This is a genomic window from Sphingomonas sp. P4_G2, from assembly GCF_056401155.1.
In genome coordinates this window covers 447,107-497,408 of the sequence record NZ_JBFUJY010000003.1, presented here as the reverse complement: position 1 = coordinate 497,408, position 50,302 = coordinate 447,107, and the positions used below count along the sequence as shown (strand labels likewise).

Genomic DNA, 50,302 nt, shown 5'->3' with positions numbered 1-50,302 from the left:
GGGCGACGGCAAGAGAATGCACCGTCACGCTCCTCGTCGCGAGCACCACCTCTTCCCCCGCCCGCGCCAGATCATACGCCCGCTCGCCATCCACCTTCAGCGCCGAATAGGCCGGCGGTACCTGCTCGATCGGTCCGGTGAAGCGCGGCAGCACCGCTTCCACCTCGGCCAGCGTTGGCCGCGCATCGCTCTCCGCGATCGCAATACCCTCACCATCGAGCGTGTCGGTCTCAACCCCGAACCCGATCGAGAACTCATAGATCTTGTCACTGTCGAGCATCCGTCCGGCGAGCTTGGTCGCCTCGCCGATCGCGACCGGCAGCACGCCCGAGGCGAGCGGATCGAGCGTCCCGCCATGCCCGACCTTGGCCTTGCCATAGCCGCCCTGGCGCAGCGCGCGCTTGACCGCGCTCACCACCTGGGTCGATCCGAGTCCGAGCGGTTTGTCGAGAATGATCCAGCCATGCATCCGCGCGCCCTAGCGTGCGGGGCGGGCGCGGTCAGCCCTTCTTCTTGGCCTTCTTCACCTTGAGCGGCGGGCCGTTGCTCGCGGTCAGGCTGTCGATATGGCAGCGCTGGCGATCGACCAGCAACGTGCCGGTGCGGTCGAGCTGCGTGCCGCCGAACCGCGTGTCGACGCCGATCCGGTTCGCGAAGGACAGGCCGGTGCACGGTGCCATGACGGTCGCATAATACCAGCGCCGCTGCTGGTCCTGCAGCCAGACGCCGCGATCGCTATCGGCCTCGAAATTATAGAGTCCGATCGTGCCGATGAACGGAATGCTGGTTTCCTTGCCCAATTTGTCGGCTGGCCAGGTGCGATCCTGCTGCTTGGCGGCGGCGGGGACGGCGCTGCCGGCCAGGCTTGCCGCCGCCAGCATCGCAATTGTGAGAGTGCGGATCATGTGCGTGGCCTTTCGAAGACGAGGACGAAACGAATCGCTGTCACCCTTGATCCTGCCACGCCAAGGCTGAATTCATGCTGAAGCGTTAGACCAGGCCGAACAGCGACAATAGCGCGCCCCTTACGCCGTAGACGATAGGTCCGACGACGCGCGCGACGACATTGGCACCTGGGAGTAGCATGGGCAGGATGACCAGCAGGAACAGCATCACCGGAAAGCCGAAACGGCTCAGCTTGCCATATTGCGCGGCGAGTGGGCGCGGGAGGAGCGCCTCGACCACGTGCCCGCCGTCGAACGGCGGTACCGGCAGCAGGTTGAAGATCGCCAGGAAGACGTTGATCCGCAGGAAGCTCGCGAGATTATCGACCGCGAACCTGCCGCCGCCGACTTGCGGCAGCCCGCCGCCCCACAGGTTCCACAGCCCGAGCGCGGCCGCAGCGGCAATCGCCATGACCAGGTTGGTCCCCGGCCCGGCGAGCGCGACCAGCGCCATGTCGCGACGCGGATGGTTGAGCCTTGCGGGCACCACCGGCACCGGCTTCGCCCAGCCAAAGATCGGCGCATTGGCGAGCGCGAGCATCATCGGCACCAGCAAGGTCCCGACCGGATCGACATGGCGGATCGGATTGAGCGTCAGCCGCCCGCGTTCCGCCGCGGTCTGGTCGCCCAGCATGCGCGCGACATAGCCGTGCGCGACCTCGTGGAACACGATCGCGATGATCAACGGGATCAGCCAGATCGCGACCGTATAGAGCGTGGTGTTCATTGCCCCGCCGCCTGCCGTGCAGCGACGAAGTGCTTGCGGCACAAAGCGACGTAGCGGTCGTTGCCGCCGATTTCGGTCTGCGCGCCCTCGACCACCGCCCGGCCCTGCTCATCGACGCGCAGATTCATCGTCGCCTTGCGTCCGCATTCGCACACCGATTTGAGCTCGATCAGCGAATCGGCCAACGCCAGCAGCCGTGCCGAGCCGGGGAACAGCTGCCCCTGGAAATCGGTGCGCAGGCCGTAAGCGAGCACCGGAATCCCGACCACATCGGCGAGATGAGCGAGCTGATCGACCTGCGGCGAGGTCAGGAATTGCGCCTCGTCGACCAGCACGCAGGCGATCTTCTCATGCGCATGACGCTCGGCGACGATCGTCGCGATGTCGGTGGAGCCGTCGAACGGAATCGCGTTCGCTTCGAGCCCGATCCGCGAGGTGATCGCGTCCGCGGCGAAGCGGTCGTCGATCGCCGCGGTGAACAGCATCGTCGTCATGCCGCGCTCGCGATAATTGAAATCGGCCTGGAGCAAGGTGGTCGATTTCCCGGCGTTCATCGACGCATAATAGAAATAGAGTTTCGCCATCAGCCGATCTTCGCGGGTCCCTCGGCCAGGACTGCCCAGCCCTTGCCATTGTTGTAGATCGCGATGGTGCGGCGGCTGGTTCCGTCGTCCCAGCGGACGAACGCCATGTTGGCGACGATCATCGGCGAGGTCAGCGTCAGCGTTCTGCCGCACGGGGCCGGCTTGTCGCGCTGCACGGAGGCGGGGAGAGTCAGCGCGGGATAGTCGCGCGCACGAGCTTGCGCCCAGGCTGCGGCGAGCGTGCTCGCGAGTTGGTCGTCGACCAATTGATACAGGCCTTGCGCGTCGCGCTCGAGATAGGTCCAGGTAATGGCCTTGCCGGCGATGGCGGGCGGGACCGGCTCGGGCCCCTTGCGCGCGACCGTCTGCGGCGCGACGCAGGCATTGCCCGAATAGCGCGCGGCATAGTCACGCACGACCGCGGCTTCGATCGCGATCTGGTCCGCCGTCACTGCCGGCGCGGCGGGTGCGCCGCCGGGCGAATGGCAGGCGGCGAGAAGGAAGGGGGCGAGCGGCAACAGCCGACGGAGCATCATGTCACGAAACTAAGCACGCGGCGCGCGCCGCGTCCACGCATGACCGTACCATTTTGGCGGGGTCGCCAATGCCCGCTCATCTTTCCGGAGACACCGCCGATTGTAGCACTGCGTCGAGCGGCCTGATCAAATTCAGCGCCCGAACCAACGCGAAAACCAGCCGCGCCTCTTGGGAGGGACGGCGGGTACGCCTCCGGGCCGTGCCTCGGGGAAATCTCCGAAGAGGATATCCACGAAAGATCGCGTAGAGAGCGAACCCATGTCGGGCGCCGGAATTGTCGCCGAGCAGCTATCCTGGCCAACCCCGTCGATCTCGACGTGCATCAGACTGCCCCCCGGACCATAGACGGTCACCAATCTGTCCGAGAACTCGAGGTCAGGCCATTCGGGCACCTGGGACTGCGATACCGTCACATGAAGTGCTAGTTCGGAGCGTGGCGGCAGTTCGAACTCGTCGACCCAAGGTTCCAGCCAGATGGACAATGGCGCTGCCGTCGCGTTGCTGAAACGCACCGATACGGCAGCCGGCCCGGTCATTTTTCAGTCGAGTCCAGATCCTGCGCCACCCTGGGCGCGCGCAGCAGCGAGTCGATATGGCTGCCTTCGTCGAAACTCTCGTCGGCGAGGAATTTGAGCTTGGCGGCATATTTGGTCTGCACGCGGCTAGCGACCTCGCGCTGCAGATAAGCGGTGTTGGTGCGCAGCGCCTTCAGCACCACGTCCTCATCCTTGCCGAGCAGCGGCTTCACGAACACCGTCGCATGTCGGAGGTCGGGCGACATCCGTACTTCGGTGACCGAGACCATGTGGTTGACCAGCGTGTCGTCGTGCACATCGCCGCGCTGCAGGATCTCGCTCAGCACATGGCGTACCTGTTCGCCGACACGGAGCGTGCGGACCGATTTTTCGGGGCTGGAATCTTTGTTTTGCATGACGCGGCCTCCGGCACTGCGTCACCCCAGCGAAAGCCGGGGTCTCATGCCGCGGGCGAGACCGATAAGGTACCGCCCGCGGCTCGAGATGCCAGCTTTCGCTGGCATGACGGTTGATCTTACAGCGTCCGTTCGCGCAGTTCGACCTCGAAGGTTTCGAGGAAGTCGCCGGCCTTGATGTCGGTGAAGTTCTGCGTGAACGTCACACCGCATTCCAGCCCCGCGCGAACTTCGGCGACGTCGTCCTTGAAGCGACGCAAGCTCGCGATCTCGCCCTGATAGATGATGACATCCTCGCGGGTGATGCGCGCCTTGAGCGCCTTGCGGATGACGCCGTCGACGACCAGCAGACCGGCCGCCTTGCCGTGCTTGCCGGCCGAGAAGACCTCGCGGATTTCGGCGCGGCCGACCACGGTCTCGAACGCTTCGGGACCGAGCTCGCCCGCCATGCCGGCGCGGATCTCGTCGATCAGGTCGTAGATCACGTCATAATATTTCAACGCGACCTTCTGACGCTCGGCGATCTCGCGCGCCTTGGCATTGGCGCGGACGTTGAAGCCGATGATCGGCGCGCCCGAGGCACCGGCCAGGGTCACGTCGCTTTCGGTGATGCCGCCGACGCCCGAATGGAGCACGCGCGCCTTGATCTCGTCGGTCGAGATCTTGTTGACCGCGCCGACAATCGCCTCGACCGTACCCTGCGTATCCGCCTTAATGACCAGCGGATATTCGATCGCCTGATTGGCCTTGAGCGCGGAGAACATGCTCTCCAGGCTGGCCGGCGCATTGGTCGTGCGCTTGTCCTGGATGACACCGGCACGATAGGCCGCAACTTCGCGGGCACGCGCTTCGTTCTCGACCACCTGGAGCGGATCGCCCGCCGAGGGGACGCCCGAAATACCCAGGATCTCGACCGGCATCGACGGTCCGGCTTCCTTGATCTGCGCGCCCTTGTCGTTGACCAAGGCACGGACCTTGCCGCTCTCGGCGCCGGCGACGAACACGTCTCCGACCCTGAGCGTGCCGCGCGTGACCAGCACGGTCGCGACCGGGCCGCGACCCTTGTCGAGCTTGGCCTCGATCACGGTGCCCTCGGCGTCGCGATCGGGATTGGCCCGGAGTTCCATCAGCTCGGCCTGGATCTGGATCTTCTCGATCAGTTCGTCGAGCCCGGTCTTCTTGAGCGCCGAGACTTCGACGTCCTGGACGTCGCCGCCCATCTGTTCGACCACGACTTCGTGCTCGAGCAGGCGTTCGCGGATGCGCTGCGGATTGGCCTCGGGCTTGTCGACCTTGTTGATCGCGACGATCATCGGGACGCCGGCCGCCTTGGTGTGGTTGATCGCCTCGATCGTCTGCGGCATCAGCCCGTCGTCCGCGGCTACCACCAGCACGACGATGTCGGTGACGTTGGCGCCACGCGCGCGCATTTCGCTGAACGCCTCATGGCCCGGCGTGTCGAGGAAGGTGACCTTCGACTTGTCCTTCAGCGTGACCTGATAGGCGCCGATATGCTGGGTGATGCCGCCGGCCTCGCCGCGCACCACATCGGTGCCGCGCAGCGCGTCGAGCAGGCTGGTCTTGCCGTGATCGACATGGCCCATGATCGTGACGACCGGGGGACGTGGCTTGAGCGTCTCGACCGCATCCTCGATCTCATGGGTCGACAGATCGACGTCCGAATCGCTGACGCGGGTGATGTTGTGGCCGAATTCGGTGACCAGCAGCTCGGCGGTGTCCTGGTCGATCGTCTGGTTGACGGTGACCGGCATGCCCATCTTGAACAGCGACTTGACCAGGTCAGCGCCCTTTTCCGCCATGCGGTTGGCGAGTTCCTGGACAGTGATCGCGTCCGGCACGACGACGTCGCGGACTTGCTTCTCGCGCGGCGCGGACCCGCCGACGTGACGGCGATGTTCCTTTTCACGCGCCCGCTTGAGCGCGGCGAGCGAGCGGGCGCGGGCGCCTTCCTCACCACCGAGCGCGCGGTTGACGGTCAGCTTGCCGCCACGGCGTTCCTCGCCCTTGCGGTCGCGCTGACCGGGGCGTGCGGGTTGCGACGTCTCGGCGCCGCGACGCGGGGTCGCCTGGCCGGTGCCGGTCGGCGCCGCGCGCTGCGCGGGAGCAGCGGGCGAAGCCGATGACGCGGCCTGGGCCGGTGCCGGCGCGGGCGCCGGGGCTGGCTTGGGAATCTCGGGACGCGCGACCGGGGTGAAGCGGCGCGGCGCCGGCAAGCTCGGATCGAGCTGCACCGCGACCGGCGCTGCGGGCACGGGTGCGGGTGCGGGCGCTGGCGCAGGGGCGGGCTTGGGCGCGGCGGGTGTCGCCGCGACGGCCGGGGCAGCCGGGGTCGGTGCGGGCGCCGGAGCAGGAGCCTCGACCGGCGCCGGCGGCGTGTCCGCCGCCTTGCTCTTTTCCTCGACGCGGCGTTTTTCGTCCTCGACCGCGGCCTGACGCTGCGCGTCCTCACGGCGGCGCGCATCCTCCAGCGCATTCATGCGCTGTTCCTCGGCCTCACGCAGCAATTGCGTCTGGCGCTCCTGTGCCGACAGCTGCGGCGCGGACGGTGCGCGCGCGGCAGGCGCGGCCGGAGCTGGCGCCGGGGCCGGTGCGGGGGCTTCCTCGACGACTGGCGCCTCGGCAGGACCACCAGCATTCGGGCCGAGCACGCGGCGACGCTTGACCTCGACCACGACGGTGTTCGAGCGCCCGTGGCTGAAGCTCTGCTTCACCTTGCCGGTCTCGACCGTGCGCTTCAGCCCCAATGGCTGGCGCATTCCGAGTTTCGGCTTGTCGTTGTCGGTATCGCTCACTCAATATCCTCGTCGTTGTCGGCCGAGCCGCCAGTGCTTCCGACTGCCGCGGGAAGCGCCGATGCGCCCTGCGAGGCCGTTTCGCAAGGCTCGGTAGTCAAATCAGGGCCGATAAAGTGCCGCCAGCGGTCGAGCGCGTCACGCACGCGGACCGCGGCAGCGGGGTCGGTCACGGCGATATGTACCACATTTTCGCGGCCTAGCGCCAAGGACAATATGGTGCGCGGGAGGGGAAGTGCCAAGCCCTCTTCGCCAGAACCTTCGCGATCGCGCCCGACCCGCCACGCCTGGGCGAGCTTGCGCGCACCGTCAGTGCCGGCATCGGAGGCATGGAGCAACAGCCGGACCTGGCCCGATCGTGCCGCCTTCTCCACCCGTTCCGTGCCGTTGACGATCTTGCCCGCCTTCGATTCGAGACCGAGCCGGTCGAGGAACGCGCGCTGCAACTGGTCGGCGATCAGCGTGCCCAAATCGGCGGGGATCGTCAGGTCGTTGGACTTGAACGCCCGCGCCAGCGCGCCGCGCAGCTTGCCCTTGGCATTGGCCGCGTCGAGCTCGCTTTGCGTCACCCCGATCCACGCCCCGCGCCCCGGCGCCTTGGCCCGGATGTCGGGCAGCACCTGGCCTTCCGGCCCGAGCGCGAGCCGGATCAACTCGCCGCGCGGCTCGCGGTCGCCCGACAGGATGCAGCGGCGGATCGGGTCGCTGGAGCCCTTCCCCTTCGGAATAGAGGAGTCGTCTGTAACTGCAGCATCGGCCGAGGCATCGAGCGTCGACCGTTGCTGCTCCACCTTTTGCCCCTCTCCCGAAGGGGAGTGGCTGGGGTTACGCCGCTTGCCTACGTTGGCATTATCATTGCGAGGGGACCGCATGCGCGTCTCCCTCGATCTTGGGGGCATCGCGATCGGCGATCAGGATGCCGCCGGCGCCGTAATTCTCGGTCGAAACTTCCTCGATCACGATCTGCACCGCAGCCGGGTTCTTCCCCAGCCGCTCGACGAGCGACTGGGTGACGTCCGCCACGATGCCGGACTTCTGGTCCTTCGTGGCGGTGCCCGAGATGCGGATCGAGACGAACGGCATCAGGCTTCTTCACCCTCCGCCGCTTCGCCTTCCGTCGCGGGTTCGTCCTCGAACCAATGCGCGCGGGCGGCCATGATGATCTCATTGCCCTGCTCATCGGTCAGGCCGTATTCGGCCAGCACGCCGCCCTTATGCTCGGGACGCTTGGGTGCGTCCTCGGCGCGGCGGCGCGGTTCCTGGCGCTTCTTCTCGACCAGTTCGTCGGTGGCGAGATCGGCGAGATCGTCGAGCGTCTTGATCCCCGCCTTGCCGAGCGTGACCAGCATCGCTTCGGTCATATAGGGCATGCCGGCAAGCGCATCCTCGACGCCGAGCGCCTTGCGCTCCTCGCGATTGGCCTGTTCGCGGCGATCGAGCGCTTCCTGCGCGCGGCTCTGCAGCTCCTGGCCGAGATCGTCGTCAAAGCCTTCGATCGAGGCGAGCTCGGCGAGGTCGACATAGGCGACTTCCTCGAGCGCGCCGAAGCCTTCGGCGACCAGCAGCTGGGCCAGCGTCTCGTCGACGTCGAGCTCGTTCTGGAACATTTCCGACCGTTCGACGAATTCGCGCTGGCGCTTCTCGCTGGCATCAGCCTCGGTCAGGATGTCGATCGCCTTGGCGGTCAGCTGGCTGGCCAGGCGGACATTCTGACCGCGGCGGCCGATCGCCAGGCTGAGCTGGTCGTCGGGCACCACCACTTCGATCCGGTCCTCTTCCTCGTCGATCACAACGCGGCTGACCGATGCCGGCTGCAGCGCGTTGACGACGAAGGTCGCGGTGTCCTCGGACCAGGGGATGATGTCGATCTTCTCACCCTGCATTTCCTGGACAACCGCCTGGACGCGGCTGCCCTTCATGCCGACGCAGGCGCCGACCGGGTCGATCGACGAATCGTGGCTGATCACGCCGATTTTCGCGCGCGAGCCGGGATCGCGGGCAGCGGCCTTGATCTCGATGATGCCGTCATAGATTTCCGGCACTTCCTGCGCGAACAGCTTCTTCATGAAGTCGGGATGCGCGCGGCTCAGGAAAATCTGCGGCCCGCGATTCTCGCGGCGGACGTTGAGGATCAGCGAGCGGATGCGATCGTTGACGCGCACCACTTCGCGCGGGATCTGCTGGTCGCGGCGGATGACGCCCTCGGCCCGGCCCAGATCGACGACGACATGGCCGAACTCAACGCGCTTGACCACGCCGGTGATGATCTCGCCCATGCGGTCCTTGAATTCTTCGAACTGGCGTTCGCGCTCGGCGTCGCGGACCTTCTGGAAGATGACCTGCTTGGCGGCTTGCGCTGCGATGCGGCCGAATTCGATCGGGGGCAGCGGATCGACGATGAAGTCGCCGACCTTGGCGTCCTTCTGCAACTTCTGCGCGCCCTTCAGGTCGACCTGCTTGAAATAATCGTCGACCGCCTCGACCACTTCGACGACGCGCCACAAGCGCAGGTCGCCGGTATTCGGGTCGAGCTTGGCGCGGATGTCGTTCTCGGCGCCGTAGCGGGCACGAGCAGCGCGCTGGATGGCGTCTTCCATCGCCTCGATCACGATGCCGCGGTCGATCATCTTCTCGGTCGCGACCGAATTTGCGATCGCGATCAGTTCGGCCCGGTTGGCGGTAACGGCGGTGGCCATCAGTTACTTTCCTCTGTCTCGAATTCTTCTGCGCCGTCGCTCGACAGCGGCGCGGTTGCGGCAATCAGTTTGTCGGTGATCAGCAATTTCGCATCGGCGACCTGATCGAAGCCGATCGTCATCGGCTGATGCTTCTTTACATCGATCGTGATGCGGTCGCCGTCCACACCGGCGAGATCACCGGTGAGTTGCTTGCGGCCATCGACCGGCGCGGTCAGGTGGATGCGTGCTTCCTGCCCGATCCAGTTGGCGAAATCCTTGAGCCGCGTCAGCGGCCGGTCGATTCCCGGCGAACTGACTTCCAGCCGGTACGCCTCCTCGATCGGATCGACCTCGTCGAACCTGTCGGAGATGCGGCGCGACAGCTCGGCACAATCGTCGATCGTCAGCTGACCCGTCTCCGGCCGCTCGGCCATCACTTGCAAGGTCAAATCGTCCTTGCCCCCGAACATCTTCACGCGCACGAGGTCGAAGCCCAGGGCCTGGGCCTCGGGCTCGATCAATTGCGTCAGTCGGGCGATGTCCGCCATGGGGTGTCCGTGAAACAAGCAGGTTCGGCGCCGGGGGGCGGGAGCCCTCCGACCTCTTCACCTGACGATGTAGAGATTGGCCAATGGTATAGGCTGGTCCGCGCGCCGTGGCAAGCGGGCAACCCTGGCGGCGAACGGCGCGTTGTGTCAGCGTCCTTTTTTTCTTCCAGGGAGTTGCGATCATGATCCGTCGCGCATTGTTGTTGACCGGCCTGATCGTCACGGCGTGCTCGGGCCCGTCGGACGGACCGGCGAACGCCCAGTCCGCGACGAAGACCAGCGTGCCGCGCAATTCCCCGCTCGAACCTGATATCAAGAACGTGCCCGCGACGACCGGACGCGCCAACATGCCGATCGCGCCGGCGCCATTCACGGTAACCGATATCGGCAAGTTCGATGCGCCGTTCGCGATGGCTTTCCTGCCCAACGACCAGGGGCTGCTCGTCACCGAGAAAGCGGGTGTGCTCAAGCTGCGCCAGCCCGACGGCAAGGTCCTCGAGATCGCCGGCGTGCCTGCAGTTGCCAAAGGCGGACAGGGCGGATTGCTCGATGTCGCCATCGCGCCGACCTATGTCGACAGCCATATCGTCTATCTGAGCTATGCCGAGCCGGGCGCGGAGGGCAGCCAGCTCGCGTTGGCCAGGGCGAAGCTCGACCTCAAGGGGCACAAGCTCGACGATCTGTCGGTGATCTGGCGCTCGGGCTCGGCCGGGCCGGGCGGTCAATTCGGCTCGATCATCACTTTCTCGCCCGACGGCCAATATCTGTTCCTGACCTCGGGCGAGCGCCAGCGCTTCACCCCGGCGCAGGATCCCAAACAGGCGCTGGGCAAGATCCTGCGGCTGACGCTCGATGGCAAGGCCGCGGTCGGCAATCCGATGTACGATCGGGGCGGCGTCGAGGCGATGACCTGGACCAGCGGCCATCGCAATCCCTATGGCCTGGTGTTCGCGCCCGACGGTCGGTTGTGGGAAGAGGAAATGGGCCCGCGCGGCGGCGACGAGCTCAACCTGATCCTGCCGGGCAAGAATTACGGCTGGCCGATCGTCTCCAACGGCGACAATTATTCGGGCCAGCCGATTCCCGACCATCCCAGCCGCCCCGATCTCGAAGCGCCCAAATTGTGGTGGAACCCGTCGATCTCGCCCGGCGGGATGATCTATTATTCGGGCATCATGTTCCCGGCATACAAGGGCTCGCTGTTCATCGCCGCGATGTCGACCCCCGGCCTGATTCGCGTGACCTTGTCGGGCGACACCGCGACCGCCGCCGATTTTTGGGATTTCGGCACGCGCATCCGCGACGTGGCGCAGGCGCCCGACGGGTCGATCTGGCTGCTCGAGGATGGTGAGGAGGGTTCGGGCGGACGGTTGATGCGGCTGACGCCAAAGGGATGATTGGAGCTGATCGCTATTGCGAGGGAGCGGGATTTGTCACCTAGGTCGCCTCTCCCGCTTGCGGGAGAGGGAGGGGCCCGCCGCGAAGCGGTGGGAGGGTGAGGGTCTTCTTTCTTGTTTCGTCGCGTTGCCCGCTTGGAAGAAGGAAGAAGACCCTCACCCAACCTGCACCGGGTGAACAGCGCCCCGCGCTGTTCAGGTCATGCCGGGGGCATGACCGACCCGGTGCACCCGCAAGCGGGAGAGGGCAGCATAACGCCCGCTCATCTCACCCTGGCAAAAGCCCGGCGTCACTCCGGCAAAGGCATGGGCCGAAATAGGAGGTGCGCTATCCTTACCCCCGCACAATCAAATAGTTCATCCGCGCCGCGGCGATCGGCTTGCCGGGGTCGTCCTGCCACGCCGTCGCCTCGACATTGGCGACGCGCGTGCCCAGCCGGGTGACGATGCCGCGCGAGCGAGTCTGCTTGTCGCGGCCGCCGCGCATGAAATCGACCGTCACGTTGATCGGCTTGATTTCGCCGCCGCCCTCTCCCTCCAGCGCGTCATGCAGCGCGACGATCGCCGCCATTTCCATCAGCCCGCCGATCGCGCCGCCATGGAGGAAGCCGGGACGGCCGAGCACGTCGACACCGAACGGCATTACCAGCACCGGCGCACCATCGCCGTCGCGCTCGGCGGTCAGCCCGAGCAGTTGCGCGTAAGGGGGCAGCCGGTTGATCATCGCGGATAGCCGTCGGGCGCCATGAACGTGCCCGCGACATGCGCGAGCGGATCGCCCGGGTCGCCGTCATGCGCCTGACCGCGCACGAACGCGATCGACCGCGTCAGCCGGTAACATTCGCCGCGCCCGATCACGGTCTTGCCCGGCGTCGCCGGCCGCAGATAATCGACCCGGAGATCGAGCGTGGCATGCGCGACGAACGCGTCGGCGCGCAGCCAAACGGCTAGGCTCGTCGCCATGTCCATCATCGACAGGATCGGGCCCGAGGCGATCACGCCGGTGTCGACATTGCCGATCAGCCGTTCGTCATAGGGCAGTTCGAGTTCGGCCCAATGGGGGCCGTGCGCGCGATAGCCGATGCCGATCGCGCCGCCATGGCCCAGCCGGCTGTTGAGGAACCGCGCGGGGTCGAACTGAAAGCCCTCACTCATTGCCCATTGCCCTACACGCGCCGCCGCTCGGTGCAACCGGGTACGCGCGCTCTTGCCTTGTCGCGGCGACCGGCTAGCCTTGCTGACAATGATGTAAGGAGAGGCGGATGCATCCCAGCGTCCATGCGCGGACCGACGCGGACAAACCCGCGCTGATCGTCGCCGAAACCGGCGAGACGTGGAGCTATGCCGAGCTCGATCGCCGGTCGAACCGCGTCGCCCAGCTGTTCCGCGCGCGCGGCCTGGCGATCGGCGACACGGTCGCGATCTTCATGGACAACGTGCCGGAATATTTCGCGCTGACCTGGGGCGCGCAACGTGCCGGGCTGTTCTACGTCTGCATCTCGTCGAAGCTGACCGCGCCCGAAGCCGACTATATCGTCCGCGATTCGGGCGCGAAATTGGTCGTCGCCTCGGCCGCGCTCGCCGCGATTGCCGAGCCGCTCGCCACGCTGATCCCCGATCTCGATCGGCTGATGCTGGGGCGCACGACTACCGGCTGGGACAGCCTCGAGGAGGCGCTGGCGACACAACCGGACACGCCGATCGCCGACCAGCGCGCCGGGATCGACATGCTCTATTCGTCGGGCACCACCGGCCGCCCCAAAGGCGTGCGCGTCGCCTTGCCCGAGGATCCCGACATCGCCGCGGTCAACGTCCTGGCGATGCTGGCGCAGGGACTTTACGGCTTCGGTCCCGACACAATCTATCTCAGCCCCGCGCCGATGTATCATGCCGCGCCGCTACGCTGGTGCATGACCGTCCACCGCCTCGGCGGCACGGTGATCATGATGCAGCATTTCGATCCGATCGCCGCGCTCGCGCTGATCGAACGCTATCGCGTCAATGCCAGCCAATGGGTGCCGACGCATTTCGTCCGCATGCTCAAACTGCCCGAGGCCGATCGGCTGGCGCACGACGTGTCGAGCATGAGGGCCGCGATCCACGCCGCGGCGCCCTGCCCGGTCCCGGTCAAGGAAAAGATGATCGCCTGGTGGGGACCAGTGATCTACGAATATTATGCCGGATCGGAAGGCAACGGCTTCACCTCGATCACGTCGGAGCAATGGCTCGCGCACAAGGGCTCGGTCGGCAAGCCGGCTTACGGCATTGCGCATATCTGCGGCGAGGATGGCGAGGAATTGCCGGCGGGAAGCGAAGGCCTGATCTATTTCGAGGGCGGCGGCCAGTTCGCCTATCATAACGACCCGGCCAAGACCGCCGAGGCATCGAACGCCAAGGGCTGGACGACGCTCGGCGACATCGGACGGTTGGATGAGGAGGGCTTCCTGTATCTGACCGACCGCAAGAGCTTCATGATCATCTCGGGCGGGGTGAACATCTATCCGCAGGAGATAGAGAATCGCATCATCACCCATCCCAAGGTCGCCGACGTCGCGGTGATCGGCGGCCCCGATCCCGATATGGGCGAGCGCGTGATCGCGGTGGTCCAGCCCGCCGACATGGCCGATGCCGGCCCCGCGCTTGCCGAGGAACTGACCGCCTGGTGCCGCGCCGAATTGTCGGGCGTGAAGACCCCGCGCCAGATCGACTTCACCGCCGAACTGCCGCGCCACCCCACCGGCAAGCTCTACAAACGCTTGCTCCGCGATCGCTATTGGGGCGAGAGCGGGAGCAGGATCGTCTAAGTGCGCGTCGCCCCGGCGGAGGCCGGGGCCGCTTCGCGATTCGAAGCGCGCGCGTGAACCCAGCGGCCCCGGCCTCCGCCGGGGCGACGGAGCTCTGCCATGAACGACCGCGTCACCATCACCATTGCCGACCAGATCGCCGACGTCCGGCTGGCGCGGCCCGACAAGATGAATGCGATCGACCCGGCAATGTTCGAAGGCATCGGTGCGGCAATCGATTCGCTCGCCGGCCGCGCAGACGTCCGCTGTGTGGTGCTGTCGGGCGAGGGGCGCGGCTTTTGCGCCGGGCTCGACATGACGAGCATGCAAGGGGGTGGCTCGGGCCTGTCGTCGCGCGGCCGCAACGACCAGGGGGCGATCCTGCCGCAGCATGTGGCGTGGGGCTGGCGCAACCTGCCGATGCCGGTGATCGCGGCAGTCCATGGCGTCGCGTTCGGCGGGGGTTTTCAGATCATGTCCGGCGCCGATATCCGCATCGCCGCGCCGACCGCGCGCTTCGCTATCCGGGAAACGCATTGGGGCCTGGTTCCCGACATGGCCGGCTTTCCTCTCTGGCGCAGCCTGGTCCGCGACGATGTGCTGCGCGAACTGGTCTATACCGCACGCGAATTCGATGCCCAGGAAGCGCTGGCGCATGGCTTCGTCACCCGCCTCGCCGACGATCCCCTCGGCGCGGCGATGGACCTAGCACGCGAGATAGCCGGCCGCAGCCCGCATGCCATCCGCGGCGACAAGCGCCTGCTCAACATGATGCACGACGCCGATCCGGTGACGATGCTCGCCGCCGAGACCGAGGAGCAGGTCAAGGTGATCGGCAAGCCCAACATGATGGAAGCGGTAGCCGCCAACATGCAGAAGCGCGCCGCGGTGTTTCAGGACTGAAGCAGGGCGAGAACCTGGCCTGGCGGTGCAGGGGCTGAGAGGAGAAAAGGATGACGCTGAGGCGAGTGGCGCGTGGGTTGGCGATCACGGCGGTCGTGCTGCTCTGTCTGGCCGGCGCCGCGGTCTATTGGCTGTTCTACGATACTGGTCCGGCACCACGCGCAGGCTATGCGCTCGACTTGCCGGCTATCCGGGTGGCGGCGGCGAGTGTGCCGGGCAATCTTCCCACGCATATCGAGCTGGAAATCCTGTCGCACGACGCGGTGCCGCGCACAGCGATGGTGAGCGGCACCGATTGGAGCAAGATCGATCTGGCGCGGGCAAGCTACCGAATCGTGTCGCCCAATCGCTCGGTGATCGTCGATACCGGCTATGACGAGGCGAGCGCGCGGGCCTCGGGCGCCGACCGGTACGATCGCGCCGCCTATCGCCGCATGCTCGCGGGCCTGGACCGGGCCAGCGCGATCATCGTGACGCACGAGCATGGCGATCATCTCGGCGGCGTGCTGACCAGTCCCAATTTGATGCGCAACCTGCCGCATCTGCTGCTCACTCGCGCGCAAGCCGGCAGCGCGGTGGCCCCGCGCTGGCCCGAAGGCGCCCGGGACGCGTTGCGGGCGTTCGATTACGCGTCGATCAAGGCGATCGCGCCGGGAATAGTGCTGATCAAGGCGCCGGGGCACACGCCGGGATCGCAGATGATCTACGTCCGCCAGGCCGACGGTCGCGAATTCCTGTTCATGGGCGACGTTGCGTCGATGCTCGACAATGTCCGTCTCGAGCACCAGCGATCGCGCTACGTCACCTGGCTGATCAGCGGCGACGATCGCGGCGCGGTCGCCGCCGAATTGCAGGCGATCGCCGCGGTCAGCAGGGCGAACCCCGGGCTGATCCTGGTACCTGGGCATGACGGCGCGGCCATCGAGGCGCTCGCTGCGCGCGGGCTGCTCGTCCGCAAATTCCGGTTTTGAGAAGAGTGGAGCCGCCCAATATGATGGAAGGAGTTGCCGCCAACCTTGTCGAGGCGTGCAGCGTTGCTCGAGGTCTAGAGAGATGAAGCTGAATGTCCGGCCAGCGGTACGAGCGGACGCCGCCGCGCTCGCCGACCTGCTCAACGAGATCATCGCCGCGGGCGGCACTACCGCTTATGAGACGCCGTTCACACCCGAGGCCTTTGCCGACGCGCATGTCGATGGGCCGGGCGTGATCACCAGCATGATCGCCGAGAACGAGGATGGCGGCCCGATGGGCTTCCAGATCCTGCTCGCCAGCGACAAGCTCGAACCCGGCTGGGGCGATATCGGCACGTTCGCGCGCCGCGGATCGACCACGCGCGGGATCGGATCGGCGCTGTTCGCCGCCACCAGGGCCGCGGCGGTCGCCGCCGGGCTGAAGACGATCAACGCGACGATCCGAGCCGACAATACCGGCGGTCTCGCCTTCTACGCGCGGATGGGGTTTGTCGATTACGCGGTCGCGCGTGGCGTCCCGCTCGCTGATGGTACACCGGTCGACCGTATCTCGCGCCGGTTCGACCTGGGATAGGCGGACTCCGCACATGCCCGTCGCGCGATCCAGTTCAAGCCCCGCCAACCGGGCCGCCGGCAAGGGGTCCGCATGAGGATCGTGACGTGGAACTGCGCCGGCGCGCTCCGCCGCAAGACCGCGGCGATCGATGCGCTCGGGGCCGATATCCTCGTGGTCCAGGAATGCGAGAATCCCGCGGCGTCGGACAGCGCCTATGCCGATTGGGCGGGCAATTACGTCTGGACCGGCGCGATCAAGCACAAGGGGGTCGGCGTCTTCGCGCGCAACGGCATTTCGATCGAAACGCTAGGCTGGGACGGTGACGGACTGGCGCATTTCCTGCCGGTCAGGATCGGCGGCCGGCTCGATCTGCTCGCGGTGTGGACGCAGCCGGTCGTGCCGTCGACCTATTCCTATATCGGCCAGTTCTGGCAGTATCTACAGCGCCACCGCGCCGCTCTCGGGTCGGACTCGCTGATTTGCGGCGACTTCAACAGCAACGCGATCTGGGACCGCAAGACGCGGCACTGGAACCATTCGGATTGCGTGCGTGAGCTCGGCCAGATCGGCCTGGTCAGCCTGTATCACGTCGCATCAGGCGAACCGCAGGGAGCGGAGAGCCAACCGACCTTCTTCCTTCACCGCAACCCGGCAAAGCCTTTCCACCTCGACTATCTCTTCGCACACGCCAGCCAAGTGCCGCCGGGCTGGTCGGGGCTGGAGGTCGGCGATCCGAAAGATTGGCTGACGCTCAGCGATCATATGCCGGTGATCGTCGACCTGTGACACGTCAGGCTTCGCGCACCGGCCATTTCTCCAGTTCGGCGCGAAAGGCGGGGTCGGTTTCGCTAACGCCGGTACTGACGATCGTGACGTCGCACGTCGCCAGCGGCACGCCGTCCTGCAATGCGAGGCTCAGCGTCTGCCACGACCGCGTGCCGAGCCGACCGATCCCGCTGGCGATCGTCACCTCGGCGGGAAAATTGCCCTCACCAAGATAATTGATCTCGACATTGGCGACGAGCCCGCGGTTGCGCCCTGGCCCCAGGCTGTTGAGCCTATGATAGAACCGCACCCGCGCGGTCTCGAACGACGCCGCCCAGGCGACGTTGTTGATATGGCCGAGCACGTCGAGATCCTGAAAGCGGGTCTGGATGATGTCGTGATGCGGATAGGCGGCTGGATCGAGCCGCCAGGGTGCAGGGCGAGGCATGGCTCGTCCTTGCCGACCCCTGGTGGACAAGTCGAGTCCCCTGACCGGTATAACTTAGCGCATAGATGATATGTCGATCAGGTTCGTTATTTCCAATCCGTTGCCGGAGCGGAACGATTTTGGTTGCATCAATTTGCGAATGAGGCCTTCCTCTTATAATTAACATAGGAGAGATTACCATGAGTCGTGCCATGATTTTGGTGGCAGTAGGCGCCACTTGTCTTGCCGCTACTGTCGCCATCTCAAAGCAATATACTGATTACATTCCACAAAAGGGCGTGTGGGAAATCAACGCCATCGAGGTCGATCCCAATCACGTCGATGACTATCTGACCGGCCTACGCAAGTCGCAGGTCCCCGGGTTCGAGGTGATGAAGGCGCATGGAGTCATCGACTCCTACAAGTTCCTCGTCCGCAACGGCTATAACAAGGGCGCGCCGAGCGTCCTGATCATGACCCATTTCACCAGCGCCGCGATGCTCGAGCCCGATAAGGCGCGCGACCAGATGATCGAAAAGGAAATCTTCGCCAAGTTCAGCGAGGAAGAGGGCAAGATCGCGGTGGCTGGGTACGAGAAGTACCGCACCTTCATCGACGACGGCCTGTGGTCCGAGATGACGATGGCGAAATAACCGGCTTGGCCCCGGATGGCGCGTGCCGTCCGGGGCAGTCGCTACGCGATCCCGCTTGCCGATCCGCCCGCGCCGGGCAAGGGTCGCCGGCATGAACGTCTCCGACGCCATCGCGGCGCGCCGGTCGGTGCGCGGATTCCTCGATACGCCGGTCGACCCGGCGCTGCTCCGCGACATCGCGGTGAAGGCCGCGCGCGCGGCGAGCGGCGGCAATATCCAGCCCTGGCATATCGACCTCGTCACCGGCGACAGCCTGGTCGAGCTCAAGGCGATCATGGCGGCCAAGCTTGAGGCGGGTGAGACCGAAGCCCCCGGCTACGATATCTATCCCAGGGAATTCGTCGCGCCCTATCGCGCGCGCACCTTCGCGGTCGGCGAGGCGATGTACGGCCATGTCGGTATTCCGCGCGAGGACAAGGCAGCGCGGCGATCGTGGTTCGCGCGCAACTTCCAGTTCTTCGGCGCGCCAGCGGCTCTGTTCTGCACGGTCGACCGCCGGATGGGCCCGCCGCAATGGTCGGATCTCGGCATGTACCTCCAGAACGTGATGCTGCTCGCGGTCGAGGCCGGGCTGGCGACCTGCCCACAGGAATGCTGGGCGATGTATCCCGAGACGATCGAACGCTTCCTCGGCACACCCGCCGACCGCATGCTCTTTTGCGGGATGGCGATCGGGTATGAGGATGAGAGCGAGGCGGCCAACCGCTTGCGCACCGAGCGGGCGCCAGAGGAGGAGTGGCTCACTCTGCGTGACTGACCTAACCCGTCATGCCGGGCCCGTCCCGGCATCCACGGAGCCGCAAATTCCGCGCCCAGAGGCACGGTGGATGAAACTGCCCGACGGTTCATCCGAACTCGCAAGCGCCCTTGCCTCGTTCGGCCGGATGATGGAGCCTCGGTCCATGACCCGGCTTCGACTCCTGCCCGCCGTCCTCGCGACCGCTTTACTACTCCCGACCCCCGCGGCCGCCCGCTCCACCGCCACAGCTACCGGCGAACATCGCTTCGCCGTCGGCAGTGTCCACCTCTGGTACCGCGTCGCCGGCAAGCCCGGCGGCACGCCGGTCGTCTTCCTCCACGGCGGCCCGGGCGAGGGCAGCCAGACCTTCGCACGCTACGCCGGGCCGACGCTCGAAGCCCGATTGCGCATGGTCTATCTCGACCAGCGCGGCAGTGGCCGGTCGGACCGGCCCAAGGCTGCGGATAATTACTCGATCGCACAATTGGTCGACGATATCGAAGCACTCCGCGTCCACCTCGGTGCGCCGCGCATCGACCTGATCGGCCATTCGTTCGGGACGATCCTCGGCCTCGAATATGCCGCGCGTTATCCCGACCGCGTCGCGCATCTCGTGCTCGCCGGGGCGGTGCCGGACCTGCCGCGCGCGATTGATATCCAGTGCGCGCGCCTCCAGTCGAGCGACCCCGCCGCCTTCGCTCGCGCGGCGCAGGGCAAGACTCCGGGTGCCTATCCGCGCTGCGACGTCTTCAGCGCCTATGACGGCGACGCCATGAGCGCAGCGATCCACCGCAACATGTATCCGAACGCCGCCATCGGCCGGAAAGTCGACGCGATGGATTCAGCCAACAGCCTCGGCAATACCGGCGAATTGGGCAATGCGCTCAGCTCCAAGGGGTTATGGAGCTACCACTTCGCCGACGCCGCCAAGGTGAGCGCGCCGACGCTCGTCATCGCCGGCGGCCGTGATTTCCAGGCGGTCGAGGCGCCGCAACGCGACCTGGCGAAGGCCCTGCCCCGCGGCCGCTTCCTGCTCTACCCAAACGACGGCCACTTCATGTTCGTCGAGGAACCGCAGCGTTTTGCGAAGGACGTTGCTGCGTTCCTGCGGCGATAGCGGAACCGTTAAATTGCGCGCCATTCATGCCTCCTTCCAGGGCGGCGCCCGGTCCTCCGCTCAACCGCCCGCGACGATCCGCTGGAGCGCGGCGACATGGTCGTCAAACACCTTGCGGCCGATGCGAGTCAGGCTGACCCAGGTGCGCTGGCGGCCGTCGAGCGCAGCCTTGCGCAAGGAGATGAACCCCGCGTCCGACAGCGCCGCAAGGTGCTTGGACATCACCGAATCGCTGCTCGCCGTGATCTCTTTGAGCCGGGCGAATCCCGCGTCCTGAGCATTGGCCAGCACCGCCATCACCTGGAGCCGCGCCGGCGCCTGGAGCAGCGGCTCGAACCCCGCGATCGGGTTGAGCGGCTCAGGCGCCGAGTTCACGGACGAATACCCGCTGCCAGATCATACTGCCGATATAGCCGATGACGAACGACGCCGCGGCGAGCGCCAGGCTGATCATGGGCTGGCCGCGATCGAGCGCGAAATAGCAGCTCGCGGCATAGAGCAGCAGGATCAGCGCCAGCATCGGCAAGGCGACCAAGCGCGTCTTGCCGCGGCGATAGCCATTGACGAACACGCCCAGCCGGCGCCGGTCGGATTGCACGACTAGGGCGATGGCGACGAATATCAGCGCCAGCAGAACGAAGCGCAGCGTCAGCGGCACGGCGGGGGTGGCGACCAGCGCCGCCATCATCCCGGCGAACACCGCATGGCGCCAGGGCGGGCACGTCGCGAGCCGCGCCAGGTCCTCGGCCGCGCCCTTTGCCATCAAGGCGAGGCGAGCCTGTGCCTCGAAGGTTGTCATCATCGATTCCTCACTTTCCAATATGGAAAGAGATATTTCCAACTTTCCAAGTCAAAACTTTCCATATTGGAAAATGACGGCCTAGCTATATTCCCCTCCCCCTTGCCCGGCGAACATCACCCGTCCACAGAGAAACGATGACCAAGCCCGCTCCCGCGCCCAAGGCATCGTCCGGCATCTGATGGCGGGAGCATTACGCGTCGGGCTGTTGGGTGGATCGTTCAACCCCGCGCATTCGGGGCATCGGGCGATCAGCTTGGCGGCGATCAAGGCGTTGGGGCTCGACGAAGTCTGGTGGATGGTGTCGCCCGGCAACCCCCTGAAGGACAAGGCGACCGACATGGCGCCGTTCGCGGTGCGCTTCGCCTCGGCGCGCGCGATGGCCAGGCACGCGCCGATTCGGGTGACTGCGATCGAGCAGCGGCTGGGGACGCGCTACACGGTCGATACCCTGTCCAAGCTGCAGCAGCTCTATTCGCGGATCGACTTCATCTGGTTGATGGGCGAGGACAATCTGGTCAATTTCGACCAGTGGAAGGGTTGGCGCCATATAGCGAAATCGATCCCGATTGCGGTTATCGCGCGGCCAGGCTATGATCATGCTGCCCAGGCGGTGCCCGCTATGGGTTGGTTGCGGCGCTTTTTCCGGCCCGCACACCAGGCGAAGAACTGGACTACGTGGAGATTGCCAGCCCTCGTGCTGCTTCGTTTCCGCCCTGATTCCACCTCAGCCACCCGGCTGCGTTTGGCCGATCCGGCCTGGCAGCGTCGTTTCCTTCGTCGATCGCACGACACCGATCCTCCTTCCTCCGCACCATAGGACCCACATTGGCCACTAACCCGCATGCGTACCGCTCGTCCGACCCCCAGGGGGCCGAGACGTTGCACCAGCTTGTCCTGTCCAGCCTGGATGACGACCAGGCGGTCGACACCATCTCGATCCCGCTCGCCGGCAAATCGTCGATCGCCGATCACATGGTGATCGCGAGCGGCCGGTCGACGCGTCAGGTCGCGTCGATGGCGCAGAAGCTCGCCGAGCGGATCAAGGCCGAAACCGGCCGCGGCCCGCGGATCGAAGGCCTGCCGACCGCTGACTGGGTGCTGATCGACGCCGGCGACGTGATCATCCATCTGTTCCGCCCCGAGGTCCGCACCTTCTACAATCTCGAGCGGATGTGGGCGTTCGGCGACGGGCCATCGGGTTCGTCGCACTAAGACAAGTGTTTGTGGGGTGAGACAGCCTCACCGCTATACGTCACCCCGGACTTGTTCCGGGGTCCAACCCTCCACACCGGAATCGCTCCGTTGTCGCACGTTGGATGCCGGAACTAGTCCGGCATGACGGGAAGGATTTAGTCCAATGCTCCTCCACATCGTCGCGCGAGGCCGGATCGGGCGGAGTCCGGAGGCGGAGCTGGTCGACCGTTATCTCAAGCGCGTCAGCTTCCCGACGCGGGTGACTGAATTGCCCGATACCGGCGGCAAGATGCCGGTGGTCGAACCGCAAACGCGCATCGTCATGCTCGACGAGACCGGCGACACGCCGGGGTCGGTCGCGTTCGCCGAAAAGCTCGGCAAATGGCGCGACGACGGGGTACGCGAAATCCGCTTCCTGATCGGCGCCGCGGACGGATTTTCCGCAGAGGAGCGCAAGGCCGCCGACTGGCTGGTGTCGTTCGGCCGGCTGACCTGGCCGCACATGCTGGCGCGCGCGATGCTGGCCGAGCAATTGTGGCGCGCGAGCTCGATCCTTGCCAACCATCCCTATCATCGCGAAGGGTAGCGCGATGCGCGCCGCCTGGACTCTTGCCTTGCTCCCGATCGCCGCCGCCTTCGCCGCGAGCCAGGGCAATGCCCAACCTGATCCAGCACAGTCCGATCTGGCCGACCAGCAGCGCCGCTTGCTCGCCGCACGGGCGCAATCGGCCGCCGCCGCCGAGCGTGCGGCGAAACTCGAAGCCGCGGCTAAAGCCGAACAGAACGAAGCCGCCAGGGCGCGCGCCGAGGAAGAGGCGATGGGCGCACGGATCCAGCAGGCCCAGGCCGATATCGCCGCGGCGAGCGCGCGGGTGACGTTGGTCGATCGGCTGCTCGGCGACCAGCAGGCCCGGCTGGCGGCGCAGCAAGGTCCGATCGCGCGCCTGATCGCCGCGCTCTGTTCGCTGGCGCAGCGGCCGGACGCGGTCAGCGTGATGCAGCCGGGATCGGTCGGCGACCTGGTCCATGTCCGCGCGGTGATCGGCAGCACGCTGCCACTGGTGCGTGCGCGCACGGCGGGGTTGCGTGCCGACCTGAACAATACCCGCCGGCTGCGCGCCGACGCCGCGCTCGCCGCGCGCAGCCTGACCGAAGGGCGCCGCCGGCTGGAGAGCAACCGCATCGCGCTGGCGCGGCTGGAGGCGGAGCATCGCCTCAAGTCGCAGGATCTCAGCCGCTCCGCATTGGCCGAGAGCGACCGCGCGATCGGCCTGGGCGAGCGCGCCCGCGACTTGGTCGACAATATGCAGGAAACGACCAACGCCAGCGCGACCGCGACCGCGCTGGCCGCGCTGTCGGGACCGTTGCCGCGCCCCGGCGAGGCGACCGACCCGCCTTTGTCGTGGACCGGCGGCACGGCGCCTTATCGCGTGCCGGTCACTGGCAAGCTGGTCACCGGGTTCGGCGAGGTGTCGTCCGACGCCGGCGTCACCTCGCGCGGGCTGACCTGGGCAGTGCCGGGCGGTGCCGATATCGCCGCGCCCGCCGCGGGCAAGATCGTGTTCGCCGGCCCGTTCCGTGATTATGGCAAGATCGTCGTGATCGATCATGGCGGCGGCTGGAGCACCGTGCTGATCGGGCTGGGCAGCTTGTCGGTCACCACCGGCCAGCGCGTCGGACAAGGCGCGCTGCTCGGCGCGGCACCGCAAGGCGAAGATCGCCAGGTCACCGCCGAACTGCGCCGCAAGGGCCGTCCCGTCGATCCGGTGGCGCTGACTGGCTAGGCCCGCCGAATACCGCTACATGACACCAGAAGTTGAGCAAGATCGGAACGCAGTAACCCCATGGCCCGTGCTTTTACCTGGCTCCAGGCGACCGCCATCGCCGGCGCCATCGCCCTCGTCCCTACCGCCACCGCGGCGATGGCGGCCTCCGACGGCGACACCTATCGCGAGATCGACCGGTTCATGGAGGTCTTCAACCAGGTCAAGAAGTCCTATGTCGACAAGGTCGACGACAAGACGCTGATCCGCGGCGCGATCGACGGCATGCTCAACAGCCTCGACCCGCATTCGTCCTATATGGATGCGGTCGATTTTCAGAACATGAAGATCCTGACCGAAGGCAATTATGGCGGCCTGGGTCTGTCGGTCACGATGCAGGACGGCGCGGTCAAGGTCATCGCGCCGCAGGAAGACACGCCCGCCTTCCGCGCCGGGATCAAGGCCGGCGATTACATCACCCATATCGACGGGCAGCTGATCTTCGGCGAAACGCTGGACCAGGCGATCACCTCGATGCGCGGCAAGCCGGGCACCAAGATCTCGCTGACCCTGGTCCGTCCGGGCCGCGACAAGCCGATCGACGTCAGCCTGGTCCGCGAGATCATCGTCCAGAAACCGGTGAAGTGGGAAGTCCGCGACGGTATCGGCTATATCAACATCAACACTTTCTCCGAAAATACCGGCGCCGACGTCCGCTCGGCGATCTCCAGCGTCGACAAGTCGCTCGGACACAAGCCGCTCGGCTATGTCGTCGACCTGCGCGACAATGGCGGCGGCTTGCTGAGCCAGGCGATCGAAGTGTCCGACGCGTTCCTGTCCTATGGCGAGATCGTCAGCCAGCGCGGCCGCGATGCCGCGGATATCGAGCGTTACTACGCCAAGCCGGGTGATCTCGCGACCGGGCTGCCGGTGATCGTGCTGACCAATGCCGGCACCGCATCGGCGTCCGAGATCGTCGCCGGCGCGCTGCAGGACCATCACCGCGCGCTGATCATGGGCGAGCGCAGTTTCGGCAAGGGATCGGTGCAGACCTTGCTCCAGCTCGACGAGAATAGCGCGCTCCGCCTGACCACCGCGCGTTATTATACGCCGTCGGGACGGTCGGTGCAGGAAGGCGGCATCCGCCCCGACATTGCAGTGCCGCAGATTTCGGACCCCGATTACAAATCGCGCCCGATCTTCCGCGAAGCCGATCTGCGCAAGCATCTGGTCAACGAGGTCAAGGCCGACAACGCGATCCTCGAAGAGGACACCAAGACCGATCCGCGCTTCGCCGCGACGCCCGATGAGCTCAAGAAGAAGGGCGTGACCGATTTCCAGCTGTGGTACGCGCTGCAGACGATCGGGCGACTGTCCAAGGTGCCCGCCGTGACCACCGCGGCGGCGACGCCGAAGAAGCGCTGAGACCGTCATGACCTCGCTGCAAAAGGCCCGCGCGCTCGCCTTGCTGATCCCCGCCGCGCTGCTCGCCGGCGCCTGGGGGTTCCAGCTGATCGGGCACCTCTACCCGTGCGAGATGTGTCATTGGCAGCGCTGGCCGCATTACGCCGCGCTGCCGATCGCGTTGCTGGCGTTCGTGCCGGGCATGCCGCAGCGGCCACTGGTCGCGCTGGCGGCGATCGCGATTGCGATCAGCGGCGCGATCGGCGTGGCGCATGCCGGGGTCGAATATCATTGGTGGCAGGGCTTCACGCCGTGCACCTCCACCTTCAGCAGCGGCGGTGACACGCTGACCGCGATCATGAACGCGCCGGTGGTGCGCTGCGATGCGCCGCAATGGACCTTTGCCGGCATTTCGCTGGCGGGGTTCAACGCGATCGTCTCTCTGAGCGGCGCGCTAGTCATCCTGGTCCTGCTGACTCGCCGGAGCCGCGCGGCATGAAGCGCTGGCGCCCCGGTGATCGCAGACCGCGGACCGACTCGATGATCCGCGTCGACCAGGCCGGCGAGTACGGCGCGACGCGCATCTATGCCGGGCAATTGGCAATCATGGGCGACCGCACCCCCGCTGCGCGCGAGATCGCCGGCATGGCGCGGCAGGAGGAACGCCATCGCGCGTTCTTCGACAAGATGATCGCCGATCGCGGCGTGCGCCCTACCCTGCTCCAGCCATTCTGGAGCGTCGCCGGCTTCGCGCTCGGCGCGGCGACCGCGGCGATCGGCCCCGAAGCCGCGATGGCCTGCACCGCGGCGGTCGAAACCGAGATCGACAAACATTATTCAGAACAGCTTCAGCAACTAGGCGATAGCGATCCCGCATTGTCGGCGGCGATCGCGGAATTTCAGGCCGAGGAGGTCGAGCATCGCGAGACCGCGCTGGCGCACGGCGCGGAATCGGCGCCGGCCTATCCGCTGATGTCGGCGCTGATCCGGCTCGGCTGCAGGGTGGCGATCGAAACCGCCAAGCGCCTCTAGGCGTTGGCGGGAGAAGGAGACGAGGATGCGTAATATTGCCCTGGGCCTGCTGGCCGCGACGATGATCGCGATGCCCGCGACCGCACAAGTGGCGGGTCCCGGCGTGCCGCCGCCGCCCAAGCCGACCGCGCCCGGCCAAGTGTCGCGCAACGCGCCGGTCAACGGGGTTTTGGTGCTCTATGGCAACGAGCAATGCCCGACCGACCGCGACGGCAACGAGATCGTCGTCTGCACGCGCCGCGACGCCGCCGAGCAATTCCGGGTTCCCAAGGAATTGCGCAATTTCAAGGTCACGCCCGAAAATCAGAGCTGGGCGCTGCGCGCGCAAGGCACGCTCGACACCGGCGCGTCGGGAATCGGATCGTGCTCGGCGATCGGCCCGGGCGGCTCGCTCGGCTGCTCGCAACAGCAGTTCCGCGAGAACAAGCTGATCAACAAGGACCGCAAGGAAGCCGAGGAAGAGGGGAAGTAGGCCCAGGTAGCGCTGGCGGCCGGGTCCGGCTGTAGCTCCTTGAATCGGGCCGACGCTGCGTTGCATTGCTCAACCGTCATGCCGGGCTTGTCCCGGCATCCACCGTGCAACAACACCTCATCTCGGTAGTGGAGGAGTGGACCCCGGCACAAGGCCGGGGTGACGTCGGTGGCGCCGCCGTGCGCCAGGACCACTTGTTCCCTTCCCTCGCGCTGGAACCGATTCTAGGTTCGCCCCGACAACATGGGGGACCGATGGCAACCTTATTCATGAAAACCGATACGAAGGCCGGCTCGATCGCGCCCAATTGGTACGACAAGGTCCTGTCGGGCGCGGCGATGCTGCTGCTCGCGATCATGGTCGTCGCATTGGCGCGGGGCGCGCCGCAATGGCCGCACGTTCCCGGCATCGTCTGGGCGCATCTCGTCACCGTGCTGGTCGCGCTGGTGCTGACGCCGTGGATGCTGCTCAGGGCGCGCGGTACCAAGACCCACCGGCTACTCGGCAAGATCTGGGTAACGGCGATGGTCGCCACCGCGGCGCTCAGCCTGTTGGTCAAGACGATCAATCCCGGCCATTTCAGCCTGATCCATATCCTGTCGATCTTTGTGCTGGTGATGGCACCGCGCGTCTGGCTGACCGCGCGCGCGCATCAGGTCGCGCGGCATCGCGCGACGGTGCGCGGGCTGGTCACCGGCGCATTGCTGATCGCCGGCTTCTTCACCTTGCCGCCGTTTCGGCTGCTCGGCGGCTGGCTGTTCGGCTAACAAGCGAATGGCGCGGACGCGATTGCTGCTGTTCGCATTGGTCTGGCTGTCATGCGTATGGTTCGGATCGTGGGCGCTCAATCCCAATAATGCGACGCGGATCTATGCCGGCATGGCGCTGGTCGAGCGCGGCGACGCGCGGATCGATCAATATCAGGCGCTTACGATCGACAAGGCCGAGTTCGGCGGCCATTTCTATATGGACAAGGCACCGGGGATGACCTTGTTGTCGCTGCCCGCGATGGCGATCGCCGACCATGTCGGGCGGCCGCTCGAATATGTGCCGCCGACGCTCTCCGACGCGGTTTTCGAGCATTACATGACAGTGCGGCTGCGGCTCGCCGTCGCACTGGGGAGCGCCGTCATCACCGCGCTGGCGGCACTGGCGATGCACGACCTCGGACTGCGGCTGACGGGGAGTGCGAGCGGCGCTTTAGTCGCGAGCCTGGGCTTCGCGCTGGGCACGCCGGTCTGGGGCTGGTCGACCACCTTGTTCGGGCATGCGCCGGTGGCGGGGCTGTTCGTGATCGCGGTCTGGGCATTGTGGCGCGCGGGCGAGGGTCGCACGATGCGCTTCGCGGCAATCGCCGGCGCGGCGCTGGGGCTGGCGGTGCTGATCGAGTTCGAAGCGGCGCTGGCGGGGTCGGTGATCGCGATCTGGGGAGCGGTGCGGCTATGGCGCGCCGACCGCCGCGCGGTGGCGGTAGCGGCTGTCGTCGGGCTCGTAACTTTGCTCGTGCCGTTCACCACCTACAATGTGATCGCTTTCGGTACGCCGTTCCGGCTCGGCTATCAGGGCGTGGTCGGCTTCGCCGGGATGGACGAGGGCCTGTTCGGCCTGACCAGCCCCAAGCCGATGGTGCTGCTGAAGATCCTGATCGGCATGCGCCGCGGATTGCTGTGGGTGGCGCCGATACTGGTCCCGGTCTTTGTCGGATTGTGGCTGCTCGGCAGGAAGCATCGCGGGCTGGCGATCATGCTGGCGGCCGCGGCGCTCACCGTCCTGCTGGTCAATTCGGCCTATGTCTATTGGGACGGCGGCCACTCGACCGGCCCGCGCCATTCGGTCCCGGCGCTCGGCCTGGTCGCCATCGGCCTGGCGCCGTTCTGGGCGAGCCTGCGGTTCACGTGGGAGCGCGCGGTCACGATCGCACTGCTGCTGGTATCGATCGTCATCAATCTGATGATCGCGGCGGCGAACATCACCACGCCGGACAATTATCGCTTCCCGCTGGCCGATCCGATCCTAACAGCGTGGAAAGCGGGTGCGCTCAGGACGTTGCCGAGCGACTTCTTGGGATGGAGCCCGATCGCCGGGACAGAGGCGTATTTGCTGCTTGTTTTACCGCTGACCGGGCTGTTGTTAGCCAATAGTCTACCCAACGAGAAGGGACGAAAGCGAAACCGCGCTTAGTGAGATAGAGCGTCGATATGGCGAGAGACTATGCGCGTTCCAACCAACTTTTCATCGATACCTTGTTATTAACTTAATCAAGAGCGAAAGCGCAAACAATATACCCCCAAAAAGGTATATCAACACGCCACCGACTATCACTATCCCACTAAGGTGCCCGATGCCAAACCGGTCCAAGATAGCAGGCAACAATACGCCTATCGTTGCCAGCGCGACACCAAATAGTACTATTTTCTGCGCCATGCCTCCGCCCGTGAAATGAGCATCCTAGAGCATACCCTCTGTGATACATAATATTTCATCGTCTTGTATTGCGCGATTTACTAAATAGGCCAAGTCTCTGGCGCCGTCGTCCGGCAATACCGGACGGAATCCGCTCATGGCCAGCATTCCGCCGACTTCCGTCGCTTTCCTGCTGTTCCCAACACACCCCACCGTGAGGCGCAATGTCGTTCGCCGGTCGCCGGTACAGGGCGGAGCTGCGATCGGGCGCACGGTTCCAACGGATCGCCGGATTGCGGTTCACATTCAACGCGACGCGGCGCCTATCCGTCAGGCAATGGGATTCGGGAACGACGCCGTGAATATAGCCGCCGCCGCTTCAGCCGCCAGCCGATCGACTGATCCTAAGACGATCGACGAACTGGCGGCATTGCGCGCCGGGTTTGACCTGGCGCGGGCAAGTCAGTTGACAATGGTCCGGCTGCAGCTCGCGCTCCACAAGTCGAACCGTCGCTCCGCGATGCAGGCGCTCGACACCTTGCTCGATATCGAGGCGGAAATGGCGGAGCTTGCGGCCATCATGGACGCCGCCCCGGCGCACCCAGGCGGCGATGCAGCGCTGTCCGGCTTCATCGGATGCCAGAAGGCGGCGATCGCGGTCGAAAAACATGTCCTGGCAGGGGGTGACTGGCCCAGCGATGCCCAGCCGGACGCCATCTCCGAACCCGACGATCCGGCCGCCTCCGAACCCGACGATCCCGCGGTCTTCGTACGCGACGAACCGGCGGTCGCGGTTGCCACGCCCGTCGATCGGCCGGTCGCGATCGACCTGCCGACGCTATATCCGGCCGCGGACGTCGAGGCGGACGAAGCGGAGATCGACGATCGGCCCGGCGGCGCACGCTGGTTCCTGGTTCTTGCCGCGGCGATCGCGCTCATCGTCATTGCCGGCCTGGTCGCATGGCAGTGGCCGGCCTTGTCCGCATTGCAATAAGGGTTCGGCGTCGGAATTGATCGCGACCCGTTGGACGCACTGCCTCGCCCCCGCGATTTCGAACCTTTCGCAGAATGGCCACCCCCCCCCCCTGCTTGGCCCGGCGCCGCTCGCGCGATACACTCCGCCCCGCTGCGTAACTGGCGAAACCGTGGGGCACCACAGGGGAGCGCAGCCTGATATCCCGCCGCTCGCCTGGGCATCCCGCACTCGACAAGGAGTCCGCTCATGGCCAGCATTCCGCCGATTTCCGTCGCTTTCCTGCTGTTCCCCAACGTCACCCAGCTCGACCTGACCGGGCCGGCGCAAGTGCTATCGCGGCTGGGCAATGTGACGCTCGATCTGGTGTGGAAGGATCGTGCGCCCGTCACGACCGATGCCGGGTTCGCGATCGTGCCGACCGCAACCTTCGCCGAGGTGTCTAGCGCCGACATATTGTGCGTCCCCGGCGGCATGGGCGTGACCGAGGTGATCGCCGACGACGAGGCGATGGCGTGGGTTCGCGCGGTCGGGGCCGAAGCGCGCTGGGTGACGAGCGTCTGCACCGGATCCTTGATCCTGGGCGCGGCGGGACTGCTCAAAGGCTATCGCGCGGCGACGCATTGGTCGTGGCGCGATTATCTCGCAATGTTCGGAGCCGAGATGGCGCCCGAGCGCGTGGTGCTCGACCGTAACCGCGTGACCGGCGGCGGCGTGACCGCCGGGATCGACTTCGCGCTGACGCTGATGGCCGAGGTGCGCGGTCCGGAGTTCGCCAAGGCGGTACAACTCAGCCTGGAATATGACCCCGCACCGCCATTCGACGCCGGATCGCCCGAGAAAGCCGGACCCGAATTGGTCGCGACCTATCAGCGGCGGGTGGCGCAGCTGGCGCCCGACCGTGAGGAAAAGTTCAGGGCCGCGGCGGCTCGCTTGGGTTTTTCCTGACGCCGCGCAGGCGGTGCCACAGGTAGAAGGCGACGGCCGCGACCAGCAGGCCCGCGATGACCACATCGGCCGAATGGAACGCCGCCTTCAGCCGCGGATCGCTGTCCCATGCCTTGCCGAGCTTCATGCCGATCCAGGCGAGCCCGAAGCACCATGGCCACGAGCCGAGGAACGTATAGATGTGGAACGGCACCAGCCGCATCCGCGCGACGCCGGCCGGAAAGGCGATGAACGAGCGGATCACCGGAAGCAGCCGCCCGATCAGCACCGCGATCGAGCCGTAACGCTCGAAAAAACGGTCGGCGGCGTCGATCTCGCCCGGGCCGACCAGCACGTACTTGCCCCATTTGAGCGCGAGCGGGCGGCCGCCGCGCTTGCCGATCTCATAGGCGACGATCGAGCCGAGATTACAGCCGATCGCGCCCGCGGTCGCGGCTAGATAGAGGTCGAACCGCCCGGTCGAAACGAGATAGCCGGCGAACGGCATGATGATTTCGGACGGCAGCGGAATGCATGCGCTCTCGATCGCCATCAGCAAGACGATGCCAAGATAGCCGCCCGACGAGATCACGGCGATGATGATACCGGCCAGCCAGCCCAGGATTTTCTCGATCATGGGACCGACCGATGCGCAGAATGGCCGGTAAGGGTCAATCGGCAATCGGGAGCGATAGCCTTAACCGGCGCGTGCAACCAACTGGCTATGGACCGCACGCGCCTCGGCGAGCACGTCATCGCTCGCGTCCTGGACTGCATGCACCGGCGGCGGTCGGAGACCGCCGCCCGAGCCGAGCGCCACGCCCGCCGCGGCAGCGATACGCGCGACGCCGGCAGCCGGCTGGGCGCACAAGGCGTCGTAATCGACGTACACTTGCCGCGCCCTCACCTCGCCCGGCTGATCGAGCAACAGACGGTGCACCGCACTCCAGATCGCCAGCCAGTAATCGATCCGGTCGGTCGGCTCGCTGGCCGCAGGCGCGCCCGGGATCAGCGGCGGGCGGTGGCTGCGACCGAATTCGTAATGGCCGAGCCAGCGCATATAGCTCGCGCGGAACGGATCGGCACGGCCGAGCGCGACCGCGCGGCGATGCTGGTTGAGCAGCGACGCCGCCTGTTGCAGCGGATCGCGAAACGGATGGATCAGCACCGCATCCGGGAACGCCGCGACTATCCCGCCGAGGCGCAGCACATTGGCGTTGTTCTTCGACAGATAACGTGGGCGATCGTAGCGGTGGCGCACCAACGCAACGAGATCGCGGAAGGCGTCGATGCTGTCGGGCAGCGGGTGGTGCGGATGGAGATGGCTGCGCGTGATGTAGCGTTTGCCCTCGGCCGTCCGCCAGAACACTTCCTCGATCGCTTCCGGGCTGTCGAGATCGTGCACGATGCCGTCGCCATGGCCGCGTTCCTGCGCCGCCAGATCGTGGCGCGATCGCTTGCTCATTTTCTGCCAGCTATTGGGCGCGAGCGGGAACGGCATGTCGCGATAAGTGAGTGAGGCGAATTGGCCGCTGTCGTGGAGCAAACGGAGCAGGATGGTGGTGCCGGCGCGCGCCAGCCCGGTGACGAACACCGGCGCGCCGCCGGCGCGCACGCGGGCGGCGGCGCCATAGCGTGCGCGTTCGAGATCGAACGAGAGGTCGAGCACCGCCGGGTTCATCGCCAGGCGGTGGAGCAGACGGTCAGCGCGGCTGTAGCCGCCGCCGGCCGATCCGCCATCGAGCGAGGACATAGATCAGACTCACGACAAGGATGAGGAGACGCGCTTGCCAATCGAAAAAGGCAGCGCGCACGCCAAGCGGCACCGTCCCGTCAGCCAGCAGCAGCAAGACGACCGGCGCGATCACCAGCGCCAGGATCGCTCCGGCGGTCAGCGACGATGCCATCATGCGGCCCGCCAGGATGCGCGTCGCGCGTTCCTTCAGATGATCGGACACGCCGCGCCGGGCGAGCACGGTGCCCGCGCGACGTCCGAGCGCGGCAAGCGTGGCGAAGCGCGGCACGATGCGCAGCCGGCGCGCGAGTTCGCCCGCTGCGACGATCGCGGCGAGCAAAAGCACGATCGGTGCGATCGCCCCGATCATGCCTTGCTGTCGCGCGGCGGCGGCGCCGGGCGCTGGCGCAAGCTGCGGATCAGGCGCTTGACCGGATACCAGATCAGCGAGACGGTCATCAGGAACACCGACCCGAGGATACCGAGCACGACGCCGATTGCGCCGAGCCCGACGCCCGGGCCGCTATAGGCTTGGGCGATCGCCGGGATCATCGTCAGCAGGATCGCGCCGGTCAGCGCGGGAATGCGATGGGGGGTCATGTGCATTGCTCCCTGGCAGTGGCCGCCTTGACGGCGGAAAGGACCCCCGGATCATTGGGGTCGAGATAGCGGCTCCAGCTCAGCCACAAGCGGCGGCCGGAGGGGTCGGCGGAGACGTAGCGCCAGCGCAGGCTGCCGTCGGGGGCGATGCGCATCAGCTGGCCGCGCTCGGTCTCCTCGACCATCACGTCGCCGTTCGACAGCGGCGTGGCGCGGCCCTGGGTCGCGGTGGTGATGCCGCGTACGGCGAAGGTGGCCGCCAGCGGCGAGCTCACCCTGTCGGTCGCCAGATCATAGATCAGCAAGCGGCTGTTGCCGTCGACGCGCCGCCCCGCCACGCCCCAGCGCACGTGATTGTCGAACACCATGATACGATGATCGTCGAGGATCGAGACGTCATGCTGCGCCGACCACGGTCCCGCGCGCGTCCACAGGATGCGGCCGGTCGAAGGGCGATAGAGCGCGATCAGCGACATGTTGCGGAGCGACAGGATGACGTCGCCCTGTTGCCAATAAGGGCCCGAAGTCAGCACCGGCTCAATATCGTTGAGGTGGAACGGGTCCTCCTCATAGGGGCGGCCACGCCACAAACCGCCGAGATCGTTGCGGTCGAGGATGTCGATCAATCGCTCGACACGGATCAGCCGGCCTTTCTCGTCGACCTGCGCCAGCGCCTCGTCGGCGAATTTGGCGCCGACACCGGGAACGTTGGACCGCGTCAGCCGATAGGGAATCCACAACGTCCCGTCGGCGGCGCGTTCGAGCGAATGGTGGAAGATGCCGTCAATCACCCAACGCGGCCGCCCGCAGCCGTCGATCCGCGACAAGGGCGTGTTGTCGTGGACCAGCAAGTCGCCATTGGCGAGCAGCATCGGATGCATCGGTCGCATCCGGTCCACGCTTTTGTCGCGATAGAGGTCGACGATCGCCGATTGGAAACGCGAGTGCGCATTGATCGCCGCGACGTCGGGCAGCCACTCCTTGAGTATCCGACCATCGGACAGACGGATCAGCTGGACAGTCGCGCGGCCGCGTTTGGTGTCATAAGGGGTGATCAGCGCATAGCCCGGATCGACGAACGACCGCGCGACATTGCGCTGGAAACCGCCGGGGAGCTTTTCGTAAGGCGGCTTGGCGAACGGCGCCGCGCCTTTCCACCAATCGCCGATCGTGTCGGGTATTTCGGCAATCTGCGCCGCCGCGACGCCCAGCGCGCCATGCTTTTCCGCGCTGCGAGCGAGCGCCGCCACCGCGACGACCAGGATCAGCGACACGTTGCAGACGAGAACGAGCATCCACAGCGGCACCCGGCGCGCGAGCAACGGCATCTCCCGCCGCTCGTCGGCGGCGCGCTCGTCGCGGGCCATCAACACCCCGCTCGCTCTGAATTCCGGCCGCCGCCAGCCGTCATGTCGTCTCCTTCGTCGCGCTGCGGCCGGGCTAAGCGCGATTTGTCGCATAAGTTTGTCACTGGGACAGGGTCATTGCCCCTTGTTTGCGCCCGGGTTGCGATGGGGTTTCGGCATCGGGCGCGGCGGTAACGCGCCGGCAATGTTCGCGGTCAACGACGGAGGCGGCTGGCGACAGCCTTGAGGTCGTGGACGAATTTGGCGAATTCCGCGTGCCGCGCGTCCTCGTCGGGCAGCCGAAGCAGGAAGCTGGGGTGAACGGTGATCCAGGCTTCGCCGATCTCGGGCAGATCATGCGGGCGGCCGCGTTCGCGGCTGATCGTCATCGTCTTGCCGAACAAGGATCGCGCCGCGGTCGCGCCCAGCGCCACCGTCACGCGCGGCTTCACTAGTGCTAGTTCCTGCTCGATCCACCAGCGGCAGGCCGTGATCTCGCCCGCATCGGGCTTGGAATGGATGCGGCGTTTGCCGCGCTGCTCGAATTTGAAATGCTTGACCGCGTTGCTGACATAGACGCGGGCGCGGTCGATCCCCGCCTCCGCCAGCGCGCGGTCGAACATCTGCCCGGCCGGGCCGACGAACGGCTTGCCCGCCAGATCCTCCTGGTCGCCCGGTTGTTCGCCGACGAAGACGAGGTCGGCGTCGACCGGCCCTTCGCCGAACACGGTCTGGGTCGCATGCTTGTAGAGATCGCAACGGCGGCAATGCATCGCCTCGTCACGCAGCGCCGCCCAGGCGGCCTCGACATTGTCTCCGGTCTTCGCCCGTGCCGTCGCAACCATTGCCTGCTCCCGTGCCTGCGCCCCCGCGATCAGCTCGGGTACCAACGCGGTTTCGGGCATGTTTTTCCAATATTTGCGCGGCATCTCCTTGAGCATCGCGCCGACCGTCACCCGAGCCGGGTTGAAGATCGACGCATAACAACTATCGGCGGACTGCCAATCAGGATGAGGGGCCGATACTCCTGCAGGCGGCACTGCCGTTTCGGCAGATGTCGTGAAAATCGATCTGCGGCCGCGGCAGGCTGAACCCGATCTCGCGATTGACGAAGTCGAGCTCGACTCGGCCGAACAGCTTGAGCGAGCTCATCCCCAGGATCAGCGCCGGCTGGTCACGCAGACCGAAACGATCGAACGGCGGCACATCGGCGAACACCAGCCCGAAATTGTCGAACCGGATGGTATCGATCTTGACGTTGCTGATCGAGACGAAATTGGCGGTAAAAGTTCGCCCGGTCACCGACGTGATCGCTACCGGCCCGTATGATCGCGGTGCTTTCTTCGCCAGCTTGAGCATGGCGGTGTTACCGACGCTGAGCCAGGATCCGGTATCGATGACCACCGCGATCGGCTGATTGTTGAACCACGCCTTGGTCACGATCAATTGGCCGGTACGCGACTCGGCGCGAATGACGAAATCGCCCGAGGCGTGGCGCCGCGCCGGTCGCAGCAGCATCCGCCGCGTGTTGAAATCGAGTATGACTTTCTGCCCCTGGAGCGCGTCGATACCGAGCATGCCGGGGGCACCGATATCGGCCAGCAGCAGCTGCGGCGCTTCCATCGCCGGCGTGCCGAGCTTGCCCGCGGTCAGCGACGGCACTTTTACTGTCGTAACCTGGGCGGCGCCGGTGAAATCGAACAGCTTCACATCGGTCCCGGGCAGCAACTTGAGGTAGCCGGCGAGTTCACGCGAGACGACCGAGCGTTCGGCCCCGGTATCGATGATGAAGGGGAAGGGCCCATGCGGCCCGATCGTCACCGGGACGGTCATGCGGTCGGTGCGCTCACCGATGGTGAGGACGTCCGGCGCGGGACCCTCGGCGGGAGCGGCGACGGGCTTGATCGAGGGCTGCGCCTGTTGCGCGGCGAGGGGCGGTCCGGCCAATGTACCGATGCCAAGCGCCAACAAGGGAATAAACCCGCGCATGCCCGGATCATACGCCCGTTTCGGATGTGTACCAAGCGGATAATACGCCCCCGAACGGGGCTAAGGGCCTAGTCGAGCCGCATCGCCTCCTGCGCCAGCACCTCGGCCTCCATCAGCAAGGCGTCGTCGGCGAGCCCCTGCGCCACGGTTTCGCGGCCGATCAAGGTCAGCACCGGCACCGCGAGCGGCGAGATGCGGTCGAGCGTCACGTGCATCATGGTGTCACCGGCACGATCGAGCAGATCGGCGAGACGCCCGACATCGGTCATCCGCGCGCGCGCGTCGGCCCAGGCCGCCTCGAGCAGCAAATGGCCGGGCTCGTATTTGCGCAGCACGTCGTAGATCAGGTCGGTCGAGAAGGTGACCTGCTTGCCCGACTTGCGCTTGCCGGGATGTTGGCGTTCGACCAGGCCGCCGATCACCGCCACCTCGCGGAACGCGCGCTTGAGCAGATGCGATTGCTGCACCCAGTCGACAAATTCGTGTTCGAGGATGTCGGGCGAGAACAGGCTCGCGGGATCGGTCACCGGATCGAGCGAATAGCAAGCGAGCGCATAATCGTTGGCGACGAAGCCGAGCGGCTTGAGCCCTTGTGTCTCCATCCGCCGGGTCACCAGCATGCCGAGCGACTGGTGCGCGTTCCAGCCCTCGAAACTATAGGCGACCATGTACTGACGGCCCTCACGGGGAAAGGTCTCGACCAGCAATTGCCCGGCTTCGGGCAGCCGCGAGCGATAGGATTGCACTTCCAGCCATTCGCGCACGTCGTCGGGGAAGCGCGCCCATTCCTCAGGTTGCGCGAGGAAGCCGCGGACGCGGTCGGCGAGGTGGGTCGACAACGGCATGCGCGCGCCGCCATAGGTCGGGATGCGCGCCGGGCGGGTCGAGGCGCGGACCAGCACTTCCTCGGTATCGATGCGCAACACCTCGCAACTCATGCCCGCAAAGAAGAAAGTGTCGCCGTTCGACAGCGAGGCGGCGAACCCTTCCTCGACCTTGCCGAGGAGGCGGCCGTTCTTGAACCGCACATTGAGCATCGCCGCCTCGACGATGATCCCGGCATTGAGGCGGTGCTGCTGAACGAAACGCGGGTGGCTGACGCGCCACGAGCCGTCGGGCTCCTGCGTCAACCGCTTGAACCGGTCGTAAGCGCGCAAGGCATAACCGCCGTCGCGGATGAAGCCGAGCACGCGCTCGAACGTCTCGCCATCGAGCGCCGAATAGGGCAGCGCGCTTTGAACCTCGGCAAGCATCTCGTCGCTCAGAAACGGCGCGGCGCAGGCGCACGCCATGACATGCTGCGCCAGCACGTCGAGCCCGCCCGGGCGGAACGGTTCGTTGTCGAGTTCATTCGCCTCGACCGCGTCGATCGCGGCGCGCGCCTCGAGATATTCGAAGCGGTTGCCGGGGACGAGGATCGCCTCGCTCGCCTCGTCGAGCCGATGGTTGGCGCGGCCGATCCGCTGGAGGAGGCGCGACGAGCCCTTGGGCGCGCCCATCTGGATCACGCAATCGACGTCGCCCCAATCGACCCCGAGATCGAGGCTGGCGGTGGCGACCAGCGCGCGTAGTTGCCCCGCCGCCATCGCGCCTTCGACCTTGCGCCGCGCTTCCTTCGACAGGCTGCCGTGATGCACGCCGATCGGCAGCGACATCAGATTCACTTTCCACAGATCCTGAAAGATCAGCTCGGCGAGGCTGCGCGTGTTGCAGAACACGATCGTCGTGCGCCGCGTCTCGATCTCCGCCATCACCTGCTCGGCGGCGTAGCGGCCCGAATGGCCCGCCCATGGCACGCGCCCTTGCGGCAGCAGGATGGAGATGTCGGGATCGGCGCCGGGCTCGCTGAGCACCAGGTCGACCATGTCGATATCGCCATCGGGCGCGAGCCAGGCGCGATAGGCATCGGGATCGGCGACGGTCGCCGACAGCGCGACACGGCGCATGTCCGGCGCGATCCGCTGGAGCCGTGCCATGCACAGCGACAGCAAGTCGCCGCGCTTGCCGCTGGCGAAGGCGTGGACCTCGTCGACGACGATACGCTTGAGCCCGGCGAACATCAGGAAGCTGTCGGGATAGCTGAGCAGCAGCGACAGGCTTTCCGGCGTGGTCAGCAGGATCTGCGGCGGGCGCACGCGCTGCCGCGCCTTGCGGTCGCTCGGCGTGTCGCCGGTGCGCGTCTCGACGCGGATATCGACTCCCATCTCCTCGATCGGGGTGAGCAGGTTGCGCTGGACGTCGACCGCCAGCGCCTTCAGCGGCGAGACGTAGAGCGTGTGCAGGCCGTCGGCGGGAGTCTCGATCAGCTCGGCGAGCGTGGGGAGAAAACCGGCCAGCGTCTTGCCCGCCCCGGTCGCCGCGACGAGCAGCGCGTGATGCCCGGCGCGCGCGGCGTCGAGCATCTCGAGCTGATGCCGCCGCGGGCGCCAGCCGCGCGCGGCGAACCAGTCGGTCAAGGGTTGAGGGAGAGGACTCACCCGACCGATATAGGGTGTGCGTCGCGATCCACGCTATGGCGCCGGCGGCGCGCCTGCGGGCCGGGCGATCAGCTTCGGCGCCGCTTTGCCCTCGACCGCCAGCCTTGCGCGCTCGCCCTCGGCACGGTCCTGGAGCGACAGCCAGACGGTGTCGGCTTGCGTCCCCATCCGCAGCCCTTCGGCATATTTACCCAGCGGGTTCCGGTAGTTGACCACCAGCCCGGCGAACCCGGTCTTATCGTTGGCGGTGAGCAGCACCGCATCGCCACCGGGCCGGTCGAGCGACAGGATGGCGCGGCCATTGTCCAGGAAACTGAAGCCGCCGCGCTCATTGCCCTTGGCATCATGGATCAGCAGACCATAGGCGCTGGCGATGCGCGGATAGGCCTTGCCGTCGACCAGCACCGGCGGCTGCTCGCCCAGCACTAGGCGATCGGCGCCGTCGGGGCCGAGTACGACGATCGACGCGGTCTGCGCATCCTTGCGCTGGCGACCGTCGGCGGGCGGCGGCGCGCCGATCAGGATGCGCGGCTTGCCCGCGGCATCGACGATACGAATCGCTTGTGCCTCGACCGTGCCGGGCGCGGCGGGCGCGAGCGCCATCAGCAACGCCGCTGCGCCACCGAGTCCGACCGTCCCCATCATCAACCGTTGCCGCCGGACCGTACGTTCGAGCCGATCGAGCCGCTGATCGAGAGCCGTTTGCTGCATCCGTTTCCTCCTTATTTCCGGGCAAGATGGAACAGGAACGCTCGCCGCGCCATATTGGCGTGATGAGCAAGCTCGGCGATTGGATCACGCCCCACCCACAGGGGATTTATGTGGCGCCGGCCGATGTCTGGATCGATCCGTCGGTGCCCAGTCCGCGCGCGCTGGTGACGCACGGTCACGCCGACCATGCGCGCGGCGGGCACGAGGCGGTATGGGCGACGCCGGAAACGCTGGCGATCATGGAGACCCGCTACGGCCCGCAGGCCGGACACGCGGTTACCTATGGCGAACCGCGCGACATGGGCGGGGTCGAGGTCGAGTTCGTCCCCGCCGGCCATGTGCTGGGATCGGCGCAGATCGTATTGAGATATCGCGGCGAGACGATCGTCGTTTCGGGCGATTACAAGCGGCGCCCCGACCCCACCTGCGCGCGGTTCGAGCCCGTAAAGTGCGATGTCTTCGTGACCGAGGCGACGTTCGGGCTGCCCGTCTTCCGCCATCCCGAGACGCATGACGAGATCGACAAATTGCTCGTCGCGTCGCGCGCCAATCCCGATCGCTGCGTGCTGGTCGGCGCCTATGCTTTGGGCAAGGCGCAGCGCGTGATCCGCGAACTGCGCGACATGGGCTATGACGATCCGATCTACATCCATGGCGCGCTGCAGCGATTGTGCGACCTCTATGTCGACCTGGGCGTCGATCTCGGTGAGCTTCGCCCCGCGACCGGAGTCGCCAAGGCCGAGTTGCAGGGCCGGATCGTGCTGTGCCCACCAGGCGCGCTCAACGATCGCTGGTCGCGGCGGCTGCCCGACCCGATCACCGCGATGGCCTCGGGCTGGATGCGCGTCCGCCAGCGCGCGCGGCAGAGATTGGTGGAACTGCCGCTGATCCTGTCCGACCATGCCGACTGGGACGAATTGACCGAAACGCTGATCGAGATCGGGCCCAAGGAAGTGTGGGTGACGCATGGCCGCGAGGACGCGCTGATCCATTGGTGCGAGACGCGGCAAATCAAGGCGCGCGCGCTGGCGCTGGTCGGGTACGAAGACGAGGACGATTGACCGCGCTCCGTATTTTCGAAAAGAGGGTACGGAAAAAGGAGAGCGCGATGCGGGCAGTGGTCAAGCGGGGGCAGCGGCTGGAACTCGACGAGATCGTCGAGCCGACCCCCGACAAGGGGCAGGTGCTGGTGCGGACGCTACGTTGCGGCATTTGCGGGTCCGATCTCCACGCGCTCCAGCATATGGACAAGATGGTCGCCGAGCGCGCCGGCGGCACGCCGCGCCCCTTGCCCGACATGGTGATGGGACATGAGTTCTGCGCCGAAATCCTCGATTACGGTCCCGACACGCCGCATCGGCTCAAGCCCGGGACGCGCGTGGTCTCGGTGCCGGTCACCAATTCTTCCAAAGGCTATCATCCCGTCGGCTATTCGCCCTCGGCGCCGGGCGGGTTCGCCGAACGCATGCTGCTCGACGAGCGGTTGTTGATCGAGGTACCCAATGGCCTTACCGACGATCTCGCCGCGCTGACCGAGCCGTTCGCGGTCGGCGCGCATGCCGTCGCGCGCGCCGCGCTCGAGCCCGGATCGGCCTCGTTGGTGATCGGTTGTGGGCCGGTCGGGCTGGCGATCATCGCCGCGCTCAAGATCGCCGGAAAGGGGCCGGTGATCGCCGCCGATTTCTCGCCGCGCCGCCGCGCCGAGGCCGAACGGATGGGTGCCGACGTCATCGTCGATCCCGCGGTCGAAGGCCCGCACGGCAAATGGGCCGATTATGGCGTCCCCGCGACCGAGGCGGAGGCGCACATCGCCAGAATGGCGGGCAAGCTGCACGCCCGCCCAATCGTGTTCGAATGCGTCGGCGTGCCGGGCATGGTGCAACGGATCATCGAGGATTGCCCGCCCGGCGCGCAGATCGTCGTCGCCGGCGTGTGCATGGAACCCGACAGCTTCCGTCCGTCGATGGCGATCACCAAGCAACTCAACCTGGAATTCGTCTATGGCTACACCCCCGACGAGTTCGCCGCGACGTTGCGCGAGATCGCCGAGGGGACGGTCGACGTCGGCCGGGTCATCACCGGGACGGTTGGGCTGGACGGCGTGCCGCAGGCGTTCACCGACCTCGGCGATCCCGAAAACCACGTGAAGATCATGGTCGATCCGGCCATCGCCTGATAGGAACCCGACTCCGACTTCGAACGCTTTGATGCGCGAAAAGGAGAGGATCATGGCCGAGGCCGACGTCAAAATGCTCGCTCCCGCCAGCGAGCTCGCCGATAAGGCGCATCATCCCTATCCAGGCGAAAGCGCCGATTACGCCGAGGCTCGCAAGAAGCTTCTCGCCGAGGAAGTTGAATTACGACGACACCTGGAACGCGTCGCCGCGCAACGCCGCGCGCTGCCGCCAGGGCCGGTGGTCACGAAGGACTATCGCTTCCAAAGCAAAGACGGCGAGGTCGGACTCGCCGATATGTTCGAAGGGCATGACGCGCTCGTCACCTATTGCTGGATGTTCGGCCCCGAACGCGCGCGGCCATGCCCGATGTGTACCCAATTTCTCGGCGCGCTGGCAGCCAATGCGCTCGACTTGCGCCAGAAGGTCGCGCTGGCGGTGATCGCGCGGTCGCCCGTCGAACGACTGTACGATTTCGCCAAGGAGCGCGGTTGGCGCGGTCTGCCGCTCTATAGCGACACCAGCGAGGCATTCGGCCGCGATCACAACGCCTGGCACGACGATGGCGACTGGCCGTCCTACGATGTGTTCACCAGGGACAAGGACGGCACGATCCGCCATTTCTGGGGATCGGAATTGGGCGGAACCCAGGATCCCGGTCAGGACCCGCGCGGCGCGCCCGAAATGTCTCCGCTATGGAACGTGCTCGACACGATCCCCGCCGGGCGCGGCACCGACTGGTATCCAAGCATCGACTACTGATCCGGCGCCTTTTGCGCGCTGTAGGTCGTGATCTTCTCGCTCGACGCGGCGTGCTCGCGAATCGCGGCCATCAGCTGGGCGATGCCGGATGTGAGGAAGTGTTCCTGCAGCGCGGGCAGGTCGCGCCATTCCTCGAAAAAAACCAGACGGAGCGGGTTTTCGGCATCGATATGAACCGCATGGCTGATGCAGCCGTCCTCGGTCCGCGAGCGGTGGACGTGCGCGAGGCAGGCGTCGCGCAACGGCTCGAACTGCCCGTCCTTCGCGGTGACGCTGCCGGTGACGATGATCATGGCGCCCTCTCCCTAGGTGGGAGGCTAGAGCATTTTCGCGTTCTGGGGAACTAACGAAAGTATTAGAAAACAAGGAAAATAAAAGAAATATGGCGCATCCGGTCCATTTCACGTCATGCCGGGCTCGTCCCGGCATCCACCGGGCCGGAGAGCGAGATGCCTGAGCTCATCATTCCGCGCTGGCGGCATGACGGACCCCGCCACAAGGCCGGGGTGACGGAGGTTGGTCAAGTGGATGCTCGCCAAGGAAGCACCCCACGCCCGGGTGACGCAGGAAAAGGACGGCCCGTCAGGCCGCCACCATCTCCGAATCGTGCGCGAACAGCCATTGCTCGGCATCGACGCGATTTTCGAAGCATTTCGCGGTGCGGCCGTTGAGCGCGCGCATCAGCTGGCTGCGCGCCAGCGTGCGGTCGACGATGAACGCGAGTTTGCGCGACCGATAGGCCGGATCGGCGAGTAGGTTCTGGAAGGCGGCGACCACGTCCTGCGCCTGCACCTTCATCGCCCTGAGGTCGTTGAGCGTGACATGCTGGTTGGGCCCGCAGGTCAGGCGGGCATGTTCCGCGGCGCGCGCGTCGCAAAATGCCTGGATGTCGTCGGGATTGAAGAAGCCGGACATGGTGATGCGAATCAAATCGCGCGAGGGTTCGGCCCGGACCGTGAAATGTGCAGCCATGCCGTTTTGGTTAGAGCGAATGTTTTGCCGAACGGTAAAAAACTACCCGACGCCTTCCAGCGCCTTTTGCCGCCGGCGCTGGACCGAACTGCCGATTCCCATCGCTTCTCGATACTTGGCGACGGTCCGCCGCGCGATGTCGAAACCCTTGGCGTTGAGCATGTCGACCAAGGTGTCGTCGGACAGGATCGCCTTCGGACTCTCCGCCGAGATCAGTGTGCGAATCGCCGACTTGACCGCTTGCGCCGACACCGCGTCGCCGCCATCGGCCGCCTGGATCGCCGAGGTGAAGAAATATTTGAGCTCGTAGAGCCCGCGCGCGCAGCTGAGATATTTGTTCGAGGTCACCCGGCTGACGGTCGATTCGTGCATCTCGATCGCGTCGGCGACCTGCTTCAGGGTCATCGGCTTCAAATGCGCGACGCCATGGAGGAAGAACGCTTCCTGCTGCTTCACGATCTCGCTGGCGACCTTGATGATCGTGCGCTGGCGTTGATCGAGCGCCTTGACCAGCCAGTTGGCGCTGGCAAGCATCTCGCTCAGCCACGCCTTGGCCGTCTTGTCCTGCGGGCCCGAGGACAGCTCGACATAATAGGAACGGTTGACCAGCACCTTGGGCAACGTCGCCGCGTTGATCTCGATCGCCCAGCCCTGCTTGGCGCGCGCGACATAGAGATCGGGGACAACCGCCTGCATCGGCTCGCCGCCGAATCGACATCCGGGCTTGGGGTCGTAATTGCGCAACTCGCGGATCATGTCGGCGAGGTCTTCGTCGTCGACGTCGCAAATCCGCCGCAGCCGCGACATCTCGCCGCGCGCGACGAGGTCGAGATTATCGATCAATCGCGCCATGCACGGATCGTAGCGGTCGGCCTCCTTCGCCTGGAGCGCGAGGCATTCGGCGAGGTCGCGCGCGCCGACCCCGGTTGGGTCGAACGTCTGGATCACCTTGAGCACGTCCTCGACATGCACCAGCGGCACGCCGAGCCGGTTGGCGATGTCGAGCAACGGCGTGGTCAGATATCCCGCTTCGTCGATCAGGTCGATCAGATGCTGGGCAACGAACATGTCGGCGCCCGACAGCACTTCGCCCGCCTGGGTCAGCAAGTGATCGGCAAGCGTCAGGCTGGTGTCGGCAAAGGCGTCAAGATCGGGACCGTCCTCGCTCGCCCCGCCCGACGTGCCGCCGTTCATGCCGAGCGACCCATCCATCCCGGCCTGATCGGACGGCGAATCGTGGTGGAAGCTTTCCGCCGCGAAGTCGACGTCGAGCGAGGCTTCGCCGCCGCTCTCGCCGTTCAACAAGGCATCGGCGCTGGCCGGCTCGTCGCCCATCGCGACCGGCGCCTCGCGTTCGACGATCGGGCCGTCGTCATCGCTGCCCGCGCTCGAACTGTCGAGCAACGGATTGCGCTCGATCTCCTCGGCGATGAAGGTTTCGACTTCAAGGTTCGACAGCGCGAGCAGGCGAATCGCCTGCTGCAACTGCGGCGTCATCACCAGCGATTGCGACTGCCGAAGATCAAGGCGAGGCGCGAGACTCATGGGCTGGTCAGAGCTGGAAGCTCTCTCCCAGATAGAGCCGGCGGACATTCTCGTCGGCGACGAGTTCCTCGGGCGAGCCGGCGAACAGCACGCGTCCATCGTAGATGATGTAGCCGCGATCGACGATGTCGAGCGTCTCGCGGACATTATGGTCGGTGATCAGCACGCCGATGCCGCGCTTCTTCAATTCGACGATCAGGTCGCGAATGTCGGAGATCGACAAGGGATCGATGCCGGCGAACGGCTCGTCGAGCAGCATGATCGAGGGATTGGCGGCGAGCGCCCGCGCGATCTCGGCGCGGCGGCGTTCGCCGCCCGACAGAGCCATGGCGGGCGCATCGCGCAGGCGGGTCAGGCCGAATTCGTCGAGCAACTGGTCGAGCCGGCGTTCGCGCGCCGCTTTGTCCGGCTCCGAGAGCTCGAGCACGGTGAGGATGTTCTTTTCGACCGACAGGCCGCGAAAGATCGAGGTTTCCTGCGGTAGATAGCCCAGGCCGAGGATCGCGCGGCGGTACATCGGCAATCCGGTGATGTCGTCGCCATCGAGCATGATGCGGCCCGAATCGGGCTTCACCAACCCCATCACCGAATAGAAGCAGGTGGTCTTGCCGGCGCCGTTGGGACCCAATAGCCCGATCACTTCGCCTGGGCCCACCGACAGCGACACGTCGGTCAGCACGACGCGCTTGTCGTAGGACTTGGCGATCGACACGACCGACAGGCCGCGCATCACCGGGGCTTCCGCGATCGGCGGTATCTCTTCCAGGGTAACGGTATCGTTCATATCGGCTCCCTGAGTGCCCGCCTCTTGGTTACTGAATGGTTATCGGACAGGCAATTGGCAAGCTTTGTGCATGGCGCGCGCGGTGCCATGCACCGGCGTCTCGCCGCGAGCAAGCGTGTGCGCGGCGGATGCGCCAATAAATCGGGCTATCGGTTGCGCTTGGCCTTGCCGCTAAAGTGCATGGTCGCGCGTCCGTTGAGCCGCACCACGCGATTCTCGAGGTCGGCGTTCATCGTATCGGCGTTGAAATTACCTTGCGGCAAGGTGCCGGAGACGCCGCCCGTCCCCTGCATCGTGCGCTTCCTCAAATCGACCGTCGCCGCCTTGCTCTGGAGGCTATAGCCCCTGGGGCCGGTGAAGGTGATCGGCCCCGACACGTCGACCTGCTGGCTCTTCAGATTGTAATTGCCCTTGGGCGCCTGAAGCGTGCCGGGACCGTCCGACAGCAGGATATCGGCGTTCATCCGGTCGATCTCGACGATCGGCTGGGTGGCGTCGCGTTGCACCGCCGATTGCGCGGTCAAGGTGAAGGGTTGGCCCTTGTCATCCTGGCCGCGATAGGTCGCCGACTGGACGCGCAGGCGTTCCTTGGTGATTTCCACCTTGTTGCGATCGAGCACGAAACTGACGTCGCCACCGGCGGTCAGCGGCAGGAATACCATCAGCGCGGCGACGACGCCGACCGCCGACGGCAGGACGACGCGCAGGATCGCGATCAATGTGTCGTGCCCGCTCCCCGGCGCCGCCCAGCGCTGACGCTCGGACCGCATCTGGAGCGCGACGTCAGACATGCGCGAAGATGTCGATTTCAGGCCAGCCGGCGAGATCGAGCTCGGCGCGCCACGGCAGGAAGTCGAAACAGGCCTGCGCCAGCTCGGCGCGGTTTTCGCGAACCAGGCGGCGATCGAGTTCGTCGCGCAGGCGATGCAGATAGCGCACGTCGGACGCGGCATAATCCTTTTGCGCGTCGCTCAGCTCAGGACCGCCCCAATCGGACGATTGCTGCTGTTTCGAAATGTCCTGGCCGAGCAGCTCGCGGACCAATTCCTTCAGGCCATGGCGGTCGGTATAGGTGCGGACCAGCCGCGACGCGGTCTTGGTGCAATAGACCGGGCCGGCGGTGACGCCGAGATAATGCTTGATCGCGGCGAGATCGAAGCGCGCGAAATGATAGAGCTTGTCGCGTGCCGGATCGGCGAGCAGCGCCTTCAGATTGGGCGCGGCATAATCGCTGCCGGGGCCGAAACGGACGAGATGCTCGTCGGGTCCGCCATCGGACAATTGCACCAGGCACAATCGGTCACGCGGCGTGATCAGCCCCATCGTCTCGGTATCGACGGCGATCGCGGCGCCGGGCGCGAACAGCCCGGCGGGAAGGTCTTCCTCATGGAGATATACGGTCATCGCCTAGCGCCTAGCCCTTCCGAGCCGAACGCTCAATGGCTGGGGAAGATGCGGCGTTCAGTGAGCGGCGCTGTTCCCGCCTCGACGCTCGCGCGCCTTGCGGCTCCAGATGTTGAGGATCTCGACCCCGGCGGAGAAGGCCATGGCGGTATAGACATAGCCCTTGGGGACATGGACGCCGAAGCCGTCGGCGATCAGCACGAGGCCGATCATCAACAGGAAGCCGAGCGCGAGCATGACCACGGTCGGGTTCTTGGCGATGAAGTTGGACAAGGGATCGGCGGCGAGCAGCATGACCCCGACCGCGACCACGACCGCGACGATCATGATCGGCAATTCGTCGGTCATGCCGACGGCGGTCAGGATCGAATCGATCGAGAAGACCAGATCGAGCACCAGGATTTGGGCGATCGCGGACGCGAAGCCGAGCGACTTCTGGCTGTTGGTCTTGTCGAGTGGCGAGTCCGATTCGGCCGGATCGACGCTGTGATGGATTTCGGTCGTCGCCTTGTAGAGCAGGAACAGGCCGCCCGCGATCAGGATGAGATCGCGAATCGAAAAGGCGGTCTCGAAGCTGGGAGTGCCATGCGCGTCGGCAGCACCCGTCAGCCCGAGATCGATCACCGGCGCCGTCATGCCGACGATCCAGCTGATCGTCGTGAGCAGCAGCAGACGCATGATCAGCGCGAGCCCGATCCCGATTCGCCGCGTGCGGGCACGGTCCGCCTCAGGCAATTTGTTCGACAGGATCGCGACGAAGACCAGGTTGTCGATGCCGAGCACGACTTCCATCATGATCAGCGTCAACAGCGCCGCCCAAGCGGCCGGACTGGCGAGAAGTTCGATGATCGACATGGGGCAGGGCTGTGCCGTCTTGGCCACGCTCGCGCAAGTATCGCGACGACAAGGGCAGGAATGCCGACGATTTTGTTCGCGGCGTGGCCGATTTTCGGCTAAGACTCGCACTAAGGCGCTATTGGTTTGCGTCCGAAGGCCTGCGTCTGTCGTCCGACGCGTTGGTTCTTGAATGTGATACGGGGCGAACCGGAAAGACGAACAGGGCATGAGTTTCGATAAAGGTGGCCGTGGCAATCGTGGTGGTCGCGGCCGTGACAAGCGCGACAATTTCGGCGGTGACGAATTTGGCGGCGGTGGTGGTGATTTCGGCGGCGGTGGCTTCGGCGGCGGTAGCAGCTATGGTGGCGGCGGCGGTGGATATCGCGGCGGCGGTGGCGGCTTCGGCGGTGGTGGCGGCTTCGGCGGCGGCGGCGGCGGTTTCCGCGGCGGCGGCGGCGGCGGCGGCGGTGGCGGCGGGTTCCGTGGTGGCGGTGGCGGCGGCGGCGGCATGCCCCCCCAGGTCGTCGGTGAAGGCACCGGCGTCGTAAAGTTCTTCAACGGACAAAAGGGCTTTGGCTTCGTCGTTCGCGATGATGGCGGCGAGGACGTGTTCGTGCACATCAGTGCGGTCGAGCAGGCCGGCCTGACCGGCCTGGCCGAGGGCCAGCCGCTGGGCTTCACCCTCGTCGATCGCGGCGGCCGCATTTCGGCGACCGACCTCAAAATCGAGGGCGAGCCCTTGCCGGTCCAGGATCGCGGCCCGCGCCCCGAGCGTGCGGCAGGCGGCCCGGGTGGCGCTAGCGGCGGCGGTGGCCGCGAGCTGACTGGCGAGAAGGCGACCGGCACGGTCAAGTTCTTCAACGCGATGAAGGGCTTCGGCTTCATTCAGCGCGATGACGGCCAGCCCGATGCGTTCGTCCACATCTCGGCAGTCGAGCGCGCCGGCATGACCAGCTTGAACGAAGGCGATCGGCTCGAATTCGAGCTCGAGGTCGACAATCGTCGCGGCAAATACGCCGCGGTGAACCTGACGTCGATCTAATCGCCCTCCGGTTCTGCTTTTGAAAAGGCCCGGTCCGCCATGCGCGGGCCGGGCTTTTTCGTAACTAAATCCTCCCCGGGACGGGGAGGATTGAACTACCCCCGCAAGATCAGCCCTGCCCCAGCCAGAATCCCCAGCACCGCCACCGCACGCCCGACCGTCACCCGCTCCTTCAGAAACACGACAGCGATGATCAGCGCCGTCACCATCCCCGTCTCGCGCAACGCGGCGAGCGGCGCGGTCGGACCGATCGACAGTGCATAGAGCGCGAGGCCGTAGGTCAGGATCGACAGCGCACCGGCGATCGCGCCCGGCCGCCATTGCTGGCGCATCGATGCGAACAAAGTGCCGCGCGTCAGGATCGCGAACAGGCCGACGATGACCAGCCCCATCGTCACGAACATCCAGGCGATATAGCTGAACGGCGTCGGCGCCGCGCGCACGCCGGCGGCATCGATCACGGTATAGGCGGCGATGGTGAAACCGGTCAGCACTGCCCAGCCGAACCCGGCGCGGCTGAGGTGACGGCCGATCGCGAGCACGAACATCGACACGCCGATCAGCGCGATCCCGGCGACCGCCAGCGTCGAAACATGATCGCCGAGCAGCCCGAGCGTCACGCCCGCGGTGACCAGCGGTGCGGTACCGCGCAGCACGGGATAGGCCGAAGAGAAATCGCTGACCTGATACGCCCGGATCAGCGCGTAGAGATAGAGCGCATGGACCAGCGCCGTCGCCGCGAGCCACACCCAGGCGCCCTGCGGCAACGGCACGAGCAGCAAGGCAGGGAGCAGGATGATCGCCGCCGACCCGTCGGTCATCGCGCGCGACGCCATCTTGTCCTTGCCGCCCTTGACGATGGCATTGACCACCGCGTGGAC

Annotated in this window: 57 protein-coding genes, 1 pseudogene and 1 riboswitch (1 of these 59 only partly in view); of the genes and pseudogenes, 25 read left to right on the top strand and 33 right to left on the bottom strand. The window is 66.0% G+C overall.

Annotated elements, in window-relative coordinates; translation table 11 throughout:
* From truB to rimP, 11 genes are all read right to left on the bottom strand, one after another.
* Positions 1–469 (bottom strand): tRNA pseudouridine(55) synthase TruB (gene truB / locus AC1DRD_RS12100; RefSeq protein WP_478041541.1); only part of this gene is annotated, 469 nt, incomplete at its 3' end.
* Between the two features lie 31 nt (positions 470–500).
* Positions 501–905, bottom strand: a complete 405-nt coding sequence (locus tag AC1DRD_RS12095) for a DUF6491 family protein (RefSeq protein WP_478041540.1) — start codon at positions 903–905, stop codon at positions 501–503.
* A gap of 85 nt (positions 906–990) precedes the next feature.
* Positions 991–1,671, bottom strand: coding sequence for a site-2 protease family protein (locus AC1DRD_RS12090; RefSeq protein ID WP_478041539.1), 681 nt, complete (start codon positions 1,669–1,671; stop codon positions 991–993).
* Positions 1,668–2,255 (bottom strand): thymidine kinase, encoded by a 588-nt coding sequence (locus tag AC1DRD_RS12085; protein WP_478031043.1) that lies wholly within the window; start codon positions 2,253–2,255, stop codon positions 1,668–1,670. The genes AC1DRD_RS12090 and AC1DRD_RS12085 overlap by 4 nt, the downstream gene beginning before the upstream one ends.
* On the bottom strand, positions 2,255–2,791 hold the full coding sequence (locus AC1DRD_RS12080) for a hypothetical protein (protein ID WP_478041538.1): 537 nt from the start codon (positions 2,789–2,791) through the stop codon (positions 2,255–2,257). The genes AC1DRD_RS12085 and AC1DRD_RS12080 overlap by 1 nt, the downstream gene beginning before the upstream one ends.
* A 533-nt stretch (positions 2,792–3,324) precedes the next feature.
* Positions 3,325–3,723: a 30S ribosome-binding factor RbfA gene (gene rbfA, locus AC1DRD_RS12075; RefSeq protein WP_478041537.1), complete on the bottom strand. Its 399-nt coding sequence runs from the start codon at positions 3,721–3,723 to the stop codon at positions 3,325–3,327.
* Positions 3,724–3,842: 119 nt separating this feature from the next.
* Positions 3,843–6,536 (bottom strand): translation initiation factor IF-2, encoded by a 2,694-nt coding sequence (gene infB / locus AC1DRD_RS12070; protein WP_478041536.1) that lies wholly within the window; start codon positions 6,534–6,536, stop codon positions 3,843–3,845.
* On the bottom strand, positions 6,533–7,327 hold the full coding sequence (locus tag AC1DRD_RS12065) for a DUF448 domain-containing protein (protein WP_478041535.1): 795 nt from the start codon (positions 7,325–7,327) through the stop codon (positions 6,533–6,535). The genes infB and AC1DRD_RS12065 overlap by 4 nt, the downstream gene beginning before the upstream one ends.
* A gap of 61 nt (positions 7,328–7,388) precedes the next feature.
* Positions 7,389–7,619, bottom strand: a complete 231-nt coding sequence (locus AC1DRD_RS12060; protein ID WP_066827428.1) for a tautomerase family protein — start codon at positions 7,617–7,619, stop codon at positions 7,389–7,391.
* Positions 7,619–9,232 carry a transcription termination factor NusA gene (nusA, locus tag AC1DRD_RS12055; protein ID WP_478031050.1) on the bottom strand — a complete coding sequence of 538 codons (1,614 nt, stop codon included), beginning with the start codon at positions 9,230–9,232 and terminating at the stop codon, positions 7,619–7,621. Before nusA ends, AC1DRD_RS12060 begins: the two co-directional genes overlap by 1 nt.
* Positions 9,232–9,762: a ribosome maturation protein RimP gene (gene rimP / locus AC1DRD_RS12050; RefSeq protein ID WP_478041534.1), complete on the bottom strand. Its 531-nt coding sequence runs from the start codon at positions 9,760–9,762 to the stop codon at positions 9,232–9,234. The genes nusA and rimP overlap by 1 nt, the downstream gene beginning before the upstream one ends.
* 182 nt (positions 9,763–9,944) lie before the next feature.
* On the opposite strand from rimP, the gene AC1DRD_RS12045 reads away from it, so the two are divergent.
* Entirely contained in the window at positions 9,945–11,159 is a 1,215-nt protein-coding gene (locus tag AC1DRD_RS12045) for a PQQ-dependent sugar dehydrogenase (protein WP_478041533.1), read from the top strand.
* Positions 11,160–11,493: 334 nt separating this feature from the next.
* Here the strand turns inward: AC1DRD_RS12045 and AC1DRD_RS12040 are convergent, their stop codons facing one another.
* Together AC1DRD_RS12040 and AC1DRD_RS12035 are read right to left on the bottom strand one after the other, a co-directional pair.
* A complete protein-coding gene (locus AC1DRD_RS12040) occupies positions 11,494–11,883 on the bottom strand; it encodes a PaaI family thioesterase (RefSeq protein WP_478041532.1) in 390 nt (129 codons plus the stop codon).
* Positions 11,880–12,314 carry a PaaI family thioesterase gene (locus tag AC1DRD_RS12035; RefSeq protein ID WP_478041531.1) on the bottom strand — a complete coding sequence of 145 codons (435 nt, stop codon included), beginning with the start codon at positions 12,312–12,314 and terminating at the stop codon, positions 11,880–11,882. Before AC1DRD_RS12035 ends, AC1DRD_RS12040 begins: the two co-directional genes overlap by 4 nt.
* Before the next feature lie 107 nt (positions 12,315–12,421).
* Here AC1DRD_RS12035 and AC1DRD_RS12030 point away from each other — a divergent pair, with 107 nt between their 5' ends.
* The 5 genes from AC1DRD_RS12030 (at position 12,422) to AC1DRD_RS12010 (ending at position 17,158) form a co-directional block, all read left to right on the top strand.
* A complete protein-coding gene (locus tag AC1DRD_RS12030; protein ID WP_478041530.1) occupies positions 12,422–13,963 on the top strand; it encodes an acyl-CoA synthetase in 1,542 nt (513 codons plus the stop codon).
* A gap of 99 nt (positions 13,964–14,062) precedes the next feature.
* Complete coding sequence (locus tag AC1DRD_RS12025) at positions 14,063–14,845, top strand: crotonase/enoyl-CoA hydratase family protein (protein WP_478041529.1); 783 nt, start codon at positions 14,063–14,065, stop codon at positions 14,843–14,845.
* 50 nt (positions 14,846–14,895) lie between these two features.
* Positions 14,896–15,816 carry an MBL fold metallo-hydrolase gene (locus AC1DRD_RS12020; protein ID WP_478041528.1) on the top strand — a complete coding sequence of 307 codons (921 nt, stop codon included), beginning with the start codon at positions 14,896–14,898 and terminating at the stop codon, positions 15,814–15,816.
* Between the two features lie 82 nt (positions 15,817–15,898).
* Positions 15,899–16,390: an N-acetyltransferase family protein gene (locus tag AC1DRD_RS12015; RefSeq protein WP_478041527.1), complete on the top strand. Its 492-nt coding sequence runs from the start codon at positions 15,899–15,901 to the stop codon at positions 16,388–16,390.
* A gap of 72 nt (positions 16,391–16,462) precedes the next feature.
* Positions 16,463–17,158 carry an endonuclease/exonuclease/phosphatase family protein gene (locus AC1DRD_RS12010; RefSeq protein ID WP_478041526.1) on the top strand — a complete coding sequence of 232 codons (696 nt, stop codon included), beginning with the start codon at positions 16,463–16,465 and terminating at the stop codon, positions 17,156–17,158.
* A gap of 4 nt (positions 17,159–17,162) precedes the next feature.
* Here AC1DRD_RS12010 and AC1DRD_RS12005 read toward each other — a convergent pair whose 3' ends face one another.
* Positions 17,163–17,585, bottom strand: a complete 423-nt coding sequence (locus tag AC1DRD_RS12005) for an acyl-CoA thioesterase (protein WP_478041525.1) — start codon at positions 17,583–17,585, stop codon at positions 17,163–17,165.
* Between the two features lie 179 nt (positions 17,586–17,764).
* On the opposite strand from AC1DRD_RS12005, the gene AC1DRD_RS12000 reads away from it, so the two are divergent.
* From AC1DRD_RS12000 to AC1DRD_RS11990, 3 genes are all read left to right on the top strand, one after another.
* Complete coding sequence (locus AC1DRD_RS12000) at positions 17,765–18,217, top strand: hypothetical protein (RefSeq protein ID WP_478031067.1); 453 nt, start codon at positions 17,765–17,767, stop codon at positions 18,215–18,217.
* 91 nt (positions 18,218–18,308) lie between these two features.
* Positions 18,309–18,974, top strand: coding sequence for a nitroreductase (locus tag AC1DRD_RS11995; RefSeq protein WP_478031068.1), 666 nt, complete (start codon positions 18,309–18,311; stop codon positions 18,972–18,974).
* Between the two features lie 145 nt (positions 18,975–19,119).
* A complete protein-coding gene (locus tag AC1DRD_RS11990) occupies positions 19,120–20,073 on the top strand; it encodes an alpha/beta fold hydrolase (RefSeq protein ID WP_478031070.1) in 954 nt (317 codons plus the stop codon).
* A gap of 60 nt (positions 20,074–20,133) precedes the next feature.
* Here AC1DRD_RS11990 and AC1DRD_RS11985 read toward each other — a convergent pair whose 3' ends face one another.
* Positions 20,134–20,448, bottom strand: coding sequence for a transcriptional regulator (locus AC1DRD_RS11985; protein WP_478041524.1), 315 nt, complete (start codon positions 20,446–20,448; stop codon positions 20,134–20,136).
* On the bottom strand, positions 20,432–20,875 hold the full coding sequence (locus AC1DRD_RS11980; RefSeq protein ID WP_478041523.1) for a hypothetical protein: 444 nt from the start codon (positions 20,873–20,875) through the stop codon (positions 20,432–20,434). The genes AC1DRD_RS11985 and AC1DRD_RS11980 overlap by 17 nt, the downstream gene beginning before the upstream one ends.
* A 178-nt stretch (positions 20,876–21,053) precedes the next feature.
* Between AC1DRD_RS11980 and AC1DRD_RS11975 the strand changes: the two genes are divergently transcribed.
* The 12 genes from AC1DRD_RS11975 (at position 21,054) to AC1DRD_RS11920 (ending at position 31,064) form a co-directional block, all read left to right on the top strand.
* Positions 21,054–21,692 carry a nicotinate-nucleotide adenylyltransferase gene (locus AC1DRD_RS11975; protein ID WP_478041522.1) on the top strand — a complete coding sequence of 213 codons (639 nt, stop codon included), beginning with the start codon at positions 21,054–21,056 and terminating at the stop codon, positions 21,690–21,692.
* Between the two features lie 8 nt (positions 21,693–21,700).
* Positions 21,701–22,087, top strand: a complete 387-nt coding sequence (gene rsfS / locus AC1DRD_RS11970) for a ribosome silencing factor (protein WP_478031075.1) — start codon at positions 21,701–21,703, stop codon at positions 22,085–22,087.
* A gap of 145 nt (positions 22,088–22,232) precedes the next feature.
* The gene (locus AC1DRD_RS11965) at positions 22,233–22,655 is read left to right on the top strand and encodes a 23S rRNA (pseudouridine(1915)-N(3))-methyltransferase RlmH (protein WP_478031077.1); all 423 of its coding nucleotides are present in this window, start codon (positions 22,233–22,235) and stop codon (positions 22,653–22,655) included.
* A 4-nt stretch (positions 22,656–22,659) separates the two neighbouring features.
* Positions 22,660–23,853, top strand: coding sequence for a murein hydrolase activator EnvC family protein (locus tag AC1DRD_RS11960; protein WP_478041521.1), 1,194 nt, complete (start codon positions 22,660–22,662; stop codon positions 23,851–23,853).
* Positions 23,854–23,913: 60 nt separating this feature from the next.
* Positions 23,914–25,257: a S41 family peptidase gene (locus AC1DRD_RS11955; protein WP_478031080.1), complete on the top strand. Its 1,344-nt coding sequence runs from the start codon at positions 23,914–23,916 to the stop codon at positions 25,255–25,257.
* Between the two features lie 7 nt (positions 25,258–25,264).
* Positions 25,265–25,735: a disulfide bond formation protein B gene (locus AC1DRD_RS11950; protein WP_478031081.1), complete on the top strand. Its 471-nt coding sequence runs from the start codon at positions 25,265–25,267 to the stop codon at positions 25,733–25,735.
* Complete coding sequence (locus AC1DRD_RS11945) at positions 25,732–26,268, top strand: demethoxyubiquinone hydroxylase family protein (protein WP_478041520.1); 537 nt, start codon at positions 25,732–25,734, stop codon at positions 26,266–26,268. Before AC1DRD_RS11950 ends, AC1DRD_RS11945 begins: the two co-directional genes overlap by 4 nt.
* A gap of 25 nt (positions 26,269–26,293) precedes the next feature.
* Positions 26,294–26,740 carry a hypothetical protein gene (locus AC1DRD_RS11940; protein WP_478031083.1) on the top strand — a complete coding sequence of 149 codons (447 nt, stop codon included), beginning with the start codon at positions 26,294–26,296 and terminating at the stop codon, positions 26,738–26,740.
* A gap of 269 nt (positions 26,741–27,009) precedes the next feature.
* On the top strand, positions 27,010–27,507 hold the full coding sequence (locus AC1DRD_RS11935; protein WP_478031084.1) for a DUF2306 domain-containing protein: 498 nt from the start codon (positions 27,010–27,012) through the stop codon (positions 27,505–27,507).
* Between the two features lie 7 nt (positions 27,508–27,514).
* A complete protein-coding gene (locus AC1DRD_RS11930) occupies positions 27,515–28,921 on the top strand; it encodes a hypothetical protein (protein WP_478041519.1) in 1,407 nt (468 codons plus the stop codon).
* A gap of 580 nt (positions 28,922–29,501) precedes the next feature.
* Positions 29,502–30,137: a hypothetical protein gene (locus tag AC1DRD_RS11925; protein ID WP_478031087.1), complete on the top strand. Its 636-nt coding sequence runs from the start codon at positions 29,502–29,504 to the stop codon at positions 30,135–30,137.
* Positions 30,138–30,263: 126 nt separating this feature from the next.
* A riboswitch (ZMP/ZTP riboswitch) is annotated at positions 30,264–30,345 on the top strand.
* Positions 30,346–30,365: 20 nt separating this feature from the next.
* The gene (locus AC1DRD_RS11920) at positions 30,366–31,064 is read left to right on the top strand and encodes a DJ-1/PfpI family protein (protein ID WP_478041518.1); all 699 of its coding nucleotides are present in this window, start codon (positions 30,366–30,368) and stop codon (positions 31,062–31,064) included.
* Here AC1DRD_RS11920 and AC1DRD_RS11915 read toward each other — a convergent pair.
* The 9 genes and pseudogenes from AC1DRD_RS11915 to AC1DRD_RS11875 form a co-directional block, all read right to left on the bottom strand.
* A complete protein-coding gene (locus AC1DRD_RS11915; protein WP_478031090.1) occupies positions 31,030–31,680 on the bottom strand; it encodes a DedA family protein in 651 nt (216 codons plus the stop codon). The genes AC1DRD_RS11920 and AC1DRD_RS11915 overlap by 35 nt on opposite strands.
* Positions 31,681–31,740: 60 nt before the next feature.
* Complete coding sequence (locus AC1DRD_RS11910) at positions 31,741–32,796, bottom strand: sulfotransferase (RefSeq protein ID WP_478041517.1); 1,056 nt, start codon at positions 32,794–32,796, stop codon at positions 31,741–31,743.
* The gene (locus tag AC1DRD_RS11905) at positions 32,747–33,148 is read right to left on the bottom strand and encodes a hypothetical protein (protein WP_478031093.1); all 402 of its coding nucleotides are present in this window, start codon (positions 33,146–33,148) and stop codon (positions 32,747–32,749) included. The genes AC1DRD_RS11910 and AC1DRD_RS11905 overlap by 50 nt, the downstream gene beginning before the upstream one ends.
* Complete coding sequence (locus AC1DRD_RS11900) at positions 33,145–33,378, bottom strand: hypothetical protein (RefSeq protein ID WP_478031094.1); 234 nt, start codon at positions 33,376–33,378, stop codon at positions 33,145–33,147. Before AC1DRD_RS11900 ends, AC1DRD_RS11905 begins: the two co-directional genes overlap by 4 nt.
* Positions 33,375–34,745, bottom strand: coding sequence for an arylsulfotransferase family protein (locus tag AC1DRD_RS11895; RefSeq protein WP_478041516.1), 1,371 nt, complete (start codon positions 34,743–34,745; stop codon positions 33,375–33,377). The genes AC1DRD_RS11900 and AC1DRD_RS11895 overlap by 4 nt, the downstream gene beginning before the upstream one ends.
* 194 nt (positions 34,746–34,939) lie before the next feature.
* Positions 34,940–35,707, bottom strand: a pseudogene (locus tag AC1DRD_RS11890) (UdgX family uracil-DNA binding protein); the annotation flags it as partial.
* A 22-nt stretch (positions 35,708–35,729) separates the two neighbouring features.
* A complete protein-coding gene (locus tag AC1DRD_RS11885) occupies positions 35,730–36,713 on the bottom strand; it encodes an aspartyl protease family protein (protein WP_478041515.1) in 984 nt (327 codons plus the stop codon).
* A 68-nt stretch (positions 36,714–36,781) separates the two neighbouring features.
* Complete coding sequence (locus tag AC1DRD_RS11880; RefSeq protein WP_478041514.1) at positions 36,782–39,169, bottom strand: ligase-associated DNA damage response DEXH box helicase; 2,388 nt, start codon at positions 39,167–39,169, stop codon at positions 36,782–36,784.
* A 54-nt stretch (positions 39,170–39,223) separates the two neighbouring features.
* A complete protein-coding gene (locus AC1DRD_RS11875; protein ID WP_478031102.1) occupies positions 39,224–39,901 on the bottom strand; it encodes a hypothetical protein in 678 nt (225 codons plus the stop codon).
* A 62-nt stretch (positions 39,902–39,963) separates the two neighbouring features.
* On the opposite strand from AC1DRD_RS11875, the gene AC1DRD_RS11870 reads away from it, so the two are divergent.
* From AC1DRD_RS11870 to AC1DRD_RS11860, 3 genes are read left to right on the top strand one after another with little or no spacing between them, the layout of a single operon-like run.
* A complete protein-coding gene (locus AC1DRD_RS11870; protein ID WP_478041554.1) occupies positions 39,964–40,962 on the top strand; it encodes a ligase-associated DNA damage response exonuclease in 999 nt (332 codons plus the stop codon).
* A gap of 47 nt (positions 40,963–41,009) precedes the next feature.
* Complete coding sequence (locus tag AC1DRD_RS11865; protein WP_478041513.1) at positions 41,010–42,077, top strand: zinc-binding dehydrogenase; 1,068 nt, start codon at positions 41,010–41,012, stop codon at positions 42,075–42,077.
* A 52-nt stretch (positions 42,078–42,129) separates the two neighbouring features.
* A complete protein-coding gene (locus AC1DRD_RS11860) occupies positions 42,130–42,837 on the top strand; it encodes a DUF899 family protein (protein WP_478041512.1) in 708 nt (235 codons plus the stop codon).
* Here AC1DRD_RS11860 and AC1DRD_RS11855 read toward each other — a convergent pair.
* From AC1DRD_RS11855 to AC1DRD_RS11825, 7 genes are all read right to left on the bottom strand, one after another.
* Positions 42,831–43,130 carry a putative quinol monooxygenase gene (locus AC1DRD_RS11855; protein WP_478041511.1) on the bottom strand — a complete coding sequence of 100 codons (300 nt, stop codon included), beginning with the start codon at positions 43,128–43,130 and terminating at the stop codon, positions 42,831–42,833. The two genes, AC1DRD_RS11860 and AC1DRD_RS11855, sit on opposite strands and share 7 nt — an antisense overlap.
* A gap of 289 nt (positions 43,131–43,419) precedes the next feature.
* Positions 43,420–43,809 carry a hypothetical protein gene (locus AC1DRD_RS11850; RefSeq protein ID WP_478031110.1) on the bottom strand — a complete coding sequence of 130 codons (390 nt, stop codon included), beginning with the start codon at positions 43,807–43,809 and terminating at the stop codon, positions 43,420–43,422.
* A 42-nt stretch (positions 43,810–43,851) separates the two neighbouring features.
* A complete protein-coding gene (gene rpoN / locus AC1DRD_RS11845) occupies positions 43,852–45,354 on the bottom strand; it encodes an RNA polymerase factor sigma-54 (protein ID WP_478041510.1) in 1,503 nt (500 codons plus the stop codon).
* A 7-nt stretch (positions 45,355–45,361) separates the two neighbouring features.
* A complete protein-coding gene (gene lptB / locus AC1DRD_RS11840; RefSeq protein WP_478041509.1) occupies positions 45,362–46,138 on the bottom strand; it encodes an LPS export ABC transporter ATP-binding protein in 777 nt (258 codons plus the stop codon).
* A gap of 146 nt (positions 46,139–46,284) precedes the next feature.
* Positions 46,285–46,929, bottom strand: a complete 645-nt coding sequence (gene lptC / locus AC1DRD_RS11835) for an LPS export ABC transporter periplasmic protein LptC (RefSeq protein WP_478041508.1) — start codon at positions 46,927–46,929, stop codon at positions 46,285–46,287.
* Positions 46,922–47,542 (bottom strand): ribonuclease D, encoded by a 621-nt coding sequence (locus tag AC1DRD_RS11830; protein ID WP_478041507.1) that lies wholly within the window; start codon positions 47,540–47,542, stop codon positions 46,922–46,924. The genes lptC and AC1DRD_RS11830 overlap by 8 nt, the downstream gene beginning before the upstream one ends.
* 57 nt (positions 47,543–47,599) lie before the next feature.
* Complete coding sequence (locus AC1DRD_RS11825; RefSeq protein WP_478031116.1) at positions 47,600–48,397, bottom strand: TerC family protein; 798 nt, start codon at positions 48,395–48,397, stop codon at positions 47,600–47,602.
* Positions 48,398–48,605: 208 nt separating this feature from the next.
* Here AC1DRD_RS11825 and AC1DRD_RS11820 point away from each other — a divergent pair, with 208 nt between their 5' ends.
* Entirely contained in the window at positions 48,606–49,421 is an 816-nt protein-coding gene (locus AC1DRD_RS11820) for a cold-shock protein (protein WP_478041506.1), read from the top strand.
* Between the two features lie 95 nt (positions 49,422–49,516).
* Here the strand turns inward: AC1DRD_RS11820 and AC1DRD_RS11815 are convergent, their stop codons facing one another.
* Positions 49,517–50,302 carry the 3' portion of an EamA family transporter gene (locus AC1DRD_RS11815; protein WP_478031118.1) on the bottom strand. It continues 45 nt past the right edge of the window, so only the last 786 of its 831 coding nucleotides appear in the window; its start codon lies off the right edge, out of view — the gene reads right to left on this strand; the stop codon is at positions 49,517–49,519.

Coding starts and splice junctions, on each gene's coding strand:
- AC1DRD_RS11965 (WP_478031077.1), top strand. CDS start 22,233: ATGCTCCTCCACATCGTCGCGCGAGGCCGGATCGGGCGGAGTCCGGAG.
- AC1DRD_RS11955 (WP_478031080.1), top strand. CDS start 23,914: ATGGCCCGTGCTTTTACCTGGCTCCAGGCGACCGCCATCGCCGGCGCC.
- rbfA (WP_478041537.1), bottom strand. CDS start 3,723: ATGCAAAACAAAGATTCCAGCCCCGAAAAATCGGTCCGCACGCTCCGT.
- AC1DRD_RS12085 (WP_478031043.1), bottom strand. CDS start 2,255: ATGGCGAAACTCTATTTCTATTATGCGTCGATGAACGCCGGGAAATCG.
- AC1DRD_RS11980 (WP_478041523.1), bottom strand. CDS start 20,875: ATGATGACAACCTTCGAGGCACAGGCTCGCCTCGCCTTGATGGCAAAG.
- AC1DRD_RS11895 (WP_478041516.1), bottom strand. CDS start 34,745: ATGGCCCGCGACGAGCGCGCCGCCGACGAGCGGCGGGAGATGCCGTTG.
- AC1DRD_RS11820 (WP_478041506.1), top strand. CDS start 48,606: ATGAGTTTCGATAAAGGTGGCCGTGGCAATCGTGGTGGTCGCGGCCGT.
- AC1DRD_RS12000 (WP_478031067.1), top strand. CDS start 17,765: ATGAGTCGTGCCATGATTTTGGTGGCAGTAGGCGCCACTTGTCTTGCC.
- nusA (WP_478031050.1), bottom strand. CDS start 9,232: ATGGCCACCGCCGTTACCGCCAACCGGGCCGAACTGATCGCGATCGCA.
- AC1DRD_RS11910 (WP_478041517.1), bottom strand. CDS start 32,796: ATGTCCTCGCTCGATGGCGGATCGGCCGGCGGCGGCTACAGCCGCGCT.
- AC1DRD_RS11900 (WP_478031094.1), bottom strand. CDS start 33,378: ATGACCCCCCATCGCATTCCCGCGCTGACCGGCGCGATCCTGCTGACG.
- AC1DRD_RS12030 (WP_478041530.1), top strand. CDS start 12,422: ATGCATCCCAGCGTCCATGCGCGGACCGACGCGGACAAACCCGCGCTG.
- AC1DRD_RS12020 (WP_478041528.1), top strand. CDS start 14,896: ATGACGCTGAGGCGAGTGGCGCGTGGGTTGGCGATCACGGCGGTCGTG.
- AC1DRD_RS11875 (WP_478031102.1), bottom strand. CDS start 39,901: ATGCAGCAAACGGCTCTCGATCAGCGGCTCGATCGGCTCGAACGTACG.
- AC1DRD_RS11860 (WP_478041512.1), top strand. CDS start 42,130: ATGGCCGAGGCCGACGTCAAAATGCTCGCTCCCGCCAGCGAGCTCGCC.
- AC1DRD_RS11935 (WP_478031084.1), top strand. CDS start 27,010: ATGAAAACCGATACGAAGGCCGGCTCGATCGCGCCCAATTGGTACGAC.
- AC1DRD_RS11855 (WP_478041511.1), bottom strand. CDS start 43,130: ATGATCATCGTCACCGGCAGCGTCACCGCGAAGGACGGGCAGTTCGAG.
- AC1DRD_RS12005 (WP_478041525.1), bottom strand. CDS start 17,585: ATGCCTCGCCCTGCACCCTGGCGGCTCGATCCAGCCGCCTATCCGCAT.
- AC1DRD_RS12035 (WP_478041531.1), bottom strand. CDS start 12,314: ATGAGTGAGGGCTTTCAGTTCGACCCCGCGCGGTTCCTCAACAGCCGG.
- lptC (WP_478041508.1), bottom strand. CDS start 46,929: ATGTCTGACGTCGCGCTCCAGATGCGGTCCGAGCGTCAGCGCTGGGCG.
- AC1DRD_RS11945 (WP_478041520.1), top strand. CDS start 25,732: ATGAAGCGCTGGCGCCCCGGTGATCGCAGACCGCGGACCGACTCGATG.
- AC1DRD_RS11870 (WP_478041554.1), top strand. CDS start 39,964: ATGAGCAAGCTCGGCGATTGGATCACGCCCCACCCACAGGGGATTTAT.
- AC1DRD_RS11960 (WP_478041521.1), top strand. CDS start 22,660: ATGCGCGCCGCCTGGACTCTTGCCTTGCTCCCGATCGCCGCCGCCTTC.
- AC1DRD_RS11920 (WP_478041518.1), top strand. CDS start 30,366: ATGGCCAGCATTCCGCCGATTTCCGTCGCTTTCCTGCTGTTCCCCAAC.
- AC1DRD_RS12010 (WP_478041526.1), top strand. CDS start 16,463: ATGAGGATCGTGACGTGGAACTGCGCCGGCGCGCTCCGCCGCAAGACC.
- AC1DRD_RS11930 (WP_478041519.1), top strand. CDS start 27,515: ATGGCGCGGACGCGATTGCTGCTGTTCGCATTGGTCTGGCTGTCATGC.
- AC1DRD_RS11850 (WP_478031110.1), bottom strand. CDS start 43,809: ATGGCTGCACATTTCACGGTCCGGGCCGAACCCTCGCGCGATTTGATT.
- AC1DRD_RS12040 (WP_478041532.1), bottom strand. CDS start 11,883: ATGATCAACCGGCTGCCCCCTTACGCGCAACTGCTCGGGCTGACCGCC.
- AC1DRD_RS12090 (WP_478041539.1), bottom strand. CDS start 1,671: ATGAACACCACGCTCTATACGGTCGCGATCTGGCTGATCCCGTTGATC.
- AC1DRD_RS12045 (WP_478041533.1), top strand. CDS start 9,945: ATGATCCGTCGCGCATTGTTGTTGACCGGCCTGATCGTCACGGCGTGC.
- AC1DRD_RS11905 (WP_478031093.1), bottom strand. CDS start 33,148: ATGATCGGGGCGATCGCACCGATCGTGCTTTTGCTCGCCGCGATCGTC.
- AC1DRD_RS11975 (WP_478041522.1), top strand. CDS start 21,054: ATGGCGGGAGCATTACGCGTCGGGCTGTTGGGTGGATCGTTCAACCCC.
- AC1DRD_RS11830 (WP_478041507.1), bottom strand. CDS start 47,542: ATGACCGTATATCTCCATGAGGAAGACCTTCCCGCCGGGCTGTTCGCG.
- AC1DRD_RS11825 (WP_478031116.1), bottom strand. CDS start 48,397: ATGTCGATCATCGAACTTCTCGCCAGTCCGGCCGCTTGGGCGGCGCTG.
- AC1DRD_RS11950 (WP_478031081.1), top strand. CDS start 25,265: ATGACCTCGCTGCAAAAGGCCCGCGCGCTCGCCTTGCTGATCCCCGCC.
- AC1DRD_RS12060 (WP_066827428.1), bottom strand. CDS start 7,619: ATGCCGTTCGTCTCGATCCGCATCTCGGGCACCGCCACGAAGGACCAG.
- AC1DRD_RS12025 (WP_478041529.1), top strand. CDS start 14,063: ATGAACGACCGCGTCACCATCACCATTGCCGACCAGATCGCCGACGTC.
- rimP (WP_478041534.1), bottom strand. CDS start 9,762: ATGGCGGACATCGCCCGACTGACGCAATTGATCGAGCCCGAGGCCCAG.
- AC1DRD_RS12080 (WP_478041538.1), bottom strand. CDS start 2,791: ATGATGCTCCGTCGGCTGTTGCCGCTCGCCCCCTTCCTTCTCGCCGCC.
- AC1DRD_RS11885 (WP_478041515.1), bottom strand. CDS start 36,713: ATGCGCGGGTTTATTCCCTTGTTGGCGCTTGGCATCGGTACATTGGCC.
- AC1DRD_RS12015 (WP_478041527.1), top strand. CDS start 15,899: ATGAAGCTGAATGTCCGGCCAGCGGTACGAGCGGACGCCGCCGCGCTC.
- lptB (WP_478041509.1), bottom strand. CDS start 46,138: ATGAACGATACCGTTACCCTGGAAGAGATACCGCCGATCGCGGAAGCC.
- AC1DRD_RS11940 (WP_478031083.1), top strand. CDS start 26,294: ATGCGTAATATTGCCCTGGGCCTGCTGGCCGCGACGATGATCGCGATG.
- AC1DRD_RS11915 (WP_478031090.1), bottom strand. CDS start 31,680: ATGATCGAGAAAATCCTGGGCTGGCTGGCCGGTATCATCATCGCCGTG.
- AC1DRD_RS11995 (WP_478031068.1), top strand. CDS start 18,309: ATGAACGTCTCCGACGCCATCGCGGCGCGCCGGTCGGTGCGCGGATTC.
- rpoN (WP_478041510.1), bottom strand. CDS start 45,354: ATGAGTCTCGCGCCTCGCCTTGATCTTCGGCAGTCGCAATCGCTGGTG.
- AC1DRD_RS12095 (WP_478041540.1), bottom strand. CDS start 905: ATGATCCGCACTCTCACAATTGCGATGCTGGCGGCGGCAAGCCTGGCC.
- AC1DRD_RS11865 (WP_478041513.1), top strand. CDS start 41,010: ATGCGGGCAGTGGTCAAGCGGGGGCAGCGGCTGGAACTCGACGAGATC.
- AC1DRD_RS11990 (WP_478031070.1), top strand. CDS start 19,120: ATGACCCGGCTTCGACTCCTGCCCGCCGTCCTCGCGACCGCTTTACTA.